The sequence below is a fragment of the Kribbella sp. NPDC004875 genome, assembly GCF_042873375.1.
GTDB lineage: Bacteria > Actinomycetota > Actinomycetes > Propionibacteriales > Kribbellaceae > Kribbella.
Genome location: NZ_JBIALI010000001.1, coordinates 598,821 through 654,991 on the forward strand (window position 1 = coordinate 598,821; position 56,171 = coordinate 654,991).

The 56,171-nt window shown below is 69.3% G+C and carries 55 protein-coding genes and 1 tRNA gene (2 of these 56 cut by a window edge); 22 read left to right on the forward strand and 34 right to left on the reverse strand.

The features are described from left to right. A protein-coding gene (locus ACFYRH_RS02795) for a phage holin family protein (protein WP_387767038.1) crosses the window boundary here: on the forward strand, positions 1–441 show its 3' portion. The gene continues 3 nt to the left of window position 1, outside the view; only the last 441 of its 444 coding nucleotides appear in the window; its start codon lies off the left edge, out of view; it ends in the stop codon at positions 439–441. A 50-nt stretch (positions 442–491) separates the two neighbouring features. After that, the gene (locus ACFYRH_RS02800) at positions 492–1,364 is read left to right on the forward strand and encodes an alpha/beta fold hydrolase (RefSeq protein WP_387771694.1); all 873 of its coding nucleotides are present in this window, start codon (positions 492–494) and stop codon (positions 1,362–1,364) included. On the opposite strand, the gene ACFYRH_RS02805 is transcribed toward ACFYRH_RS02800, so the two are convergent. Genes ACFYRH_RS02805 through nth form a run of 6 tightly spaced genes read right to left on the reverse strand, consistent with a single transcriptional unit; the run spans position 1,330 to position 5,848 of the window. Then, on the reverse strand, positions 1,330–1,983 hold the full coding sequence (locus ACFYRH_RS02805) for a hypothetical protein (protein WP_387767041.1): 654 nt from the start codon (positions 1,981–1,983) through the stop codon (positions 1,330–1,332). The two genes, ACFYRH_RS02800 and ACFYRH_RS02805, sit on opposite strands and share 35 nt — an antisense overlap. A gap of 1 nt (position 1,984) precedes the next feature. Then, a complete protein-coding gene (locus ACFYRH_RS02810; RefSeq protein ID WP_387767044.1) occupies positions 1,985–2,488 on the reverse strand; it encodes a SigE family RNA polymerase sigma factor in 504 nt (167 codons plus the stop codon). A gap of 48 nt (positions 2,489–2,536) precedes the next feature. Beyond that, positions 2,537–3,709, reverse strand: a complete 1,173-nt coding sequence (locus ACFYRH_RS02815; RefSeq protein WP_387767047.1) for a MarP family serine protease — start codon at positions 3,707–3,709, stop codon at positions 2,537–2,539. Beyond that, positions 3,706–4,476 (reverse strand): NUDIX hydrolase, encoded by a 771-nt coding sequence (locus ACFYRH_RS02820; protein WP_387767050.1) that lies wholly within the window; start codon positions 4,474–4,476, stop codon positions 3,706–3,708. Before ACFYRH_RS02820 ends, ACFYRH_RS02815 begins: the two co-directional genes overlap by 4 nt. Continuing rightward, on the reverse strand, positions 4,473–5,087 hold the full coding sequence (locus ACFYRH_RS02825) for a TlpA family protein disulfide reductase (RefSeq protein ID WP_387767053.1): 615 nt from the start codon (positions 5,085–5,087) through the stop codon (positions 4,473–4,475). Before ACFYRH_RS02825 ends, ACFYRH_RS02820 begins: the two co-directional genes overlap by 4 nt. Then, positions 5,084–5,848 (reverse strand): endonuclease III, encoded by a 765-nt coding sequence (nth, locus tag ACFYRH_RS02830; RefSeq protein WP_387767056.1) that lies wholly within the window; start codon positions 5,846–5,848, stop codon positions 5,084–5,086. The genes ACFYRH_RS02825 and nth overlap by 4 nt, the downstream gene beginning before the upstream one ends. A 134-nt stretch (positions 5,849–5,982) precedes the next feature. Here nth and ACFYRH_RS02835 point away from each other — a divergent pair, with 134 nt between their 5' ends. After that, the gene (locus ACFYRH_RS02835; RefSeq protein WP_184837908.1) at positions 5,983–6,660 is read left to right on the forward strand and encodes a Crp/Fnr family transcriptional regulator; all 678 of its coding nucleotides are present in this window, start codon (positions 5,983–5,985) and stop codon (positions 6,658–6,660) included. Positions 6,661–6,832: 172 nt separating this feature from the next. Here ACFYRH_RS02835 and ACFYRH_RS02840 read toward each other — a convergent pair whose 3' ends face one another. The 5 genes from ACFYRH_RS02840 to ACFYRH_RS02860 all read right to left on the reverse strand — a co-directional run bounded on the left by ACFYRH_RS02840 (position 6,833) and on the right by ACFYRH_RS02860 (position 10,347). Continuing rightward, positions 6,833–7,768: a hypothetical protein gene (locus ACFYRH_RS02840; protein ID WP_387767060.1), complete on the reverse strand. Its 936-nt coding sequence runs from the start codon at positions 7,766–7,768 to the stop codon at positions 6,833–6,835. A 213-nt stretch (positions 7,769–7,981) separates the two neighbouring features. Further along, positions 7,982–8,749 (reverse strand): MBL fold metallo-hydrolase, encoded by a 768-nt coding sequence (locus ACFYRH_RS02845; RefSeq protein ID WP_387767063.1) that lies wholly within the window; start codon positions 8,747–8,749, stop codon positions 7,982–7,984. Beyond that, entirely contained in the window at positions 8,746–9,585 is an 840-nt protein-coding gene (locus ACFYRH_RS02850) for an NUDIX hydrolase (protein ID WP_387767066.1), read from the reverse strand. The genes ACFYRH_RS02845 and ACFYRH_RS02850 overlap by 4 nt, the downstream gene beginning before the upstream one ends. A 142-nt stretch (positions 9,586–9,727) precedes the next feature. Continuing rightward, positions 9,728–10,189 (reverse strand): RidA family protein, encoded by a 462-nt coding sequence (locus ACFYRH_RS02855; protein ID WP_387767069.1) that lies wholly within the window; start codon positions 10,187–10,189, stop codon positions 9,728–9,730. Beyond that, entirely contained in the window at positions 10,186–10,347 is a 162-nt protein-coding gene (locus ACFYRH_RS02860; protein WP_130386959.1) for a DUF4177 domain-containing protein, read from the reverse strand. Before ACFYRH_RS02860 ends, ACFYRH_RS02855 begins: the two co-directional genes overlap by 4 nt. Positions 10,348–10,396: 49 nt before the next feature. Here ACFYRH_RS02860 and ACFYRH_RS02865 point away from each other — a divergent pair, with 49 nt between their 5' ends. The 4 genes from ACFYRH_RS02865 to ACFYRH_RS02880 all read left to right on the forward strand — a co-directional run bounded on the left by ACFYRH_RS02865 (position 10,397) and on the right by ACFYRH_RS02880 (position 17,619). Continuing rightward, positions 10,397–11,347 carry an ArsA-related P-loop ATPase gene (locus ACFYRH_RS02865; RefSeq protein ID WP_387767072.1) on the forward strand — a complete coding sequence of 317 codons (951 nt, stop codon included), beginning with the start codon at positions 10,397–10,399 and terminating at the stop codon, positions 11,345–11,347. Between the two features lie 43 nt (positions 11,348–11,390). Next, a complete protein-coding gene (locus ACFYRH_RS02870) occupies positions 11,391–12,512 on the forward strand; it encodes an ArsA family ATPase (RefSeq protein ID WP_387767075.1) in 1,122 nt (373 codons plus the stop codon). Between the two features lie 219 nt (positions 12,513–12,731). Continuing rightward, on the forward strand, positions 12,732–15,083 hold the full coding sequence (gene lon, locus ACFYRH_RS02875) for an endopeptidase La (RefSeq protein ID WP_387767078.1): 2,352 nt from the start codon (positions 12,732–12,734) through the stop codon (positions 15,081–15,083). Positions 15,084–15,276: 193 nt separating this feature from the next. Beyond that, complete coding sequence (locus ACFYRH_RS02880) at positions 15,277–17,619, forward strand: penicillin-binding protein (protein WP_387767081.1); 2,343 nt, start codon at positions 15,277–15,279, stop codon at positions 17,617–17,619. Between the two features lie 49 nt (positions 17,620–17,668). Here ACFYRH_RS02880 and ACFYRH_RS02885 read toward each other — a convergent pair whose 3' ends face one another. The 3 genes from ACFYRH_RS02885 to ACFYRH_RS02895 all read right to left on the reverse strand — a co-directional run bounded on the left by ACFYRH_RS02885 (position 17,669) and on the right by ACFYRH_RS02895 (position 19,955). Further along, on the reverse strand, positions 17,669–18,100 hold the full coding sequence (locus ACFYRH_RS02885) for a DUF2690 domain-containing protein (RefSeq protein ID WP_387767084.1): 432 nt from the start codon (positions 18,098–18,100) through the stop codon (positions 17,669–17,671). Between the two features lie 125 nt (positions 18,101–18,225). After that, positions 18,226–18,693: a GatB/YqeY domain-containing protein gene (locus tag ACFYRH_RS02890; RefSeq protein WP_387767087.1), complete on the reverse strand. Its 468-nt coding sequence runs from the start codon at positions 18,691–18,693 to the stop codon at positions 18,226–18,228. A gap of 65 nt (positions 18,694–18,758) precedes the next feature. Continuing rightward, positions 18,759–19,955 (reverse strand): RNA-guided endonuclease InsQ/TnpB family protein, encoded by a 1,197-nt coding sequence (locus ACFYRH_RS02895; protein WP_387767090.1) that lies wholly within the window; start codon positions 19,953–19,955, stop codon positions 18,759–18,761. 59 nt (positions 19,956–20,014) lie between these two features. On the opposite strand from ACFYRH_RS02895, the gene ACFYRH_RS02900 reads away from it, so the two are divergent. From ACFYRH_RS02900 to ACFYRH_RS02940, 9 genes are all read left to right on the forward strand, one after another. Beyond that, a complete protein-coding gene (locus ACFYRH_RS02900; RefSeq protein ID WP_387767093.1) occupies positions 20,015–20,959 on the forward strand; it encodes a metallophosphoesterase in 945 nt (314 codons plus the stop codon). A 24-nt stretch (positions 20,960–20,983) separates the two neighbouring features. Next, positions 20,984–21,060, forward strand: a tRNA-Pro gene (locus tag ACFYRH_RS02905). Positions 21,061–21,130: 70 nt separating this feature from the next. Continuing rightward, positions 21,131–22,441, forward strand: a complete 1,311-nt coding sequence (locus tag ACFYRH_RS02910; protein ID WP_387767096.1) for a J domain-containing protein — start codon at positions 21,131–21,133, stop codon at positions 22,439–22,441. A gap of 16 nt (positions 22,442–22,457) precedes the next feature. Then, entirely contained in the window at positions 22,458–23,078 is a 621-nt protein-coding gene (gene lipB / locus ACFYRH_RS02915) for a lipoyl(octanoyl) transferase LipB (RefSeq protein ID WP_387767099.1), read from the forward strand. Between the two features lie 9 nt (positions 23,079–23,087). Next, positions 23,088–23,573, forward strand: a complete 486-nt coding sequence (locus tag ACFYRH_RS02920; protein ID WP_387767102.1) for a hypothetical protein — start codon at positions 23,088–23,090, stop codon at positions 23,571–23,573. Further along, on the forward strand, positions 23,566–24,264 hold the full coding sequence (locus tag ACFYRH_RS02925) for a carbohydrate-binding family 9-like protein (RefSeq protein WP_387767105.1): 699 nt from the start codon (positions 23,566–23,568) through the stop codon (positions 24,262–24,264). The genes ACFYRH_RS02920 and ACFYRH_RS02925 overlap by 8 nt, the downstream gene beginning before the upstream one ends. Before the next feature lie 54 nt (positions 24,265–24,318). Continuing rightward, positions 24,319–25,251 carry a hypothetical protein gene (locus ACFYRH_RS02930; protein WP_387767108.1) on the forward strand — a complete coding sequence of 311 codons (933 nt, stop codon included), beginning with the start codon at positions 24,319–24,321 and terminating at the stop codon, positions 25,249–25,251. A gap of 166 nt (positions 25,252–25,417) precedes the next feature. After that, positions 25,418–26,206, forward strand: coding sequence for a CoA transferase subunit A (locus tag ACFYRH_RS02935; protein WP_387767111.1), 789 nt, complete (start codon positions 25,418–25,420; stop codon positions 26,204–26,206). 1 nt (position 26,207) lies between these two features. Next, positions 26,208–26,837, forward strand: a complete 630-nt coding sequence (locus ACFYRH_RS02940) for a CoA transferase subunit B (RefSeq protein ID WP_387767113.1) — start codon at positions 26,208–26,210, stop codon at positions 26,835–26,837. 11 nt (positions 26,838–26,848) lie between these two features. Here ACFYRH_RS02940 and ACFYRH_RS02945 read toward each other — a convergent pair whose 3' ends face one another. Then, a complete protein-coding gene (locus ACFYRH_RS02945; protein ID WP_387767116.1) occupies positions 26,849–28,063 on the reverse strand; it encodes an alpha/beta hydrolase family protein in 1,215 nt (404 codons plus the stop codon). Between the two features lie 87 nt (positions 28,064–28,150). Between ACFYRH_RS02945 and ACFYRH_RS02950 the strand changes: the two genes are divergently transcribed. Then, complete coding sequence (locus tag ACFYRH_RS02950) at positions 28,151–29,044, forward strand: carbohydrate kinase family protein (RefSeq protein ID WP_387767119.1); 894 nt, start codon at positions 28,151–28,153, stop codon at positions 29,042–29,044. Here ACFYRH_RS02950 and ACFYRH_RS02955 read toward each other — a convergent pair. Together ACFYRH_RS02955 and ACFYRH_RS02960 are read right to left on the reverse strand one after the other, a co-directional pair. Further along, positions 29,001–29,681, reverse strand: coding sequence for an SDR family NAD(P)-dependent oxidoreductase (locus ACFYRH_RS02955; RefSeq protein WP_387767122.1), 681 nt, complete (start codon positions 29,679–29,681; stop codon positions 29,001–29,003). The two genes, ACFYRH_RS02950 and ACFYRH_RS02955, sit on opposite strands and share 44 nt — an antisense overlap. A gap of 34 nt (positions 29,682–29,715) precedes the next feature. After that, positions 29,716–30,399: an NUDIX domain-containing protein gene (locus ACFYRH_RS02960; RefSeq protein WP_387767125.1), complete on the reverse strand. Its 684-nt coding sequence runs from the start codon at positions 30,397–30,399 to the stop codon at positions 29,716–29,718. 79 nt (positions 30,400–30,478) lie between these two features. On the opposite strand from ACFYRH_RS02960, the gene ACFYRH_RS02965 reads away from it, so the two are divergent. Beyond that, positions 30,479–31,477, forward strand: a complete 999-nt coding sequence (locus ACFYRH_RS02965; protein ID WP_387767128.1) for an SPFH domain-containing protein — start codon at positions 30,479–30,481, stop codon at positions 31,475–31,477. A gap of 88 nt (positions 31,478–31,565) precedes the next feature. Next, the gene (locus tag ACFYRH_RS02970) at positions 31,566–32,441 is read left to right on the forward strand and encodes a hypothetical protein (RefSeq protein ID WP_387767131.1); all 876 of its coding nucleotides are present in this window, start codon (positions 31,566–31,568) and stop codon (positions 32,439–32,441) included. On the opposite strand, the gene ACFYRH_RS02975 is transcribed toward ACFYRH_RS02970, so the two are convergent. Next, complete coding sequence (locus tag ACFYRH_RS02975; protein WP_387767134.1) at positions 32,390–33,439, reverse strand: hypothetical protein; 1,050 nt, start codon at positions 33,437–33,439, stop codon at positions 32,390–32,392. The two genes, ACFYRH_RS02970 and ACFYRH_RS02975, sit on opposite strands and share 52 nt — an antisense overlap. Before the next feature lie 63 nt (positions 33,440–33,502). On the opposite strand from ACFYRH_RS02975, the gene ACFYRH_RS02980 reads away from it, so the two are divergent. Then, positions 33,503–33,817, forward strand: a complete 315-nt coding sequence (locus tag ACFYRH_RS02980; RefSeq protein ID WP_387767137.1) for a hypothetical protein — start codon at positions 33,503–33,505, stop codon at positions 33,815–33,817. A 118-nt stretch (positions 33,818–33,935) separates the two neighbouring features. On the opposite strand, the gene ACFYRH_RS02985 is transcribed toward ACFYRH_RS02980, so the two are convergent. Beyond that, a complete protein-coding gene (locus ACFYRH_RS02985) occupies positions 33,936–34,871 on the reverse strand; it encodes a hypothetical protein (protein ID WP_387767140.1) in 936 nt (311 codons plus the stop codon). A gap of 8 nt (positions 34,872–34,879) precedes the next feature. Next, on the reverse strand, positions 34,880–35,860 hold the full coding sequence (locus ACFYRH_RS02990; RefSeq protein ID WP_387767143.1) for a hypothetical protein: 981 nt from the start codon (positions 35,858–35,860) through the stop codon (positions 34,880–34,882). A 148-nt stretch (positions 35,861–36,008) separates the two neighbouring features. Between ACFYRH_RS02990 and ACFYRH_RS02995 the strand changes: the two genes are divergently transcribed. Next, positions 36,009–37,949: a CocE/NonD family hydrolase gene (locus ACFYRH_RS02995; protein ID WP_387767146.1), complete on the forward strand. Its 1,941-nt coding sequence runs from the start codon at positions 36,009–36,011 to the stop codon at positions 37,947–37,949. Positions 37,950–38,096: 147 nt separating this feature from the next. Here ACFYRH_RS02995 and ACFYRH_RS03000 read toward each other — a convergent pair whose 3' ends face one another. The 14 genes from ACFYRH_RS03000 to ACFYRH_RS03065 are packed head-to-tail and all read right to left on the reverse strand — an operon-like array spanning position 38,097 to position 54,178. After that, the gene (locus ACFYRH_RS03000) at positions 38,097–39,254 is read right to left on the reverse strand and encodes a glycosyltransferase (RefSeq protein ID WP_387767149.1); all 1,158 of its coding nucleotides are present in this window, start codon (positions 39,252–39,254) and stop codon (positions 38,097–38,099) included. After that, positions 39,255–41,879 carry a glycosyltransferase family 4 protein gene (locus ACFYRH_RS03005; RefSeq protein WP_387767151.1) on the reverse strand — a complete coding sequence of 875 codons (2,625 nt, stop codon included), beginning with the start codon at positions 41,877–41,879 and terminating at the stop codon, positions 39,255–39,257. Continuing rightward, positions 41,876–43,177, reverse strand: coding sequence for a nucleotide sugar dehydrogenase (locus tag ACFYRH_RS03010; RefSeq protein WP_387767154.1), 1,302 nt, complete (start codon positions 43,175–43,177; stop codon positions 41,876–41,878). The genes ACFYRH_RS03005 and ACFYRH_RS03010 overlap by 4 nt, the downstream gene beginning before the upstream one ends. Before the next feature lie 25 nt (positions 43,178–43,202). Further along, a complete protein-coding gene (locus ACFYRH_RS03015; protein WP_387767157.1) occupies positions 43,203–44,399 on the reverse strand; it encodes an acyltransferase family protein in 1,197 nt (398 codons plus the stop codon). A 4-nt stretch (positions 44,400–44,403) separates the two neighbouring features. Then, entirely contained in the window at positions 44,404–45,456 is a 1,053-nt protein-coding gene (wecB, locus tag ACFYRH_RS03020; RefSeq protein WP_387767160.1) for a non-hydrolyzing UDP-N-acetylglucosamine 2-epimerase, read from the reverse strand. A 5-nt stretch (positions 45,457–45,461) separates the two neighbouring features. After that, positions 45,462–46,460, reverse strand: coding sequence for a Gfo/Idh/MocA family protein (locus ACFYRH_RS03025; RefSeq protein WP_387767163.1), 999 nt, complete (start codon positions 46,458–46,460; stop codon positions 45,462–45,464). A gap of 1 nt (position 46,461) precedes the next feature. Beyond that, entirely contained in the window at positions 46,462–47,553 is a 1,092-nt protein-coding gene (locus tag ACFYRH_RS03030; protein WP_387771697.1) for a DegT/DnrJ/EryC1/StrS family aminotransferase, read from the reverse strand. Then, a complete protein-coding gene (locus ACFYRH_RS03035) occupies positions 47,550–48,161 on the reverse strand; it encodes an acyltransferase (RefSeq protein WP_387767166.1) in 612 nt (203 codons plus the stop codon). The genes ACFYRH_RS03030 and ACFYRH_RS03035 overlap by 4 nt, the downstream gene beginning before the upstream one ends. Beyond that, positions 48,158–49,357, reverse strand: coding sequence for a hypothetical protein (locus ACFYRH_RS03040; RefSeq protein WP_387767168.1), 1,200 nt, complete (start codon positions 49,355–49,357; stop codon positions 48,158–48,160). The genes ACFYRH_RS03035 and ACFYRH_RS03040 overlap by 4 nt, the downstream gene beginning before the upstream one ends. Further along, entirely contained in the window at positions 49,350–50,093 is a 744-nt protein-coding gene (locus ACFYRH_RS03045; RefSeq protein WP_387767171.1) for a hypothetical protein, read from the reverse strand. The genes ACFYRH_RS03040 and ACFYRH_RS03045 overlap by 8 nt, the downstream gene beginning before the upstream one ends. Next, complete coding sequence (locus ACFYRH_RS03050) at positions 50,090–51,412, reverse strand: glycosyltransferase (protein WP_387767174.1); 1,323 nt, start codon at positions 51,410–51,412, stop codon at positions 50,090–50,092. The genes ACFYRH_RS03045 and ACFYRH_RS03050 overlap by 4 nt, the downstream gene beginning before the upstream one ends. Next, positions 51,409–52,503: a glycosyltransferase gene (locus ACFYRH_RS03055; RefSeq protein WP_387767177.1), complete on the reverse strand. Its 1,095-nt coding sequence runs from the start codon at positions 52,501–52,503 to the stop codon at positions 51,409–51,411. Before ACFYRH_RS03055 ends, ACFYRH_RS03050 begins: the two co-directional genes overlap by 4 nt. A 3-nt stretch (positions 52,504–52,506) precedes the next feature. After that, positions 52,507–53,325, reverse strand: a complete 819-nt coding sequence (locus ACFYRH_RS03060; RefSeq protein ID WP_387767180.1) for an ABC transporter ATP-binding protein — start codon at positions 53,323–53,325, stop codon at positions 52,507–52,509. Continuing rightward, positions 53,312–54,178, reverse strand: a complete 867-nt coding sequence (locus ACFYRH_RS03065) for an ABC transporter permease (RefSeq protein WP_387767183.1) — start codon at positions 54,176–54,178, stop codon at positions 53,312–53,314. The genes ACFYRH_RS03060 and ACFYRH_RS03065 overlap by 14 nt, the downstream gene beginning before the upstream one ends. Positions 54,179–55,462: 1,284 nt before the next feature. On the opposite strand from ACFYRH_RS03065, the gene ACFYRH_RS03070 reads away from it, so the two are divergent. Next, positions 55,463–56,171, forward strand: the 5' portion of a protein-coding gene (locus tag ACFYRH_RS03070) for a helix-turn-helix domain-containing protein (RefSeq protein WP_387767186.1). The gene runs 275 nt beyond the window's last position; 709 of the gene's 984 nt are visible here — the first part of the coding sequence; the start codon lies at positions 55,463–55,465; its stop codon lies beyond the right edge, outside the window.

Here is a 56,171-nt window from a genome sequence, read left to right on the forward strand (position 1 = left end):
TCGATGGGGCAGAACGGGGACGAGCCCACCGTCGGCCAGTTGGTCGCGAACGTCAGCAAGGACCTGTCCAGCCTGGTCCGCGGCGAGGTCGAACTCGCGAAGACCGAGCTGAAGAAGACCGCGGTCGCGGCCGGTACCGGAGCGGGCATGTTCGCCGGCGCCGCGTTCCTGGCGTTGCTCGCGATCATCCTGCTGTCGATCGCCGCGGCGTACGGACTGGTCGCGGCCGGCCTGCACCCGGCGATCGCGTTCCTGATCGTCGCGGGCGTGTACCTGGTGGTCGGCGCGATCCTGGTCTTCATCGGGATGCGGGCGCTGAAGAGCGCCAAGGGTCCGCAGCGGACCATCGAGACCTCGAAGGAGTCGGTCGAGGTGCTGAAGGCGATCGGCAAGGGCAGCGACGACCACGTAGCCCTGCCCGAGCCGGGCGTACGGCGCTGAGCCCGGCAGGAGTCGTCGACCTGCTGGTCGACGGCCCCTGGTCGCACTCACTGGTCGCGGCCAACGGGGCCCGGTTCCACGTCGCCGAATGCGGTGCGGCGGACGATCCACTCGTCCTGTTCCTGCACGGTTTCCCGGAGTTCTGGTGGGCCTGGCGCCACCAGTTGCCGGTGGTCGCGGCCGCCGGGTACCGCGCCGTCGCGATGGACCTCCGCGGGTACGGCGCCAGCGACAAGACCCCGCGTGGTTATGACCCGTACACCGCGGCCGCCGACGTCTCCGGCGTGATCCGTTCGCTCGGCGCGACCGACGCAGTGGTGGTCGGCCACGGGTGGGGCGGGTTCATCGGGTGGTCGGCCGCCGTACTGACACCGCGCCAGGTCCGTGGATTGGCAGCGGTGTCGGCGCCGCACCCGCTGCTGCTGACGCGGTCAGGGCAGACGAAGGCGGTGACACGGACCGCGTGGTTCCAGCTTCCGATCCTGCCCGAGCGGCGCCTGCTGGCGCAGGACGGGATCCACATCGAGCGTTTGCTGCGCGCGTTCGCCGCGCCAGGAGGAACGTTCCCGGACGCGGAGGCGTCACGCCGGTATCGCGCCGCGCTACAGGTCTGGCCGGCGCCGCACTGCGCGCTCGAGTACCACCGGTGGTTCGCCCGGTCCCGTTTCCGTCCGGACGGCCGGAAGTACTCCGCGACGATGCGCACGCCGGTCGCCGTACCCGTCCTGCAACTGCAGGGCGCTCAGGACTCGGCGGTGAGCCCCACCGCGACCACTCCCCCGGATCTGGTCGCGGCGCCGCTCCAGCACGAACTCATCACCGGCGCCGGCCATTTCCCGCACGAGGAGGCACCGGACCTTTTCAACGGGCTGCTGCTCGAGTGGCTGGCTAGCGCACGGTTCGCTTCCAGAACGTCTGAGTGATCACCCAGTCGACGCCCTGCCGCTCGACGCGGTACTTCGCCGTCGTCCAGTGCGTGCAGTCGTGGTAGAGGTTCACCTCGACCTCGGCATGGTCGCCCTTGTCGATCACATCTCTGAGCTGAGCCACGCCGACGCCGCTGTTGTCGCAGGTCGCCGGAGCGGGCGACATCTCTCCGTGATACGTGATCGGCGCGGTCCTGCTGACGAGTTCGCTGATCAGCGTCCGCTGTTCCGGAGCGATCGGCGGGCCCTTGCGGAGGTGATCCTTCCCGACATCGGACAGGTCCATGACGATCACCGATCGCCAGCCGCCGTCCGGCTTCACGCTCTGCAGCAGCGAGTCGAGGCCGACGGCCCAGATCCGGGCGTCATCGGTGGCAGTTCGGGCGAGCGCGGTGGGGGTCGCCGCCGGCTGAGTAGGTCCGGCTCCCACCCGGCTGACGCCGTACAGGACGCCGGCGAGGACCGCGAGGACGGCGGCGGCCGCGAGCAGGATCGGCACCGCGCTACGGCGCCTTGACGGTTCGGTTGTCTCGGGCAACTGGTCGGTCAACTGCTCGCGGGCGGAGAACGTCTCGCGGAGCAGCGTGCCGAGCTCGTCGTCGGTCAGCTTGGGCATGTCAGATCGCCTCCTCGGCGGACAGGCAGTCGCGCAGGGTCGCCAGCGCGCGGGTAGCGTTCGAGCGGACGGTGCCGGGCGCGACGCCGAGCAGCTCGGCGATCTCGGCGTCCGCGAGATCCTCGTAGTACCTCAGGACCAGGACCGCCCGTTGCTTGCGGGGCAGCCGGGCGAGCAGCCGCCAGGCGGCGTCGCGCTGCGCGTGGCGGGTGCTGACGTCGTCGTCAGCAGGCTGGTCGATCGGCTCGGCGAGCGGTACTTCGCGGTTCTTCAGCAGGCGTCGCCAGCTGAGGAACTCGTTGAGCACCATGGTCCGCAGGTACGCCTCAGGACGCTCCAGTTCGCAGATCCGTGCCCACTTGCGATGCGCCCGCGCCAGCACCGTCTGGACCAGGTCCTCGGCGGTGTGCACGTTCCCGGTCAGCATCAGCCCGAGCCGCAGCAGCCGTGGCTCGTTCGCCCGCACCATGTCGTCGTACAGGAGCGCCGGTCTCACCTCGCTCATCGTCACCGTCATGCCCCTTCAACGCGACGACACTGCGAGGCTGCTGCATCAGGTGCAGGACTGGGTGGAAACCTCTTGGGTCGCCGTGGTGCCGTCACGGGCGTCGTCGGAGACCTGCTGGGCGGTCAGGACGTAACCGGTGCGGTTGTCCTCGACGGAGGCCGCGAAGACCACGCCGTACACCGTGCCTCTGGACGACAGCAGCGGGCCGCCGGAGTTGCCGGGACGGACCGACGCCCAGATCGAGAACGCCTCGCGGGTGACCGTCTTGTCGCCGTAGATGTCCGGGCCGCGCAGCCGCTCTTCGGACCGGATCCGGGCCGGCTCGGAGTCGAACGGGCCGTTCTCCGGGTAGCCGAGCACGACCGACGGGTCGTCGGCCTTACCGGTGAAGTCGAAGGACAGTGGCTGCTCGGTCAGCTTCGGCACGTACAGCACGGCGATATCGGTCTCCGGGTCGAACACCACGACCCGCGCGTCGTACTTCTTCCCGTTCACCTCGACCTTCGGTTCGCTGACCCCGGCGACGACGTGCGCGTTCGTCATCACGCGCTGCGGCGCGTACACGAACCCGCTGCCCTCGAGACCGCGCGAGCAGCTCGCGACCCCGGTGACCTTCGCGATCCGGGTGTACGCCGAGCGCACGTTCGGCTGCCGCGCGATCGCGCTGTCCGGCGGCTGCGTCTCGCGGATCCGCTCCGGGACGAACGGGTCCAGGAACCGTGGGAACAGGTCCGTGTTCACGACGTCGTTGAACGACTGCAGCGCCCGGTCGGCGCTGCTCGGCAGCACCTCGTCGACCTTCGCCAGCACCTGCGAACCGCGCACCGCGGACGTCACGCTCGGGATCCGCGCCCCGCTCACCGCGACACCGAGCACCCACGCGACGATCAGCACCGACGCGGCCGCCAGCGCGGCGCCGCCGAGCGCGTCGAGGAACCGGATCGGCTTCCAGGACAACCTGTTGCGCACTCGGGTGCCGATCAGCGCCCCGAGCATTCGGCCGAGCGCGGCGAGACCGACCACCAGCACCAGCGCGGCGAACGACACCGTCACGCTCGGTGAGAAATGATCCAGGATCCGCGGGACGCCCCAGACGCCGACGGCCGCACCGCCGAGCAGGCCGAGCGTGGCGCACGCGCCGAGCACGAACCCCTCGACGTACCCCGAGATCGCCACGAGTGCCGCCGTACCCAGCACCGCCCAGTCGAGCCAGCTCATTCCACGCCTTCCGGCTTGTCACCGCGCGCCTGACCGAGATCATGCTCGATGGCGGTCATCCGCCGCACGTCCTCCGGCCGTCGCCCGTCGCTCCGCCAGGCCGCCTCGACCAGTCGGTCGGGCAACGGTACGACGTTCGAGGGGTCCCAGTCGCGGTACCAACCACCGAGCAGCAGCAATTTGTCCAGCAAGCCGGCCGTGAAGCCCCAGATATAGAGATTACCGATGGTGAACGCCGGACCGGTGAAGCCGCTCGGGTGCAGGCAGCTGATCCGGTTCGCCGGGTCGGCGAGCGCGTCGAGCGGCACCCGGTGCACCGACGCGACCTCGGCCGGATCGATCACCGCGACCGGCGACGGTTCCCGCCACCAGGCCAACACCGGCGACACGCCGAAGTTGCTGACCGGGACCCAGAGCGCCGGCCAGACCGCGAACGGTACGACGCCGGTCGGGTCCAGCCCGGTCTCCTCCTCGGCCTCGCGCAACGCAGTCCGGACCAGACCGGTCTCGCCGGTGCCGTCCTCGGGATCCGCGCCACCACCCGGGAACGCCATCTGCCCGGCATGCGTGCGCAGCGTCCAGGACCGCTCGGTGAGCAGCACCTCGGGCCCGTCGTTGCCGTCGGCAAGCAAGATCAGGACCGCGGACTTCCGCACCGCCGGATCGTCCGGCGGCAGGAAGCGGGACAGCCGGCTCGGATCGACGTCGTCCGACGCCTTCGCCAACGGCTGCAGCCACTCGGGGATCTCCACGCCTTCGAACCTCATGGGGTCACTCCGAGCTTGTCCTTCACCAGCTGGTCCAGCTGTTGTTGCGAGGTGAGTACCCCGCGGTGCACGTAGGCAACCGTGCCGTCCGCGTCGACGAAGGCGGTCAACGGCGGGCCGCCGACCCGCAGCGCCTGCTTGATCGCCTTGTCGGTGTCGACGAGATGCGGGTACACCAGGCCCTCGTCGGTCGCGAACTTCACCGCGAGCTCCGGCCGCGGGTCGTCGTAATCGATCCCCAGCATCTTCACCTTCCCCGACTTCGCCAGCTTCGCGAGGTACGGCGCTTCCTCGCGGCACGGGCCGCACCACTGGGCCCACACGTTGACCACCAGCGGCCCGCGAAGGTCGGCGAGCCGGACGTCCGGACCGTCCCCCAGACACGGCAGGCTGACGTCCGGCAGGCTGTTCGTGGTCGGCGGCTTCGACGGGGTCGCCGGGCACGCCGTCAACCGGTCCGCGCCGGCGACCGGAGCCTGGCTCGCCGACGGCGCGGCCGCCGGCGAGTCGGTGCCGCAGGCAGCCAGCAGGATCGCGAGCGCCGCGCCGGCCGTCGCCCCGAGGAGCGAGCGGGCGCGGCGGGACGACGTACGCGATCCTGGGAGGTTCACGCGGGGACCTTCACCAGCTTCGCGGCCACCTCGGGATCGGTCGGGCCGGTCCCGTAGGACGGGCACCACTGGGCGATCGGGCAGGCACCGCAGGCGGGCTTCTTGGCGTGGCAGCGGCGGCGGCCGTGGAAGATCAGCCGGTGCGACAGCATCGTCCAGTCCTTCTTCGGGAACAGGTCGCCGATGATGTGCTCGACCTTGACCGGGTCCTCCTCGGCGGTCCAGCCGAAGCGCCGGACCAGGCGGCCGAAGTGGGTGTCGACGGTGATCCCCGGGACGCCGAACGCGTTGCCGAGCACCACGTTCGCGGTCTTCCGGCCGGTGCCCGGGAGCTTCACCAGTTCCTCGAGCGTGTTCGGCACGACGCCGTCGTAGTCGTCGACGAGGGCCTGACCGAGCTTCATCACGCTGTTCGTCTTCGCGCGGAAGAAACCGGTCGGCTTGAGGATCGCCTCCAGCTCGTCGCGGTCGGCCTCGGCGTACGCCTGGGCCGTCGGGTACTTCGCGAACAGGGTGGGGGTCACCTTGTTGACCGTGACGTCAGTGGTCTGGGCCGACAGGATGGTGGCCACCAGCAACTCGAGCGGGGTCGTGAAATCCAGCTCGCAGTGCGCGTCCGGGTAGGTCTCGGTCAGCACCTTGTGCATCTTGCGGGCCCGGCGGACCAGCTGGGTGTGGGTCTCGTCAACGAAGACCGGGGCCTTGCGGGGAAGCTTCAGCGGGACCTGTGAGAGCGGTTCCGCGACACGCGGGGATGGCATGCAGGCCAGCCTACGTGGCGGTCCCGACACCGGAGGGGCTACGGTTTTGTGGCGACCGGGTGTACACATATCGGTCGACGGACGTGGCGGATCCCACGTCCGGAGTCGTGGTCAAAGGTCCTAGGAGGCCCAAAGTGGATGCCGCAGTGCTCCGACAGGCACCGCTGTTCAGTCAGCTCGACGACGAGGCGGCCGACGCGCTGGCCGCGTCGATGACCGAGAGCCGGCTGCGCCGCGGCCAGGTGCTGTTCCACGAGGGCGACTCGGGCGACCGGCTGTTCATCGTCACCGAGGGCAAGGTCAAACTCGGCCGCACCTCCGCGGACGGCCGCGAGAACCTGATCGCGGTCCTCGGCCCCGGCCAGATGTTCGGCGAGCTGTCGCTGTTCGACCCCGGACCGCGCTCCGCGACCGTGACCGCCGTCACCGACGCGTCGATGATGTCGCTGACCCACGACGAGCTGCTCCGCTGGCTCGAGGGCCGCCCGGCCGTCGCCCGCGGCCTGCTCCTGCAGCTGGCGTCCCGCCTGCGCAAGGTCTCCGACGTGGTCGCCGACCTGGTGTTCTCCGACGTACCCGGCCGCGTCGCCAAGGCCCTGCTGGACCTCGCGAGCCGCTTCGGCCGCACCGCCGACGACGGCGTCCACGTCCACCACGACCTCACCCAGGAGGAGCTCGCCCAGCTGGTCGGCGCCTCCCGCGAAACCGTCAACAAGGCCCTCGCCGACTTCGCGTCCCGAGGCTGGGTCCGCCTCGAACCCCGCTCCGTCGTACTCCTCGACGTAGACCGCCTCCAGCGCCGCGCCCGCTAACCGACCCACCACCCCGCCGCCCGCTCCGCGCAGGGCGGCGCGCCACAGCGCCTGGCGCAGGCCCGGCGAACCCTGCAGCTGAGGGGGCATCCCTTGAGTAGGAGGGTTGCCCCCCGAGAATCCGAGGGGGCAACCCTCCCACTCGACGGGCAACCACCAGGCACGTCGGCGGTTAGGCGCGGGCGAAGGCGGCGCGGATGTCGGCGATGATGCGCCGCTCGCGGGCGAAGTCCGCCCAGGTCACGCGGACCACCTCGAGACCGAGCGCGCGGAGCCGGTCCTCCCGTCGTTTCTCCCGGACGAGTACTGTCCCGTCCCCGTCGGCGTACTTCAGCAGTCCGTCGAACTCGACCACGGTCCGTTCCGCCGGGAAGAAGAAATCGACCCGGGCGATGAAACCGTCGGCGTCGGTGAACGTTGCCTGGAGTACCGGTTCCGGCAGCCCGTGGTTGTGCATCAGGACCCGCAGCCGCGACTCGCCGACGGACTCCGACAGCGGATCGGCGAAGGTGAGCGCCGCCCGCGCCGTCGCGCTGCCCGGCCAGAACTCGGTCGCAGCGAGCAACCGTCGTGCATCAGCCTCGGTGGGCGGACGATCACGCAGTACGGCGTCCGCGGCGACCACTGCCGCTGCGAACGACGACGTACAGGCCATCTCGAACAACGCGCGTGGCACCGTCGTCACCGGCAGGCCACCGACAGAGGTCAGGTCGGCATCCGTCAGTCGGCCACGATGGTGACGCACACCAGCGACGCGGCCGCCGCGATCCCGGTCCAGGCGGCTGACCTGGACCTCCTTGAGATCGGCTCCCCACACCGGTACGCCGTGCAGGACGAGGGCCGACTGGTGGCTCACGGCAACGTCGCCGGGACGTAGCGAGTTCAGCACCGCGTGGACGAGCCGCCGATGTACGACGATCTGCCGGTCCCACGGCGCGAGATGCTCGAGGTCCACTGCCTCGGCGTACTGCCCGTAACGGATCCGCTCCCAGCGACCGTCCCGGATTCGCTCGCGGATCTGGCCCAGCGTGTAGCCGCACTCCGCGGCTTGGCGCCTGGTGTACACCCCGCCTTGCCGACCGGCGAGCAGTTTCAATTTCGGGTTCACCCGTCAAGCATCAACTGAACGCCCGATCCCGCGCTGCCGGCTTCATGCCACCTGTGGACAACCGAAACCACGGCTCATGGGGCGCCCTGTCAGTTGGAGGGTTGCACCCTCAGATTCCCAGGGGGCAACCCTCCAGCTCCGGAGGCGCCTCGTCGGTTGGAGGGTTGGCGCACCAGCAGTTCGGGGGGAGCCCTGCGAGTTCGAGGGTGCTTGCTAGTCGTTCAGGTAGTCGAGTTGGGCGCGGACCGAGCGTTCGGCGGCGGGCCAGAGGGTGGGGTCCACGTCGGCGTAGACGTGTTCGACGATGGATTCCGGGGTCGTGTGGCCCTCGGCCAGGGCGGTTCGGACCTGGTCGAGGCGGTCCTGGCGGTGCTTGATGTAGTACGTGAGGACGCCGGCGGGGTCGTCGATGACGGGGCCGTGGCCGGGGAGCAGGCGGGCGACGCCGGCCGGGGAGTTGGCGAACGCTCGCAGGTTGTCCAGGGAGTTGAGGTACGGGCCGAGGGCGCCGTCCGGGTGCGCGACCACCGACGTGCCGCGGCCGAGGACCGTGTCGCCGGTGAGGAGGGAGCCGTCCTGGGGTACCCAGAAGCAGACCGAGTCGAGGGTGTGGCCGGGGGTCGGCAGGACCTCGATCCGGAGGCCGTCGGCGGTGATCACGTCGCCTTCGGACAGGCCGTGCGCATGGTCGGTGGGGATGCGGAACGCCGGATCCACCGCGCGGACACCGCAGCCCGCCTGATTCGCGAACCAGGCTGCGCCCTCCGAATGGTCGGGGTGCTTGTGGGTCAGCAGGACCACCGCGACCTGGCGGGCTTCCTCGAGGACCGCGCGCAAGTGGTCCTCCAGCATCGGGCCGGGGTCGACGACCACCGAGTGCTCGGCGTCCGGCGCCCGGAGGATCCAGGTGTTGGTCCCCTCCAGCGTCATCGGGCCGGGGTTGGCCGCCCGTACGAGGGTTGCGTACTCCGTGACTCTCATGTGGTCTCCAGATAGGCCCGGTCGCCGTCGACGCGGACGGTGGGCATGATCGCCCGGATCTCCCGCGCGCCGGCCGCGTCCAGGATCGCCGCCACCTCGCCGTACTGCGAGAGTTCGCGACAGCACACGTACGTCGGGGGCAGCATCAGCACCTCACCCGCGTCCACCGCCGCGACCGCGTCCGCCGGGCGGATCCAGGTGACCTGGTCGGACTCGCTCGTCACGTCCCTGGTCACCTGGCCGGCGGGTAGGGCGGCGACGAAGAACGCGGTGTCGTACCGCTTGGGCTCGAACTCCGGGGTGATCCAGTGCGCCCACGGCCCGAGCAGGTCGGCGCGCAGCACGAGCCCGCGCCGGTGCAGGAACTCGGAGAACCCCAGTTCGCGGCTCTCCAACGCGACCCGATCGGTCTCCCACCCGGCACCCGTGGTGTCACCGACGACCGAGTCCGCGGACGGCCCCGCGAGCAGGACGCCGGACTCCTCGAACGTCTCCCGTACGGCGGCTGCGACGTACGCGGCCGCGGTCTCGGGCGAGCATCCGAGCCGCTCGGCGAACCAGGCGGGCGCCGGCCCGGACCAGGAGTCGGCAACCGTGGAGTCCGTCGCGTCGACGCGCCCACCCGGAAACACCGTCATACCCGCCGCAAACGCCATCGTCCGCTGCCGCCGCAACAAGTAGACCTCCGGCCCGTCTCCAACCCCCGCTGGGGTGTCACGGAGGAGGATGACGGTGGAGGCGGGGCGGGGGGCGGCGGGGGTGCGGGTGCCTCGGGTGTATTCGAGGGCGACCTCGGCCATCCGGCCGGTCATCAGCTCGGACCGGAGGTCGCGCATCACCGACCCGACCTCCAGCCCGCGCAAGGCCGACCCTGCAGGCCGGGCGGCCGGCGCCCGAGGCCGGGCTGGCTGCCGAGAGGCCGGCACCCGAGGGCGAGCCGGCGGGGCCGGGGGGCCCGTGGGTGGTGTGTGGGGAGGATCAGCCGACCTCGACGATCAGTTCGACCTCGACCGGGGCGTCCAGGGGGAGAACGGGGACTCCGACGGCGCTGCGGGCGTGTTGGCCGGCGTCGCCGAAGACCTGGCCGAACAGCTCGGACGCACCGTTCGCCACCTGCGGCTGACCGGTGAAGTCCGGCGTGGACGCGATGAACGCGACCGCCTTCACGATCCGCTTCACGTTCGCCAGGTCGCCGATCTCGGCCTTGACCGCGGCCAGCGCGTTCAGCGCGCACTGCTGGGCGCACTCGCTGGCGACCTCCGGCGTGACGGCGTCGCCGACCTTGCCGGTGGCGATCAGCGTGCCCTGGCGGAGCGGCAGCTGACCGGAGGTATAGACCAGATCACCGGTCCGGACCGCCGGGACGTAGGCGGCGACCGGCTTGGCCACCTCGGGCAGCTTCAGGCCGAGCTCGGCCAGCTTCTCCTCGGGGTGGCTCATTTGTCCTCGATCTCCCGCTTGAAGTACGCGACCAGGTTCTCCGGGTTCATCCCCGGGACGACCTGGACCAGCTCCCAGCCGTCCTGGCCGAAGTTGTCCAGGATCTCCTTGGTCGAGTGGACCAGTAACGGCGCGGTGAAGTACTCGAACTTCTTCATGAAGGGGACTCTAACGGTGTGTCCTGGGGCACGTCCTACCCTGGGACCTATGGCGCGACTGCACGTGGTCACCGGTAAGGGGGGCACCGGGAAGACAACCGTTGCGGCCGCCATGGCTCTCGCGCTGGCGACCGAGGGGAAGCGGGTGCTGCTCTGCGAGGTCGAAGGCCGTCAGGGTCTCGCGCAGCTTTTCGACGTACCCCCGCTCCCGTACGTCGAGCGCCGGATCGCGCACGGCCCGGGTGGTGGCGAGGTGTTCGCGCTCGCTGTCGACGCCGAGGCCGCGCTGCTCGAGTACCTCGACATGTACTACCACCTCGGTCGCGCCGGGAAGGCGCTGGAGAAGGTCGGCGCGATCGACTTCGTCACCACGATCGCGCCAGGGCTCCGCGACGTACTGCTCACCGGCAAGGTCTACGAGGCGACCCGGCGGAAGGTGCACGGGAAGCTCGCGTACGACGCCGTGGTGCTGGACGCCCCGCCGACCGGCCGGATCGCACCGTTCCTGAACGTGAACACCGAGGTCGCCGGGCTCGCCAAGGTCGGGCCGATCCGCAACCAGGCGGACGCGATCATGGGCATGCTCCGCTCGGACATCACCCGGATCCACCTGGTCACGCTGCTCGAGGAGATGCCGGTCCAGGAGACCCTGGACGCGGTCGAGCAGCTGCAGAAGCTGGACCTGCGGATCGGGTCGATCGTGGTGAACATGGTCCGCAACAGCCCGCTCGACGACGACGCGCTCGCCCTCGCGGTGAAGGAGAAGCTACCCGCCGCCGAACTGACCAGAGGGCTGAAGGCGGCCGGCATCACGATCGGCGACGACCTGGTCCGGACACTCGCGACGGAGGCCCGTGACCACGCCATCCGCGTCGGTCTCGAACGCGAGAACCGCGACCGCATCGATGCCCTGGGCAAGCAGGTGACGGAGCTGACGCTGCAGCCGGACGGGATCGACCAAGGCACCCTGCTCGACCTGGCCGAGGAGTTCCGCGCATGAGCCGACGAGTTCCAGCTCTCAGCCGCCAACGGGAGTCGCGCCGATGACCGATCTCGATCTGGACGCGTTGATCGACAATGCCGGGACACGGATCGTCGTCACCTGCGGGTCCGGCGGCGTGGGCAAGACCACGACCGCGGCCGCGCTCGGTCTGCGCGCGGCGGAGCGGGGCCGGAAGGTCGTCGTACTCACGATCGACCCGGCCCGGCGGCTGGCGCAGTCGCTCGGGCTGACCGAGCTGGACAACACCCCGCGCGCGGTCGCCGACGTGAACCCGAAGAACGGCGGCCGGCTGGACGCGATGATGCTGGACATGAAGCGGACGTTCGACGACGTCGTGCTGCAGCACGCGACGCCGGAGAAGGCCGAGCAGATCCTGGCGAACCCGTTCTACCAAGCGCTGTCGTCGTCTTTCGCGGGGACGCAAGAGTACATGGCGATGGAGAAGCTCGGCCAGCTGCACCACCAGGCCGAGCGGACCGGCGACTGGGACCTGATCATCGTCGACACCCCGCCGTCGCGCTCCGCCCTGGACTTCCTGGACGCGCCGGAGCGGTTGGCCTCGCTGCTGGAGGGACGGTTCCTCCGGTTGCTGCTGGCGCCGGCGCGCGGGCCGTTCAAGCTGATGTCGGCCGGCGTGAACATGGCGATGTCGGTACTGAACAAGGTGCTCGGCGCGCAGGTGCTGACCGACGTACAGACGTTCGTGGCGGCGTTCGACACGCTGTTCGGCGGGTTCCGGCAGCGCGCCGAGCAGACGGTGGCGCTGCTGCGGGAGCCGCACACCGCGTTCCTCGTGGTGGCCGCGCCGCAGAACGACGCACTACGCGAGGCGTCGTACTTCGCCGAGCGGCTGCGCGCCGAGGGAATGCCGCTGGCCGGCGTCGTGCTGAACCGGGTGACGAACACGCAGGCCCCGGAGCTCTCGGCGGAGCGGTCACTCGCTGCGGCCGAGAAACTCGAGGAAGCGGACAAGTCGCCGCTGACGGCCGCCGTACTGCGCTTGCACGCGGACAAGATGCAACAGGTAGTAGGCGACCACAAGCGCGCCGACCGCTTCCGCCGCGGTCATCGCTCGATCCGCATCGTCGAGGTCCCGGCACTACCTGACGACGTGCACGACCTAGCCGGCCTGCGCACGATCGGCGACCTGCTCACCGCCTAGCGCGGACCTGCGCCACTCACCAAGCGCCCGCATGCGGGGCGACCGCCCGCGCGCTGAGCGTGAAGCTTCGCGTGGCGAGCGGAATCCGCCAGGTTGCTGAGTGGTGGAGGTCCGCACCCCACTCGGTTCACCCTGAGCGAACGCCCGGAAGGCCGGGAATTACTTGCTTACACCTGTGGTTGAGCCTGTCAGACTCAATCTTGAAAAGGGTGTGACAGCGTGACCGATACGTTGAATCTTCCTGTACTGCCGCTGGACGACGTGGTGGTCCTGCCAGGGATGGTCGTGCCGGTCCGGCTCGCCGACAGCGAGGCCCGGGCGGCGATCGATGCTGCCCAGGCGTCCGGTGAGGACAAGGTCCTCCTGGTACCGCGGCTGGACGGGAAATATGCGAAGGCCGGGACGCTCGGTGAGATCGAGCAGATCGGCCGGCTGCCGGGCGGTGCCCAGGCGGCCGTGATCCGCGGTACCCAGCGGGTGCTGATCGGCTCCGGGACCACCGGTCCGGGCGCCGCACTCTGGGTGACCGCGACGGTGCTCCACGAGATCACCGACGAGCGGTCGGCCGAGCTGGGCCGCGAGTACAAGACCCTGACCACCTCGGTGCTCGAGCGTCGCGGTGCGTGGCAGGTCATCGACTCCGTGAAGCAGGTGAACGACCCCGCGGAGCTGTCCGACCTGGCCGGTTACGCGTCGTACCTGAGCAACGAGCAGAAGTCCGAGCTGCTGGAGAACGCCAACGTCTCCGAGCGGCTGGAGAAGCTGATCGGCTGGGTGAAGGACCACCTCGCCGAGCTCGAGGTCTCCGAGACGATCCAGAAGGACGTCCAGGAGGGCATGGAGAAGCAGCAGCGCGAGTTCCTGCTGCGCCAGCAGATGGCCGCGATCCGCAAGGAGCTGGCCGAACTGGACGGCAAGGCCGAGTCCGAGGAAGAGGACTACCGGGCCCGCGTCGAGGCGGCCGACCTGCCGGAGCACGTCCGCAAGGCCGCGCTCGCCGAGGTCGACAAGCTGGAGCGGACCAGCGAGCAGTCCCCCGAGGTCGGCTGGATCCGTACCTGGCTGGACACCGTCCTCGAGCTGCCGTGGAACGAGCGGACCGAGGACAGCTACGACATCCGCGAGGCGCGGGCCGTGCTGGACGCGGACCACGCCGGTCTGGACGACGTGAAGCAGCGCATCACGGAGTACCTGGCCGTACGGCGTCGCCGCGCGGACCGTGGTCTCGGCGTCGTCGGCGGTCGCCGCAGTGGCGCCGTACTGGCGCTGGTCGGGCCGCCTGGTGTGGGTAAGACCTCGCTGGGTGAGTCCGTGGCGCGGGCGATGGGCCGCAAGTTCGTCCGGGTCGCCCTGGGTGGCGTGCGGGACGAGGCCGAGATCCGCGGTCACCGGCGGACGTACGTCGGTGCGCTGCCGGGCCGGGTCGTGCGGGCAATCACCGAGGCGGGTTCGATGAACCCTGTCGTACTGCTGGACGAGATCGACAAGGTGGGCGCGGACTACCGGGGTGACCCGACCGCGGCCCTGCTGGAGGTCCTGGACCCGGCGCAGAACCACACCTTCCGGGACCACTACCTGGAGGTCGAGCTGGACCTGTCCGACGTGGTCTTCCTGGCCACGGCGAACGTGCTGGACTCCATCCCGGCGCCGTTGCTGGACCGGATGGAACTGGTGCAGCTGGACGGGTACACCGAGGACGAGAAGGTCACGATCGCCCGTGACCACCTGCTCCCGCGTCAGCTGGAGCGGGCGGGCCTGACGGCGGACGAGGTGGCCATCGAGGACTCGGCGTTGCGGGTGCTCGCGGGTGAGTACACCCGGGAGGCCGGCGTACGGCAGCTCGAGCGGTCCATCTCCCGCGTCCTGCGGAAGGTGACGGCCAAGCTCGCGCTGGGCGAGGACCTCGGCCATCTGACGATCGGCGGGACGGACCTGAAGGAGTACCTGGGTTCGCCGAAGTTCACTCCGGAGTCGGCCGAGCGTACGGCGCTTCCGGGTGTGGCGACCGGACTGGCGGTCACCGGCGCGGGTGGTGACGTCCTCTTCGTGGAGGCGTCGCTGGCCGACAAGGAGACCGGCCCGACCGGAGTCACGCTGACCGGACAGCTCGGTGACGTGATGAAGGAGTCGGCGCAGATCGCCCTGTCGTACCTGCGCTCGCACGGCGCGGAGCTGGGGCTGCCGGTCGGCGACCTGGCCGAGCGGAACGCCCACATCCACGTACCGGCCGGTGCCGTCCCGAAGGACGGACCGTCGGCGGGTGTGACGATGACGACGGCGCTGGCGTCGCTGCTGTCCGGACGGCCCGTCCGTTCGGAGGTCGCGATGACCGGTGAGGTGTCGCTGACCGGGCGGGTGCTCCCGATCGGTGGCGTGAAGCAGAAGCTGCTCGCCGCGCACCGGGCCGGGCTGACCACGATCCTGATCCCGAAGCGGAACGAGCCGGACCTGGAGGATGTCCCCGCGTCCGTGCTCGCGGAGCTGACCGTGCACCCGGTGAGCGACGTCCGCGAGGTGCTGGAGCTGGCCCTGGAGCCGGCCGAGGTGGCCGCGCACCAGTACGCCGCCTGACGTCGTACCGCGGGAGGGCCCCGGGCAACTGCCCGGGGCCCTCGTCCTTTTGGATGAACTTTGTCCACAGGGTGTGACTGAACTCATATTCCACGCGGTAACCCAATCAGCCGATCCCGTAGTCTCTATAACCATGCGCGCGAGGGAGAAGGGCGACCGGGGAGTCGCCCAATCTGTGGTTCTGTTCCTTGGGGTGAGCGTGTTGTCGGGGGCCTTGGCCGCCGGTCTCGCCATCCCGTTCGCCGGCCTCGCCGGGTTCACCACCCAGAAAACCTCCGACACGTTGCAGGACCTGCCACAGCAGTTCGACGAGGTCCCGCTCAAGCAGAAGAGCCAGATCTTCGCCGCCGACGGCACGCTGATCGCGACCCTCGCCGAGCAGAACCGGGTGCCGGTGAAACTCAAGGACGTCGCGCCGATCATGCAGAAGGCGATCGTCGCGATCGAGGACGACCGGTTCTACGAGCACGGCGCACTGGACATGAAGGGCACGCTCCGCGCGCTGCTGCAGAACCAGTCCGCCGGTTCGGTGCAGCAGGGTGGTTCGAGCATCACCCAGCAGTACGTGAAGATCAGCCTGGTCGAGAAGGCGAAGACGCCGGAGGAGGTCGCGGCCGCGACCGCCGACTCCTACCAGCGCAAAGTCGCCGAGCTGCGCTACGCGATCGCGGTCGAGAAGCAGTTCTCGAAGAACGAGATCCTGGAGAAGTACCTCAACCTCGCGAACTTCGGCGACGGCGCCTGGGGGATCCAGGCCGCCGCGCAGCACTACTTCTCGGTGAACGCGTCCCAGCTGACGCTCGCGCAGGCCGCGATGCTGGCCGGCCTGGTGAAGAACCCGACCGGCTACGACCCGACCAACAACGCCAAGCGCGCCAAGGACCGCCGCGACGTGGTGATCCGGCGGATGCTCGAACTGAACGTCATCTCGGTCTCCCAGGCCAACTCGGCCCTGAAGACCCCGGTCATCGACCCGGCCAAGGTCCGCCCGAACAAACTCGGCTGCGGCAACGGCCCGTACCCGTTCTACTGCGAGTACGTCGTCTCCGAACTGGAGAACAACCCGGCCTTCGGCAAGACCAAGACCGACCGCGCCAACTACCTGAAGACCGCCGGCCTGACGATCCGCACCTCGCTGGACCCGAAGATCCAGGCAGACGCCCAGCGCTCGATCGACACGCACTCGCGATCGACCGACGAGGCGGTCGCCGCGATCACGATCGTCGAGCCCGGGACGGGTCTGGTGAAAGCGATGGCGCAGAGCCGCAAGTACGGCAGCAAGCGCGGCCAGACGGCGTACAACTTCAACGCGCCGAAGACTTACGCGGGCGGGTACGGCGGGTTCCAGAACGGCTCAACGATGAAGGCGTTCACGATCGCGGCGGCGATCCAGCAGGGCATCCCACTGAACTACAAGATCAACTCGCCCAGCCCGATCCACCTCGGCGGCAAGACGTTCAGCACCTGCAGCGGCCCGTACAAGATCCAGGGCAGCTACGACCCGCAGAACTCGACGAACAACGTCGCCGACCCGACAATGATCCAGGCCGCGCAGAAGTCGACCAACACCTACTTCCTGCAGTTGTCACAGCGGACCGGCCTGTGCCCGATCGCCAAGATCGCCGGCGCCCTGGGAATGTACAACGCCCAGTCGCTCGAGCCGCTGCAGCAGGTGCCCTCGATGACGCTCGGCGTCGACCTGATCTCGCCGCTGCAGTTGGCCGGTGCGTACGCCGCCTTCGCGGCCCGCGGCATGTACTGCAAGCCGTGGGTGGTCACCGCGGTCAAGGACGCTGCCGGTAAGACGGTCAGCACACCGGGCGCGGACTGCAAGCAGGCGCTGGCGCAGGAGGTCGCGGACGGTGTGAACGCGGTCCTGCACCAGGTGATGGAGCCGAACGGCACCGGCGGCAAGCTGAAGTTCGGCAAGAGCGACCTGGCCGGCAAGACCGGAACGATCAACGATGCCAAGGCGGTCTGGTACGCCGGGTACTCGACCCGGCTCGCGGCGGCCGCAACCGTGGCCGACGCCTCGGTGCCGTACAGCCGGCTGCAGGGCCAGACCCTGAACGGAAAGCCGATCAACGACCCGACCGGTTCTGGCACGGCCGGTCCGATCTGGGAGGCCGCGATGAAGGCGGCGCTCCAGGGCTACCCGACCACGCACTTCGTGGCCCCGACCGACAAGACCCAGCGCGGCGATGTGAAGAGTCTGCCGTTCGTCAACGGCATGAACCCCACCGACGCCGCGAACAAGCTCAAGCAGGCCGGCTTCGACGTCGCGACCGCCTCCGGCACGGTGAACTCCGAGGAGACCGCCGGCACGGTCGCGTACACCGACCCGCGGCAACGCGACGGCGCACCCGCCGGCTCGGTGGTGACGCTGTACATCTCCAACGGCAGCCAGAAGAACCAGCCGAAGCCGCCGACCCAAACCACCAAACCCCCGGGCAAACCAACAACCACCATCAACCCGAACTGCCCCCCGTGGAACCCCAAGTACCCCAACTGCGGCGGCCGCGGCCACGGCGGCTGACAAAAACACGGGGGCACCGTCCGGTGCCCCCGTTTCCTGTGTCCGGCCGTCAGAGGGTCGTGATCTTGCACCCCTTGTCGATGCTCGGGCCGAATCCGCAGAAGCGCTCCCACGGATAGGCCTGGGAGATCATCTTCGTCCAGGCCTCGCCCTCATCCGGGTTGGAGGTGTACACGATCTTGGTGACCGGGCTGCCGTTGGCGTCGTACACACCGCCCGCGATGTAGGCGTACTGGCCCTCCGCGCCACCGGCTTCGGCCGGACGGATGCGGGTCCAGAACGCGTGACAACTCGGCGACCAGCGAAGTTCCGCGAGGTAGCCGCGGTACAAGGTCAGAAGATCGTCCTTGGTGACGGCGTCGTTCGCGCACCCCGATGTCTGCGGGTCCAGGCCGTTGCAGGCGGCATAGGTACACGATGCGGCCGATGCCGGCGCCGTGTTCAGTGCGGAGAACCCGACGATGGCTGCAACCGCGGTCACGCCGGCGACTGACTTCCTGAAACGGGACACGAGTCTCCTCATTGATCGTTCGATCGGCTGAGGAAACCTACGAATCCGTCGCAGCGCGAGGCAAGGCTTTTGCAGCTAGTTGCAGACTTGTGCGGTCAGGCGCTGAGTTGGCGTTTTACTTCGGCGGAGACCACCGCGCCGTCGGCCTTGCCCTTGACCTTGGGTTGGAGGGCGCCCATGACCTTGCCGATGCCGCGGGGGCCGAGTTCGGCGGCGCCGGTGGCGGCGATGGTTTCGGTGACGAGGGCTTTGATCTCGTCCTCGGTGAGTTGTTCGGGGAGGTACTCGGCGAGGATGTCCGCCTCGGCCTGTTCCTTGTCGGCGAGTTCGGCGCGGCCGGCGTCGCGGTAGGCGACGACCGACTCGCGGCGCTTCTTCGCCTCGGAGCTGAGCACATCGACGATCTCGGTGTCGCTGAGCTCGCGCGCCTCCTTGCCGGACACCTCGGCCTTGGTGATCGCGGTGAGCGCCATCCGCAGCGTCGACTTGCGGATCTCGTCGCGCGCCTTCAGGGCAGCGGTCATGTCGTCGTGCAGGCGCTGCTTCATTCCGGAGTTGGACATACGACAGATTGTGGCAGGCTGGTGAATTGACGCCCTCCTCGCCCTTGGGCCGAGGATTCCAACGACTACGCGGAGGTAGCAAGTTGAGGTTCACGCCTCGGCGAGGCCCGTACTGGCGTCTCTCCGCGTGCACTGACGGCCCGTCCGGCCGCGATGTTGACCGCCGCGTTCACGTCAGCATGTGCCTGATGCCCGCAGGACGCACACCGGAACACCGCTTGGCTCTTGCGGTTCTCCGGTGCGCAATGCCCACAAACACTGCAGGTCTGCGACGTATACGCGGGATTGACCTTCTCGACGCGCCCCGGCGCCTTGTGCTCAAGCCTGCGCACCAGGGCGCCCCAGCCGCTCGCGAGGATTCCTCGGTTCAAGCCGGCTTTGGCGCGCCGGTGGTTGCGAAGGTAGGTGCCTGGCTTTCGTGCGTCAGGCCTCGGCGCGGCGCGTCTGGTCATGTGCGCGATGCGCAGGTCTTCGACGCGAATGACGTCGTACCGTCGCGCGAGGTCGGTACTGGTCTGCTCCACCCAGTTTCGGCGCCGGTCGGCAGCGCGGGCGTAGAGCCCGGCGATCGCGGCCTGCACTCGCTGCCGGCGCCTCGACCCACGACGGCACCGGTCCAGGCGGCGCTCCAGTTGCCGGAGTCGCAGCAGCTCGACATCCGACAGACCGGGGCACTTCAGCAACTCGCCTGTCGACAGAGCCGCCGATACGGTGACGCCTCGGTCCACACCGATGACCTTGCTCGTGCCAGGCGGCGGGAGCGGCTCCGGAGTCACCGCGAACGCGATGTGCCAGCGACCAGCCGGGTCACGCGTGATCCGGTACGACTTCGCGTCGGGCACGATGCGGGACAGCCGGAACCGGATCCAGCCAACCTTTGGCACCAACACTCGCGCAGCCTTTCGGCCCACCCGCTCGATGCGGCCGGCCTGTGGTCCGACGATGCGAAACCCCTCGTGCAGTCCGGCGCGACGCCAGGTCGGGCGTCCATGGGTGCCGGCGCGAAAGTTCTTGATGGCTTGACCGAGATCTCGCAAGGCTTGCTGTTGCACGGTCTGCGATCCCGCCCGCAACCAGCCGAAGGCAGCTCGCGCTTCGGTGAGCTGCCGGGACTGCTCACGGTATGCAGGTGTCGGTCGCTTGCCGGGCCTCCGCATCGACCACTGCTCCAAGGCCAGGTTCCACACGAACCGGGCATGCCGACACTGCTGCAGCAGCGCAAGTTCCTGCGCCGCCGTCGGACACATCCGGAACCGGGACATGCCCCCAACCAAAGCAGCCAGAACCGACAATTCTCGATCACCGAAAGGAAGCAGGCGCGATGAGCTTCCGCACATTTGCCACCACCACCCTCAAGACCACGGCCGTGGTCGGCGCCGTGGGCGCTGCCTGTGTCGCGTACGCGGCCGGGATCGAGGTGCGGTGGTTCACCCTGCGTAGGGTGACGGTGCCGGTGCTGCCCGAGGGTGCCGCGCCGCTCAAGGTGCTGCACCTGTCCGACCTGCACCTGATGCCGTCCCAGGAGCGGAAGATCCGCTGGGTGAACGACCTGGCCGCCCTCGAGCCGGACCTGATCGTCAACACCGGCGACAACATCTCCAGCGAGCACTCCGTCCGCCCACTGCTCCGTGCGTACGGCGATCTGCTCGACCTGCCCGGCGTGTTCGTGTTCGGCTCCAACGACTACTGGAAGCCGCACTTCAAGAACCCGGGCAAGTACCTGCTGCCCGCCAACAAGCAGCGCCACAAGCCGCACGGCCCCGACCTGCCGTACGAGGAGATGCGCCGCGCGTTCACGGGCGCCGGCTGGACCGACCTGAACAACGCCAAGGCCACCCTCAAGGTCAGCGGCCTGCGCCTGGACTTCGCCGGCACCGACGACCCGCACATCAAGCGTGATCGGTACGACGAGGTCGCCGGCGAGATCGACCCGACGGCCGACCTGTCGATCGGGGTCACGCACGCGCCGTACCAGCGGGTGCTGAACGGTTTCGTCGGCGACGGGTATCCGCTGGTCCTCGCCGGGCACACGCACGGCGGCCAGCTCGCGGTCCCGTTGTACGGCGCTCTGGTGACCAACTGCGATCTCGACACGTCTCGCGTGAAGGGGCTCTCCACCTGGGGATACAACGGCCGTCAGGCCGCTCTGCACGTCTCGGCGGGCCTCGGAACGTCGCCGTACGCACCGGTTCGATTCGCCTGCCGGCCGGAGGCGACACTGCTCACTCTGGTGCCCCGGATTAACCCGATTTCGTCCGGACGCTGAGCCCATGTAAGCTACTCGCGACTTCGGGCTGTGGCGCAGCTTGGTAGCGCGCTTCGTTCGGGACGAAGAGGTCGCAGGTTCAAATCCTGTCAGCCCGACCAACACTCAGGGCCAGTCACATCGTGACTGGCCCTGAGTGCGTTATGGGCTCGGTCGCGGAGGTGCTGGGGAGTGAGCGGGTCCGACCACTACGAGGTGCTGAACGTCGAACGCACCGCCACGACCGCCGAGATCAAGAGCGCGTACCGGAAGCTGGTCCGCCAGGTGCACCCGGACCAGGGTGGTAGCGCGGCGTTGTTCCGGGTCGTGCAGGAGGCGTGGACCACCCTCGGCGACGACGCCCGGCGCGCGGCCTACGACCGCGAGCTCGCCGGGAAGAGCGGCGCCACCTCCGAGCCCCCGCCGTACGACGAGACACCGCGGCACGAGCCACCGCCCTACGAGCCACCGCCGTACGAGCCACCGCGGTACAAGCCGCAGCACGACACAACCGCCACCGCCGCGCCTGATGTGCCGTTCGAGCCGGACGGTCCGCTTCAGGCCGTTCCGCGGTTCGGACGCTGGCGGGTGCTGGCGATCGTCCTATTGCTCGCGTGGCTGATCGTGGTGGCCGGTCCGCTGGTGGTCGCGGCCGTGACGAGCCCGAAGTACCTCTTCTACGGCATCCCACTGGTGTGTCTGGGCGTGGCCGGGCTGCCGCGCCAGTGGCGGCTCCGGATCCCGTTCGGCCGCGTGATGAGCAGGTTCGGCGTCCTGGTCGCGGTCGCGTTCCTCGCGACGATCGTGGTCGCCAACTCGCACCTGGACACCACCACGCGGATCTCGCTGTACGCCCTGCTCGGCGGCTTCGTGCTCGTCCGCCTGGTCACCTGGCGCTGGTCGATCGCACGCGAACTCGACCGAGCCGTCGACAAGTACTCCGCCTACGAGGCCAACATCTGGGGCCGGCCGGGCGAGCCCCTGGTCGACGACGGCCGGTTGCCACTGCTCCCACCTTCGGAGGTACTCCGGGTCCGCCGGACGGCACGCCTCCTCGAAGAGGTGCTGAACCTCCCCGCCGCGAAGCTGATCCACACGCCCCGGGTCGGCGGCCTGACCGTCGACCATCTGCTGATGGCGGGCTCGCGCGTCGCCGCCGTCGCCTCGATCGTCGGACCGCCCGGTACGTACTCGATCGACGTCTACGGCGCGGTCCTCCGTGACGGCCGGCCGTTCGGCGGTGCGCCTGCTCTGACGGAAGCGGTCAACGCCTGGCAGCGCTTCCTGAGAGGCACCGAGGTCCGCGGCTACCTCGTCGTACTGCCGACAGCCGACGGCCAGCAGGGCATCGCCGCGGTGTCGGCACCCGATTCCGTCATCGCCTGCCTGTCCCCGGCCACCGCCGTCGCCGAGCTCACCACCTGGCTACAGGCCGAAGGCAACATCGTCGACCGCCGCCTCCTGTACGACGTCCTGTACCAGGCGCCCGTCGCTGAGGCGTGAACCTAAGCTGGACCGCATGCAGCGGGTTGAGCTGGGTGAGATCGAATACGAGGTCGCAGCGAAGGACATGCGCGGCTGGGTCGAGGAGCGGATCGCCGGGGAGGCCGAGGACCGGCTCTTCTTGCTGAGTCATCCGCCCGTCATCACCTACGGGCCGCGGACCTCGCCGGACGATCTGCCGGTGGGCACCCCGGCGGTCGCGGTGGATCGGGGCGGGTTCGCGACGTACCACGGGCCGGGGCAACTGGTCGGGTACCTGGTCATCGACCTGCACCAGCGTGGACCGGTCGACATCGTGCGCTGGGTGGAGAACGGCCTGATCGACGCGCTCGGCACGCTCGGATTCCCGCTGGTACGCCGGGACACGCCGAAGGGCGCGAGCAGCCTGGTCGGGGTCTGGACCGCGGACGGGCGGAAGCTCTGCTCGATCGGGATGCGGATCCGGCGTGGCGTGACGAGCCACGGGTTCTCGGTGAACGTCGACCCGGACATGACCGTTTTCCACACCTTCACCAGCTGCGGGCTGCACGACGTGACGATGGTCTCGCTCGCCGAACTGGCCGCCGAGCAGGGCCGGGCGACGCCCACCGACACCGAGGTCCGCGACGCCGTCGCGCACAGCCTGGGAGCCCGATAACCTGCCGCAATGAGCCAGGAGGACGACGACGACCGGATGCCTGCGGATCTGGAAGCCGTTCTGGAGGCCGCCGACGAGGCGGAGGAGGAAGCCGGCCGGCACCGGTACGACGGCCCGCCGCTGCCGCCCGCGCTGATCCTGGTCGTCGTCGGTCTGCTCTGCGGGTTCGCGACCATCGCACTGGTGTGGCTGAGTGAGCGCAGCTGCGAGCGGTTCCGGGACACCACGAACTGCGGCGCCCTCGGGCTCCCGCTGCTGGTGGTGATCGTGGTCGTCACGATGGTGCTCGGCGGGCTCGCGCTCAGCCGGCTGGCGATGCCGCACCCGCGGCTGGTCCCGTTCCTCGGCGTCGCCTTCATGGTGGCGCTGGTGATCGCGTTCCTGACCGGCCACCTGGACTCGCCCTGGATCCTCGCCGTCGTCCCGGCGCTGACCGCCATCACCTTCCTGCTCGCCAATCTCGTCGCCCGACTGCTGGAGCGTGCCGATGCCTGACCTGCCCGTCTACGAGTGCCCGCGGACCGCCACCACGCCGAATCTCGACGGCACCCTGACCGACCCCGCCTGGGAGGCCGCGCCCTGGACCACCGACTTCGTCCCGATCGCCGCCGGCCCGGCGCCGCGGTTCCGGACCCGGGCGAAGCTGATGTACGACGACCAGTACCTGTACGTCGGCGGCCAGCTCGAGGAGCCGCACGTCTGGTCGACGATGACCGAGCACAACAGCAAGCTCTTCCACGAGAACAACTTCGAGCTGTTCCTGGACCCGGACGGCGACGGGCTGAACTACTACGAGTTCGAGATCAACGCGCTCGGCACGATCTGGGAGCTGACGCTGCCGAAGCCGTACGTCGACGGCGGCGTCCCGATCGACCCGACGAACCTGCCCGGACTGCGCACCGCGATCCACGTCGACGGCACCGTCAACGACCCGTCCGACACCGATAACGGGTGGTCGGTGGAACTCGCCGTACCGTGGGCCGACCTCGCCTCGTACAACCAGGGGCGTGCCACGCCGCCGAACCCGGGTGACGAGTGGCGGATGAACCTCATGCGCTGCGAGTGGCCGCACGACGTGGTCGACGGCGCCTACCAGAAGGGTGAGCAGATCGAGTTCTGGGTCTGGTCGCCGCAGGGTGTCGAGGACATGCACCTGCCGGCCCACTGGGGCGTACTTCGTTTCTGACGGCGAGTGACCCCTGTGACCTGGCGTTAACACGAGCGCGAGACAATTGGGCACGTGAACTTGGGGGGCTCCGGCGATCAACACAGTCTGGAGGCGGACCAGGTCGTCAGCGCGATCGAACGCGCGTGTGAGAGCGACCTGCGCACCGCCCTCCGGCTGGTTGCGCGGTACTCCGCGTACTGGTGGTCACGGGGACTCCAGGACGAGGCCGCGGCGGCGGCCGAGCGGGTGCTCAGCATGCTCGGTCGCACCGTCCCGGTCGGGCTCGACGAGGAGTACCTGCTCGCCGTGATCGACGGCGCCGCGTCGGCCGAGCAGGAGCAGATCGAGCTGGCCCAGCAGATCGTGCTGACCACGACCGGCCCCTTCCGGTACTCCGTGACGGTGCTGCTGTGGTCACTTGTGTTCGGCCCGTTCGAGTCGGCCGAGGTGGTCGAGGACGTGCTGGAGCGGAACGAGAGCGGTGACGCCTGGACCCGCGCCGCCGTCGAGCTGATCCGCGGGTACCCGGGTCTGACCACCGCGGCCCCCGCTGACACCGCGCAGGCGTTGCGTACGGCGCTGGGCCGGTTCCGGATGCTCGAGGACCAATGGGGCGTGTTCCTCGCCCTGAGCGCCCTCCGGTACGTCGTCGACGAGCCGTTGGACATCACCACGGAGGCGCTGCGGCTCGCTGAGCAGCTGTGCCTGGTGGAGGAGACCGCACTGCTGCTGTGCGAGCGTGCCGAGCTCTACCGGCGAGCGGGGAAGCTGGAAGACGCCCAGGCGGACTACGCCCAGGCACTGTCCATCGGTGAGCACGCCGAACTCCTGGAGACCGTCGCCGCGGCTCGGCTCGGTCTCGCCCGGACCGCCCGGGGCTCCGGCAATCTCCCGGCGGCCCGCTCGCACCTGTCGGCCGTTCTCACGCTGCGCGGGCTCGAGGACGCACACTTCGAGGCACACCACGAGCTGGCGGCGCTGAACGCCTCCGAAGCCTCCGCCTGAGCGCTGTGGGGTCGCGTCACACCTGCGAGTGTGACCGCGGGATATCCCCGGCAGAACTGTGGTGCCAGCCACATCGCGGCCGGCTGCGTCGCTGGTTAGAGTCGGGAACAACCTGGCCCACAGATCAGGCCCACAGATCAGGTACAGAACCTGCAACGGAGCAGCTATGGACAAGACGTACGGGTCGCCGCGGGAAGCGGTGGCGGACATCGGGGACGGCGCGAGCCTCGCGGTCGGCGGGTTCGGGTTGTGCGGCAACCCGATGCAGCTGATCAGCGCGCTGCACGACAAGGGGGTGACCGGGCTCAGCGTCGTGTCGAACAACTGCGGTGTCGACGACTGGGGCCTCGGCATCCTGCTCGCCGACAAGCGGATCGCCAAGATGACCTCGTCGTACGTCGGGGAGAACAAGGAGTTCGCGCGGCAGTTCCTGTCCGGTGAGCTCGAGGTCGAGCTGACCCCACAGGGCACGCTGGCCGAGAAGCTCCGGGCCGGCGGCTGCGGGATCGCGGCGTTCTACACGCTGGCCGGTGTCGGCACCCAGGTCGCGGACGGCGGGCTGCCGCAGAAGTACCACGAGGACGGCTCGGTCGCGAAGGCGTCGGAGCCGAAGGAGACCCGGGAGATCAACGGCACGACGTACGTGCTGGAGGAGTCGATCACCACCGACTTCGGTCTGGTCCACGCGCTCAAGGGCGACACCCACGGGAACCTGGTCTTCGACCGCAGCGCGCGGAACTTCAACCCGCTGGCCGCGATGGCCGGCCGGGTGACGATCGCCTCGGTGGAGGAGCTGGTCCAGCCTGGTGAGCTGGACCCGGACGAGATCCACCTACCGGGCGTCTACGTCCAGCGCGTCGTTGCCGTCGGCAAGGACATCGAGAAGCGGATCGAGAAGCGCACGGTTCAACCCCGCGAGGCCTACCAGGCCCAGCGCGAGAAGCTGGAGGCCTGAGATGCCACTCACCCGTGAGCAGATGGCGGCCCGCGCCGCGGCGGAGCTCGAGGACGGCTCGTACGTGAACCTCGGGATCGGCCTGCCGACCCTGGTGCCGAACTACATCCCGGACGGCGTCACGGTCGTCCTGCAGTCCGAGAACGGCATCCTCGGCGTCGGGCCGTACCCGGTCGAGGGTGGCGAGGACCCGGACCTGATCAACGCCGGCAAGGAGACCGTGACGACGCTGCCCGGCGCCTCGTTCTTCGACTCGGCGCTGTCCTTCGGGATGATCCGCGGCGGCGCGATCGACGCGGCCATCCTGGGCGCCATGCAGGTCTCGGCCAAGGGCGACCTGTCGAACTGGATGATCCCCGGCAAGATGGTCAAGGGGATGGGCGGCGCGATGGACCTGGTACACGGCGCGAAGAAGGTGATCGTGCTGATGGAGCACGTCGCCAAGGACGGCTCGCACAAGATCCTCGATGAGTGCGACCTGCCCTACACCGGCCGCGGGGTGGTGAACCGGATCATCACCGACCTCGCCGTCCTGGACGTCACCGACGACGGCCTGCGCCTGGTCGAGCTCGCCGAGGGCGTCACCTTCGACGAGCTCCAGGAGAAGACCGGGGCGCCGATCAAGCGGTAGCCCTGCTCCGATCAGGGGACGAACGCCGTCTCCGGCAGGGCGTGCCGCCAGCGGGCCGGGCGCGGGCGCTGCCGGAGATGCTGGTCGAAGAACGCCGGGATGTACGTGCCCATCGCGCGCAGCACCCGGCCCGGGTCCGCCGTACCGATGGTGTTCGCGATCAGCTCCGGCGGGACCGTGATGAACCGCTGGAACCACGGGATCAGGGCCTCGTAGTCGACGAAGCTGTAGTGCTGGCCGTTGGGCAGGTTCAGGTCGCGTTTCCAGCCTGCCGAGTGCTGCCAGAACAGTCCCCAGGACGGTTCGACGTGATGGTTGTGCGGGCCCGGTCCGGTGTCGCCGGAGCCCATCAGCAGGAACGGCCGGTCGGTGCCGCGCGCGACGGTCGGTGCCTCGGCCGGGTCGTCGTACCCGTAGCCGAGCTCGGCGTCGATGTTGATCCCGGCGCGGACCCGCGGATCGGCGACGAGCAGGTCGAGCGAGGTGATTCCGCCGGCCGAGTGCCCGTACGCGCCGATCCGGTCGAGGTCGAGTAGCGTGCCGAGGCCTTCCGGGAGGCGACGCTGTTCGGCGTCGGGGTTCTCGCCGCGGGCCAGGACCGCGAGGCTGTCCAGGACGAACCGCAGGTCGCCGTACCGCGCGTCGCGGGCGAGCAGCGCGTACGGCGTCGTGGGCAGCGTCTGTACTTCGAGCCGCCCACCGGGGAAGTCGACACCGGCGACCTCGTACGTGTGGTCGACCGTGACGACGACGTACCCGCGGCTCGCGAGCTCGGAGACGGTGATCGAGGCGAGCCCTCGCGGTACGCCGAACCCCGGTGAGAACAGCACGACCGGACGACGGCCCGGGAGCACCGGCGCGAGCAGACCCGCGTGGCTCTTGGCGCCCGTCCAGTCGATGGTCCCGAGCGGCTGCTCGAGCGCGGCAGCGGCGCCCTCGCCGTACACCTGGGCGGTCAACGGCTGTAGGTACGGCGCCGGCGCCGCGGACCGAGACGCCGGGTACCAGATGCTGATCATCAACTCCCGCGCGCGACCTGGCACGTACGGGTCGTCACGACCGTGGTCGACGAGATGCAGCTCGGTCGTGCCGATCGGAAACGGACCGGTCGGCCGCGGAATCCGGATCGGAATCGGACTACTCCGCGTGGTTGCCTGAGCCGTCTGTGTGAGCGGTGTGAGCAGGGTTGCGCCCGCGGAGGCGAGCAGAAGGCGTCTGGTCAGCATGCGTCGACTGTGCCCGGTCACCAAGGGTGCGTTCAGCTTGCGAAAGACACCTGTGATCCCTGGCGAAAGTCGGGTAAGACGGGACCCGTGGAGTTGGATGTGCTGGTGATCGGTGGAGTGGGGATCGACACGATCGTGCGGGTGCCGAGCCTGCCGTTGGGGGATGTGGACACAGTCCCGGTCGAACCGATCGAGACGTACCTGGCGCACACCGGGCACGGTGTCGCGCTGGGCTGCCACCTGCTCGGGCTGAACGCCGGGCTGGTCGACGTGATCGGTAACGACCCGGAGGGGATCCGGATCCGGCGGGAGTACCAGGAGCTGGGGATCCCGCTGCGCGTGGTGCTGCACCCGAGCGGCACCAGACGCTCGGTGAACCTGGTCAGCCCCGACGGCCGACGACTGTCGATGTACGACGGGCGGCACCCGGCCGGTCTGCGCGTCGACCCGAGCCTCTGGCGGCCCGCGCTGCGGCGCGCCCAGCACGTACATGTCTCGATCATGGACTTCGCCCGCGATGCCCTCGGCGACGCGATCGCCGCGGACCGCTCGATCTCCACCGACCTGCACGACTGGGACGGGAAGAACGACCACCACAAGGACTTCGCGACCGCGTCGGACATCGTCTTCGTGTCGACCAGTGCACTGCCGCCGGACGCGGTCGGCTGGATCCTCGCCAACGGCCGGGCCGAGGCCGTGGTCGCGATGGCCGGCGCCGACGGCAGCTACCTGCACGTCCGCGGCAAGGACGTCCGGCACTTCCCCGCGATCGACTTCCCGGACCGCCCGGTCGTCGACACCAACGGCGCCGGTGACGCGTACGTCGCCGCGTTCCTGGCCCGCTACCTCGACGGCGCCCCGTGGCAGGACGCGGCTCTGGCCGGCACCGTCGCCGCGTCCTGGGCCTGCGGCTCCGCCGGCACCCACACGAACCTGATCACCGCCGAGGAGCTTGCTGTTCGAAGTAGAAAGCTCGGATGAAGCAGTCCCGCGGCTGACCGACAGCGAAGAGCACGCAGTCGACGACCGAGTCCGCGGTGAGCGCCGCGTCCGCCTCGCGCGGACCGTCCTGGACGAAGTCCGGCGGGAACAGCGAGATCACCCGGATCCCCTCCGGCCGCAGGCGTTCGGACAGAATCTCGGCGTACCCGGCCTGGGCGTGCTTGGCGGCGTAGAACGCCCCGTGCGCCGCTGAGCGGTGCTGGCCGATCTCACCGGCCGCCGAGATCAGGTTGACGATGTCCGCGCTGCCCGACGCCCTGAGCACTGGCAGGAGCCGCTCGGTGAGCAGCACGGTCCCGGTCGCCGCTCCCGCGATCGCCTCCGTGATCTCGGCGGCTGTCGGCGAGCCACCCAGGTACTGCGCTCCGCTGTTCACCAGGACGTCGAGTCGTTCGACGGGCAATTGGTCGATCGCTGCAGGGTCGGCCAGATCGAGTACGGCGGCAGTCGCGCGACCGCCCGCGGCTTGGATGAGGTCCACGGTGTCCTCGGCGGCGGCCCGTTGCCGCGCGGTGACGAGCACATGGGCGCCGCGCGCGGCGAAGGCGAGGGCGAGGCGGCGGCCGGTGTCGCGGCCGGCGCCGGTGACGAGGACGTTCCGTCCGGCGAAGGTCATGGGCGACAGGCAAACACCTCGAGTCGGCTGGAGGTCAAGCGCGGGCCATCGGTGGATGCAGGGTGGTAGCCGTGCCGCGGTGGAAGAGCTGGGCGGGGCGGCCGCCGTCGCGGGTCGTGGTCCGGCCGCTCGGGGCGACGAAATCGGGGGTCTTGGTGACCTTGCGATGGAAGTTCCGCGGGTCGAGCGGCGTACCCCAGACAGCCTCGTAGACGCCGCGGAGCTCGGAGATCGTGAACTCCGGCGGGCAGAACGCGGTCGCGAGCGGTGAGTACTCGAGCTTGGCGCGCGCCCGCTCGACGCCGTCGGACAGGATCCGGTGGTGGTCGAACGCCAGCCGGCCCGAGTCCCGCAGTACCTCGGTGGTGTCGACCCAGCTCGCGGACGCTGCGTCCGAGCCGGCAACCGGCGTGGGCAAGTCCGGGACCAGGGCCAGATACGCCACGCTCACCACTCGGCCGCGCGGGTCGCGATCGGGAGCGCCGTACGTCGCGACCTGTTCGAGGTGGATGCGCTCCGACGCCAGGCCGGTCTCCTCGGCCAGCTCGCGCCGCGCGGTCGCCTCCAGGTCCTCGCCGCCGCGCACGAACCCACCGGGCAGCGCCCAGCGGCCCTCGTACGGCGGGATGCCGCGGCGGATCAGCAGCACCTGGAGGCGGCCGTCGCGGACGGTCAGGATGACCAGGTCGGTGGCCAGGCCGAGCGGCTCGAAATCCATGCCGACCACTCTAAACGTCATCTTGACGATAAGCCATCCCGCGCCTTATCGTCATAGTGACGACAAGGAGAACGAAGAGATGGCAGACATCACCCGGTTCGGTTTGATCAGCCACCTGCGAGCCAACCCGACCACCCACGTGCGGCACCTGCGCAACGGGCGGGTCGCCCACGACGGCGCCGGCCAGGCGTTCTGGTTCCGGGCGCTGAACTCGTCGCTGAGCGAGATCCCGATCGACGACCGCGAGCAGCCGTTGCTGTTCCACGGCCGGACGCAGGACTTCCAGGACGTCGCCGTCCAGGCGACCGTCACCTACCGGGTGATCGACCCTGCGCTGGCCGCGAGCCGGCTCGACTTCGGCATCGACCCGAACAGCGGGCTGTGGCGGTCGACGCCGCTCGAGCAGCTCGGCGGACTGCTGACCGAGCTGGCGCAGCAGACCGCACTCGATCTGCTGGCCAGGATGTCGCTGACCGAGGCGCTGTCCGACGGGATGACCGCGCTCCGGCAGGCGGTCGGCACGGGGCTGCGTGAGGATCAGCGACTGACCGGGCTCGGGATCGGGGTGGAGGATGTCCGCGTGGTCGCGGTACGGGCTGAGCGAGACGTCGAGAAGGCGTTGCAGACGCCGACGCGGGAGATGGTGCAGCAGGCGGCCGACAAGGCGACGTACGAGCGGCGGGCGTTGGCGGTCGAGCGGGAGCGGTCGATCGCGGAGAACGAACTGCAGAACCAGATCGAGCTGGCGCGCCGCGAGGAGCAGCTGGTGAGCCAGCGCGGTCAGAACGAGCGGATGCGGGCGACCGAGGCCGCGGCCGCGGGTCAGATCGAGACGCAGGCGGCCGCCGGCCGGCAGCGCGCGCTGGCCGAGGCGGAGGCGGATTCGAAGCGGGTCATCGGGGCCGCGGAGGCCGCGGCCGAGCACGCCCTGCTGGACGCGTACGCCGAGCTGGACCAGTCGACCATCCTCGCGCTGGCAATCAAGCAGGGCGCGCTGCCGGAGATCGGCACGCTGAACGTGACCCCCGACCTGCTCACCCCGCTCCTGGCGAAGCTGACCGCCGGGGCGTCGTCGTGAGACCGCGCCGCACCGCCCGGGGCCTCATCCTGCGCCCGCGCACCCGAGGCGCGCTCGTGAGCCCGCACCTGATCGCGGGAGGCTCAGCATGAGTCTGCCGCCGCGGGCGGTGATCGTACATCGGGCTACCGAGCTGACCGAGCTCGTCGCCCGGCACGGGACGCGGCAGCAGGCCGGCTTCTTCCTCGCCGGGCGGGGCCGCGACCTGGCCGAGCTCGACGCACGACATCAGGCCCAGCAGGACGCGCTCGCCACGGTCTCCGCCGCGATCCCGCTGGACTGGCGGCGTACGGTTGCTGAGCGCAACGATCTCGACCGGTTCGGGTTCGGCCCGGAGGACGTGGTGATCGCGGTCGGCCAGGACGGTCTGGTCGCGAACGTGGCGAAGTACCTCGACGGCCAACCGGTGATCGGGATCAACCCCGAGCCGGCCCGCAACCCCGGCGTACTCGTCCCGCACGAACCGTCCGCGATCACCGGCCTCCTGGCCACCCGGAACGTCGCCGAGCGGACGATGGTTGCCGCGAGCACCGACGACGGCCAACGATTGATCGCCCTCAACGAGGTGTACGTCGGCCACCGCACGCACCAGTCCGCGCGCTACCGGCTCGGCGCACCCGACGGCGTGCCCGAGCGCCAGTCGTCGTCCGGGATCCTGATCGGCACCGGCACCGGTTCGACCGGCTGGTGCCGATCCGCCTGGCAGGAACGCCGGAGCCCACTCGCCCTACCAGGACCGACCGATCCGGTGCTGTGCTGGTTCGTTCGCGAGGCGTGGCCGTCACCCGCAACCGGGACCGACAACACCGAAGGGCTGCTCGAGGCGCCGGACTCACTGACGATCACCGCCGAGTCCGACCTGGTGGTCTTCGGCGACGGTATGGAGTCCGACACCCTGAGCATCGGTTGGGGTCAGCGCGTCGAGATCGGCGTCGCCGAGGTGAAGTTACGCCTGGTGGTCTGAATCGTCGCGTGCCACGCCGAGTACAGCCGCCGGCCCGAGCCACCGATCGGGCCGACCGCCTCGAACACCGCGCCCCGGCCGGCCGGCTTCGCGTCCTCGATCGCGGCGGCGGCCTGCCCCGGCACGTCGATCGTCGAGGAGCAGACGCTCAGGATGTAGTCCGGCACCTGCAGCTTCGGGTCCACGCACCCGACCAGCGGTACGCCGACCGCCGCGACGATCGGGAACACCGTGCCCGGGATTCCGACCGCACACTCGGCGGTCGCGGACTCGGGCACCGAACCGAGCGCGCTGATCTCGTACCGGTCCCACAACGTGCGGTCCTCCCGCGGGTGCAGACCGACCACGATGTGCTTCCCCGCGGCCTCCAGCTTCGCCGCCGCGTCGAGCAGCAGCTGCGTCCCCGGTGCCGCGTTCCCGGTCTGGTCGGGGTGCGTCACGCTCGTCAGCACCAGCACCCGATCCTTCTGCGGGGCGTACTTCGGCAGGTTGTCCGTCTGCGCGGAGCCCACCATCCGCACGTGCCGCTTCCATCCGAGGTACGCCGCGAACACGTCGGACTCGGCCGGCGACGCGGCCGTCACGAGCTCCAACCGCGACCGGAACTCCTTCGCCCGCGGCGCCTCGACCGGCTTCAAATACGCCAACGAGCTCGCCGCCATCGGCAGCCGCTTCAACGCCGCCGCAACATCCGCCGGCCAGGCCTCCGCGCCGTTCACCACCAACAGATCAGCCTGACGTACGTCGCTCAACGTCGCGACCGTCACCGGATCACCTGGCTTGATCTGCGACAGGTCCGGGACGACCTGCACCAGCTCCCACCCGCGCCGCTGCGCCTCGGCCAGCAGCGGCTGCGCGTGGTAGGTCCCCCACGGCTCGTTCGTTGCCAGCAGCACCCTCGTACGCCGCGGCCGGGCCGCCACGGAGAGTCCCGGCGTCGCGGCGAGCCCGATCCCCAGAGCTCCGGCCTTCAACAGCGTACGTCGCGTCGTCATCATGCCGCGAGGTTACGAAACCCGTGTGAACAAGCGTCAGATCTCCTTCGACGGCTGGATGATCAAGTGCGGCAGATTGACCTCGCGGGCGCGAGTGACGACGTACGCGATCAGGTCGGCGACCTCGCTGACCGGGACGGCCGGGAGGGTGCGCCGCAGGTCGTCGACCATCGTCCGAGGTCCCGGGAGTTCTACGCAGACTGGCCCACTGTCGCGAAGGACTCGGTCGCGCTGCTCCGGCAGGCGTCAGCCGCGTACGCCGACGACGCGGAACTAGTGGCCTTGGTCAACGAACTCCGCGCCGCCAGCCCCGCCTTCGACGAGTTCTGGACGTCGCAGGACGTCCAGAACCGCGCCCCCCACCAAGCCAGCACCCGCTGACCTCAGTCGTGGCGCGAGTGGCGGCCTGTTTCACCAGTGGCGGGTTGCAGCACGTCAGTCACCAAACAACCCGCCATCCGCACTCTCCCCCACCACGGCCCGCGGCCTGGGATGGGGGTTACCCGCCGTTGAGGGGGTCGTAGGCGGGGGTGAAGCGGAAGTAGTCGAAGTCGTCGAAGGTGTTGGGGGTCCTGCCGAGCGACTTGATCACCGTGGCGGCGCCGTTCGCGTGGCCGACGGCGTACAGGTAGCCGATGTGGGCGTCCTCGTCGATGCCGAGCAGGAGCGACCCGGTGCGGCCGCACGGGGCCGACACGAGTTGCTCGAAGATCTGCCAACTGGAGGTCCGGACCGGCGTGATGATCGGCTTCAACGGCACCGTCGCCGGGATCTTCACCGTGTACAGCCCGCCGGCCCGGTTGTTCGCCAGGAACATGTCGTACGTCGGCGTCGTGGCGATCAGCGCGAACGACTTCATCGGGCTCATCCCACCCACGTACCCGGTGTTCCGAAACCCTTTCCCGACATCGGTCCAGCGCCCGAACTTCCCGTACATGTCCTGCGAGTACAGCGTCGTCCGCGTCGGCTTGCTGGTCGCGGACGCCTTGTACTGCGACTGGATCAGGAACCGTCCGCCCCATCCGTTCCCGATCCGCTTGAACACCGGAGTACCGACGACCTTGCCGTCCGGGCCGATGGTGTACGAGCTCTCCATCAGATAGCCCGCACCCCACACCACCTTGCCGCTCCGGGTCGTCCGCCCGTTACCGGCCGGCGTCGCGGTGAACGCCGTCGGATTGATGACGTCGTACGGCGGCTGGTAGACGTCCGGCGTGTGGAGCACCGGGCTCGTGGTCGGTGGTGACGTCGCCGTCAGGACGCGGCTGTTCACGCCCCACCCGTCGGCGAGCGAACCGAGGCCGAGAGCACACGCCGCGGTGACCGACGCGATCGAGTTGGCAGTTGCGGGTGCTGCAGTGGCCGACTGCGGCGCCGGACCCACCGCGAGGGTGAGTCCGGCGGCAGCGGCCAGACCGATGGCCTGACGGAACATCGACAACCTCATTCGCCGTTGGCTGTGTCGTACACCGGGATCGGCACCCAGCGGAAGTCGACCGGGTCGCCGAACGTGCCCGGCACCTGACCGCGGGACTGGATGACCGTGGACAGGCCGTTGGCGTGCCCGATGGCGTACAGGTAGCCCTTCTTGGTGTCCTTGTCGATCGCGAACAGCAGCGTGCCGTACTGGCCGCAACCCATCGCGGACAGCGCCTCGAAGCCCTGCCAGGTACGCGTCCGGACCTGCTTGACGATCGGCTTCATCGGCGACGCCGACGGGATCCGGATCGTGTACAGCGCCCCGCCCTTGGTGTTGGCCAAGAAGGTGTCGTACGTCGGGGTCTTGGCGATCAGCGTCATCGTCCTGACGGCCGAGAAGCCGGGGTACGACCCGGAGGCTTTCCAGCCCTTGCCGCCGGTGTTCCAGCGGAACAGCACGCCGTCGTTGCGCAGCGCGTACGCCGCCGACCGGTAGACCTTGGGCTTGCCGTTGTCCGGGCTCTCGTAGTCCGAGGTCTCGAGGTAGGTGAAGCTGCCCCAGCCGCCGCCGACCCGGGACAGGCTCTGGTTGTCGATGGTGCCGTCCTCGTAGCCCTGGTAGTAGCTGTAGTACAGCGCGTCGCCGATCACGACATACCCGGATCGATCGGTGCCGGAGATGTCCGGCTCGGTGGTCTGCCGGGCGCTCAGCCGGACCTGACCGGGCTTGTACACGCCGGCGGTGCTCCAGTCGTCCGGCACCGTCGGCGGGGTGGTGGCGGTCGGGTCCGCGAAGCGGTGCGCTCCCGTGGCGGTGACTCCGCCGTTCCAGACGAAGCAGGCGGCGGCCTGCGCGGCCGTGATCTTCCTGCTGGTCCCGGGCACCTTGGCCCCCGGCTTGGTCGGGTCGGGCTTGGCCGCTCCCTGGGCGTGCGCGGCCGCGGGCAGCAGCGCGGTCAGTGCGAGTACGGCGCTTCCGGCAAGGGCGGTGAGTCGTGGGTTCATGTCGGCCCCCTTTCAGAACTCTTGATACGGGGCGGACACGGAAAGTTGCGAGCGAAGTATTACCCGTGCACTTCACCAAAAGTGAGCGGGCGAGTGAGATCTGTGCACAAAATGGTTCCTCACCTACCGCCCATAGGGGGAGTCACGTATGCGCACAACTCGGTTACGAGCCGGGCTCACTCTCCTGGCCGCCGCCGTTCTGGTCCCGGCCGCCACCCTGACCGCCACCCTGACCGCCACCGCCGGCCCGGCGAAGCCGTTCGTTCAGGGCACCGCCACGGTGCCGGCGTACGACTACGACAACGCGATCCACGAGAAGGTGCAGGTCGACGTACCGAAGCTCGACGGGGACGCGAACGGGGTCACCGACCAGATCACGGTCGACATCATCCGGCCGGGTGAGGCGGCTCGGGCCGGCGTCGACGTGCCGGTGATCATCCAGGCCTCGCCGTACTACGCCGGCGATCCGGCGAGCTACTTCGACGGGGTCGGCGTCCGACAGGTGTACGGGAGCTGGCTGGACAACTACTTCGTCCCCCGCGGGTACGCCGTCGCATTCGTGGACATGCCTGGGACCTTCCGCTCCACCGGGTGCAGCGACGTCGGCGCGAACCTCGAAGTACAAGGGACCAAGGCCGTCATCGACTGGCTGAACAACCGGACGACCGCTCACACGACCGACGGATCGCCGGCGACGGCGGACTGGTCGACGGGCAAGGCAGGCATGATCGGCGTGTCCTGGAACGGGACGATCGCGAACTCGGTCGCGAGTACGGGCGTTCGCGGGCTGGAGACGATCGTGCCGATCGCCGCGATCTCCAGCTGGTACGACTACACCCGCGGCTTCGGCGTGCCGTTCTACGACGAGTACATGGGTTTCCTGCACGACTACGTGAGCAACGACGCGTCGCCGCGCTGCGTCGCGATGACGGACGAGATCGAGCACGCGTCCGACACCCCGACCGGTTCGTACATCAAGTGGTGGGATCCGCGGAACTACCGCCTCGACGCCTCGAAGGTCCGGGCCAGCGTGTACGTCGTGCACGGTCTGGGCGACGAGAACGTGAAGACCCGGCAGTTCGGCGAGTGGTGGGACGAGCTCGCGCAGCGGAACGTGCCGCGGAAGATCTTCCTGCACCAGGGCGTGCACCTGGACGGGTTCAGCTTCCGCGACGAATGGGTGAACAAGCTGCACCCGTGGTTCGACCACTGGCTCCAGGGCCTGGACAACGACGTGATGAAGACGCCGCAGGCAACGATCCAGCGCGAGGACGGATCGTTCGTGGACGAGGCGCGCTGGCCGGCCGCGGGTGCTCGGCAGACGACGCTGAAGCTGAGCAAGGCGTCCGGTGCGAAGGCCGGTGGGTTGTCGATCGCGGCCGCGTCGAGCGACCCGATCAGCTTCACCGGTACGTCGAAGGAGTCCGAGGACACCGTCGTACTCGATCCGACGACACCGCGCATCGATCGGGCCGTGTTCCTCAGCGACGAGCTGGAGAAGGCGGTCCGGGTCAGCGGTACCGGGAAGGTGTCGGTCCGGGTCAAGGTCGACAAAGTTGCCGCAGGCATCAAAGCCCGACTGGTCGACTACGGTACGGCGAACCGGTACGTGAACGTCACCAACGTGCCGGACACCCGGGTGTGCTGGGGTGACGGCAACACGCTCGACACCGGGTGCTACGCGAAGACGCAGATCAACACCGCGGTCTCCGACACGTCCGTCGTCATCCGAACCCTGGCGGATGTCGGGCACTACAAATCCCTGTACACCAAGGAATCGCTGCGATCGGATCGTTGGTACGACCTCACGTTCGAGCTGAACGCCGACGATGTGGTGTTCGGTGCTGGGCATCGGTTGGGTCTGGTGCTGACGGTCGAGCCCGACAACCCGTCGGTCCCGTTCACCGGCGCGACGATCACCCTCGACCCGACCCGTTCGTCGCTGACGCTTCCGCTGACGGGCTACACCGCTGCCCTCCAAACAGTTGACGCACCGCGGTCCCGGGTCTCCTCCAACCGGCTGGCTCAACCGGAGCCAGAGAAGAATCCGGTAGAACTGATGAAGCAGATGGTCGAAGCTTCCCGCTGAAACGCCCGCCCACCCCGACCTTCGGTCGGGGTGGGCGGTGTCAGCCGGAGGGCGCTGCGGGTCGGTGGCGTGAGAGCGCGGCGCTAGCCGCCCAGCTCGCCGTCGGGCGGCTTCGGCGCTAGCTGCAGCCGTCGGGCGGCTTCGGCGCTAGCCGCTCAATTCGTCGTAGGCAGCGACCAGGGTGGCGGCGTCGTGTTCCCAGTTCAGTTCTGCTGCAGCGGCGCGGACGCCGTCGGTGTAGGTGCTGTAGTTCTCGATCACCGAGCGGACTGCTGCGGTCAGCGACGCCGGGTTGCCGGGCTCGTAGAGGCCGCCGAGTTTGTACTGGGTGACGACCGCCCGCAGTTCGGGCAGGTCGGCGGCGACGACCGGGACGCCTGCCCGGACGGCGTGGAAGAGTTTGTTCGGCAAGGCGAGCCGATGGTTCTCGCAGGTGTTCGTCAGGGTGACCAACGAAATGCCATAGGACCGCAGCGTGTCGTCGACCTCGTCGATGGAGCGCTCCGCGACGGTCTCGACCGGCCCGAGGTCCAAGCGATAGTTGGGATCCACCGACCCCATCAGCACCGTCCGGAACGGCGCCAGCTGACGAGCCGCCGCCACCACGGTCGGCAGGTCCCGCCCGGCACCGACACGTCCGGCGTACAGCAGTCCCTCGGGCTGTTCGGGAGCCGGCGGTACGTCGTCCGCGCGCGGGAACGTGTTCCGTACGACGCGCACGTCGCTCAGCCCCCGCGAGCGCAGCCGCTCCGCGATCCCGTCCGACACCGTGAACACCACTCGCGCCTTCGACGCCAGCGAGACCTCGTACTTGCGCCCCCGCGCGCGCCACAGCGGCGTCGGACGCCCCGGCAGCGCACGGTCGAACCACAGTTCGTGGCTGTCGTACACGAGCGCCGCCGACCACTTCTCGGCGTACTCCGCGGCGAGCTCCAGCGTGTTGAAGTCATGCGCATGCACGACGTCGACGGGCCCGGCCGCAGCAACTTGGGCAGCCGCGGCGACCCGCCATTGCTTCTCGGTGCGACTCCGGTGCTCCGGCAGCAGCAGCCACCGGCCGAACCGCTTGAGCAGCACCTTCGGCCCCGAGTGCCCGTGCCCGACGGTCAGCCCGCCGTTCCCTGCCCGCAGACCGGACGACCGGGACACCGACTCGACCGTGATCCCTGGGCCCACCTCGAAGCCGTCCGGGACGTCGCGGCCGATCACGTGCAACGTGTGACCGGCCGCGGCCAGCGCCGTGGCCTCCCGGAGGATCCGCGAGTCCCCGGCGATCGGGGACTGCGCGATCATCAGAATCCGCACTTACTCGCTCTCGTCCTCGACCGGCAGCTCGTTGTTCAAGAACGGCAGCAACATCTCCACCGACTTCCGCCCGTCGTGCAGGTCGCGCACGAACCCCGGACCCGAGTCGGCGATCTTGCGGGCGGTGTCACGCTCGGCGACCAGCCGCTCGATCACCTCCGCCAGGTCGTCCGGATTCGCCTCGGCGATCGGCAGGTCGGTCGGCAGCAGGTCCCGGACCGGGTCCGCGATGTGTCCGACGGTGACCCGGCCGGCCGCCATCGCCTCGCACGCGAACACGCCGTACGAGCCGAGCAGCAACTGGTCGACCACGATGTCGGCGCTCTTCACCATCTCGGCGAGCTCCGCGTGCGGCACGCCCTGCACCCGCTGGTACTCGATCAGTCCCCGCGCATCGAGGTCGGTGAGCACCGGGTCGACGTACGCCGACCCCTTCAGCGCGCTCGCCGACGGCGCGTGCAGCACCACCGGGACCTCGCGCTCGAGCACCGGCTGCGTGGACGCGAACGCCTCGACGTCGACCGCCAGCGGCAGCCAGATGCCGTTCTCGACGAACTCCAGCAGATCCGGCGTCGTGACGAAGACCGGACCCTTGTAGCCGTCGAGGTGCCGGCGCATCAGGTTGTTCGCCGCCTGCAGCCGTTGGGTCAGCTCGTCGTCCGGGTTGCGGAACGGCGAGTACCGGTACTGCTCGCGGTGCTGTGCCGGGTCCCGGATCTCGGAGCCGTGGAACACCAGACCGTGCTTGATCCCGGCCTGGTCCAGCATCGGTACGTCGGTCGTCCACATCTGCCCGCGCTGCTGACCGAACATCGGCCGGCCCGCCTCGAACAGCACGTGGGTGACCTCGCGCAACGCGTACGCCGTCAGCTCCAGCTGCCAGCGCAGGTCCGACCGGTACTGCCGGTAGGTGCCCGTGCGGTGCACCCGGAAGTCGAACGCGCCACTGCCCGTGGTCAGCGACTCGGCCTTGATGTCCGGAACCTCACGCTCCAGCGCGGTCGCCCACAGCCACGCCTGACCGGCGCTGTTCACTGGACCGAGCAACAGGTGCCGCCCGGTCTTGACGATCTTGCCGCCCGGTCGGGTGATCTCGAGCTGCCGCCCGGTCAGCTCGCCGTACAGCGCCCGCAGCTTGGTCGCCTGCCCCGCCCAGGACACCTCCTGCTGGTACGCCGGATCGGCGACCCGCTCGCGGTAGGAGTCCAGGTCACCGAGCACTGTCCGGACCTTCGCGGCCAGACCGTGCGCGTCGGCCGCGGTGAAGACCTCGCCGATCTTGGTGCGATCGACGAACTCCTTCATGCTCGGCATGTCGCTGACCACCACCGGCAGGCCGGCGAAGGCGTACTCGAACAGCTTGTTCGGCAGCGCCATCTCGTGGCTCGGGTAGCGCAGGATCGGGATCAGGCCGACGTCGGCGGTGCGCAGGAACGCGACCACCTCGTCCGGCTTCACCGGGTCCAGGCAGTGCAGCCGGTCCTGGACCTCCAGCTGCACGGCCTCCGCCTGCAGCGCGCGCACGGCATCCGTCGCCACACCAGGCACGCAGACGACGGCGAGATGCACGTCCGGCAGGTCCACCAGCGCCTGGACGGCGGTGTGGATGCCACGTGCCCGGGTGACCCCGCCGCTGTAGACCAGCAGCGGTACGTCGGGCGCCAGACCGATCTCGCTGCGAATGTCGGACACCTCGACCGACACGTCAGCGGGGTTCGGCGTGTTCATCACCACGGTCGGCTCGTGGTCCAGGTGGTGCTCGCTGCGCAGCCGGGTCGCGATCGCCGGGCTGACGGTGATCACCCGGTCCGCCTCGCCGATGTACTCGGCCTCGTGGTTGGCCCAGGCCGCGATCGAGCGCCGCGTGCGAGCGCCGTACTGCGAGAGTCCGGCGACGTACTCGTGCGCGTCGTACACGACCTTCAGCGTGCGGCCACGCAGCTTCGCCCGGCCGGCGGCGCGGGTCGCGACACCGATCACGTGCATGTCGTGCGCGTGCACCACGTCCGGCTCGAGGCGGTCGATCAGGTCGCCGAACGCGATCTCCAGGTCGAGCGCCTCAGGGTGCAGCTTGCGCCACGGCGCCGGCCACGGCAGCCGGTGCAGCACCCCGTCGTACGCCCGCCAGCTGAACTTGAACGGGGCGTCGGCCTTGTTGCCGACCCCCTTGCGGACCCACGTGGCCCGCTCGGCGGCCTTCCAGCGGGCCCGGCGCAGCAGGCGGGTGCCGACGCCGAACTTGAACTTGAGCGGGTTCCCCTGGCCGGCCTTGGCGCGCGCGATCGCGTGCCCGGAGTCGGCCTTCAGCTCCTTGAGCTCGGCCGCGATCCGCTGGCTGCGCGCGACATAGGTCCCGCGGTACCGGTAACCCACGAGCGGCGGCCGCCAGTTGCGGCGCGCCGTACGGCTTCGTTTCCGCTCCTCACGCAGTGCGAAGGGCACCGCCACCCGGACGATCAGCGCACCGTCGAGCATCTCCCTCGACGGCAGGCCGCTGGCCGAGACCCCGAGCACAGTTACCTCTGCTCCGGTCTCGGCCAGTGCTGCGGCCTCTTTGCGGACCCTGCTGTCGTTGGTGACGTCGTTGGCGACCATCATCACGACCCGCAGGTCGGCAGTTGTCACTGGCTGACCGACCTTCCGATCACAATCCGCCGCACGCCGGCCCACTTGGCCGGGTCGGTGCGGTCACGACCGTCGACGAGTACCTTCACGCCCGGCAGGTCGGCCGGGCTCAGCTGCGCGTACTCCGCGTGGTCCGCCTGCAACACGGCCGCGTCCACCGGCGACCCCAGCGTGTACGGCGTGAAGCCGAACGCCTGGAGCTCCTCGTCGGTGTACATCGGGTCGTGCACGGACACCTCCGCGCCGCGTGCCTTCAGCGCCTCCACGGCCGGGAACACCCCGGAGAACGCCGTCTCCTTGACCCCACCACGGTACGACGCGCCGAGCACGACGACCTTGGCTCCCTTGAGCTCGCCGAAGGCGCCCTCGAGCAGGCCGATGGTGTAGTCCGGCATGCCGGCGTTGGCCTCGCGGGCCGCGCGGACGACGGTGGCGTCCGGGTCGGTGTACAGGTACAGCCGCGGGTACACCGGGATGCAGTGCCCGCCGACCGCGATACCGGGCCGGTGGATGTGGCTGTACGGCTGCGAGTTCGACGCCTCGATGACGGCGTGCACGTCGATGCCGTTCTGGCCGGCGAACCGGGCGAACTGGTTCGCCAGGCCGATGTTCACGTCCCGGTAGGTGGTCTCGGCGAGCTTGGCCAGCTCGGCCGCCTCGGCCGACCCCAGGTCCCAGACGCCGTTCGCGCGGTCCAGGTCCGGGCGCTCGTCGAAGTCCAGGACGGCCTCGTAGAAAGCGGTGGCGCGCTTCGCGCCCTCCTCGGACAGGCCACCGACCAGCTTCGGGTACTTGCGCAGGTCCGCGAACACGCGGCCGGTGAGCACCCGCTCCGGGGAGAACACCAGGTGGAAGTCGGTGCCCTCGGTGAGACCGGAGATCTCCTCGATCATCGGCTTCCACCGGTTCCGGGTGGTGCCGACCGGGAGCGTGGTCTCGTAGCTGACCAGCGTGCCCGGCGTCAGGTGCTCGGCCAGCGAACGGGTCGCGTTCTCCATCCAGCCGAACTCCGGCTGCCCGGTCTGCTCGTCCACGAACAGCGGCACGACCACGACGACCGCGTCGCTGTTCGGGATCGCGTCCGCGTAGTCGGTGGTCGCCCGCAGGCGGCCGTCGGCCACGGTCTCGGAGAGCAGTTCCTGCAGGTGGGCCTCACCCGGGAACGGCTCCTGGCCGGCGTTCACCAGCTCGACGAACTTCTCGTTGATGTCGACGCCGACGACCTGATGGCCCTTGGCGGCGAACTGGACCGCCAACGGCAGTCCGATCTTGCCTAAGGCAACAACACTGACACGCACAGGTTCTCCACTAGGTAGTGATTCTTCATCGGGGGCCTCGGAGCTTCCGTTCCAGCGGGTGCTCGACGAACTTGTAGAGCAGCCACGAGGCGAAGATCGAGAGGGCAAGGACACCGGCGTACCAGGTCAGGTTCGACCAGCCGATCGGGCCGGCGATGCCGTGGTGTTCTTTGATCGCGTACATGATCGTGGCGTGGATCAGGTAGAACGCGTACGACCACTGGCCGAGCGCGACCAGTGGCTTGCTGCGCAGCAGCGACCGGCCGCCGCGCATGTCGCGGGCAGCGACCGCCAGGATCAGGAAGCCGTACAGGAACGTCAGGAATTCCTTCTGGCACAGACCCATGGTGATCGCGCCGGGTACCTCGGTCGGGTGCGCGCCGGAGTACCAGAGCACGTACAGGCCGCCACCGGTGACCAGGAACGCGAACCACACCGGGATCCGCGGCTTCCAGCCCGAGCGCAGCGCGATCGCCAGACCGATGCCGAACAGGAACGCCACCGAGTGCAGGACCGGCTGCGGCAGGATCGGTACGACGTCCTTGTAGTGGAACAACGCCAGCCGGTAGGCGCCGCCGAGCACGATCACCGCGACGCACAGGATCAGGCCGCCGGCCGTCTTCAGCTTCTGCGTGGCGCGCCAGACGAACGGGAAGTACGCGTAGAAGAACGCCTCCACCGAGAGCGTCCAGCCGGCTGGGTTACCGCCGTACAGGATGGTCGGGTTGTTCGACCAGCCGTGCACGAGGAACGTCGACAGCACCAGCACGGTGATCGAGATCGGCTTGATCCACGACATCCCGGCCGGCGGGTCGACCCGGTAGAAGACGAAGAACGCCGCCACCAGGGTCAGGAAGTACAGCGGAAAGATCCGCGCGAACCGGCGCCGGTAGAAGGTGCCGATCTTCGTGCCCGGCCGTGACGACCAGGTGAGCACGAAGCCGGACAGCACGAAGAAGAACGTGACGCCGGACGTGCCGTACTTCAGGAAGTCGTAGACCGGCAGCGGCGCCAGCTGCGTCATGTGGTGGCAGAAGACGAAGAAGGCCGCCCACCAGCGCAGGCCGGTGAGCGACTCGACGCGAGGCAACCGGCCGGCGCTGGCCGCCGGCCCGCCCGCGGTCGCCGTACTCGCAGGCGCGCCTGGAGGTGGGGTCCCCACATCGGCCGACCCAGGGAGATCCTGGGTCGGCGTCTGGTTCTCTTCGGCGGCCTTCGTCATGTAGTTACTCCGCGAGAGTAGAGACGACACGCTCCGCAGCGTGGCCGTCGCCGTACGGCATCGGGCGGTCCCCCGTGGGCGCCGGCCGGGCAGCCAGCTCAGGCAGCTTACTCACGTCGGATGTCAACACGTTCCATCCCGCGTCCACCGTCTCCACCCACTCGGTCTCGGTGCGCAGCGTGGTGCACACCTTGCCGAGCAGGAACGCCTCCTTCTGGAGTCCCCCGGAGTCGGTGACGACGCCGGCCGAACCGAGGACGGCCGAGACCATCTCCGGGTACGCCAGCGGCTCGCGGACGTGCAGTGAACCGTCCGGACGCTCCAGCTTGATGCCGTGCTCCGCGCACTTCGCGACCAGTCGCGGGTGCGCCAGCAGCAGCACGGGCGCACCAGCTGCGGCCAGACCGTCGACGATCGCGGCCAGCCGCGCCGGGTCGTCGGTGTTCTCGGCCCGGTGAATGGTGGACACGACGTACTCGCCCTGCTTGAAGGGCAGGTCCAGCGGCTTGTCCTGCACCGCGTCACGGACCCGGAAGCAGACGTCGGTCATCACGTCGCCGACCAGCCGGGACTTGCCCGCCAGCCCCTCGTTGGCCAGGTGGTCCATCGCCACCTGGGTCGGGGCCAGCAGCAGGTCCGCCGCGTGGTCGGTGAGCACCCGGTTGTGCTCCTCCGGCATCAGCCGGTTGAACGAGCGCAGCCCGGCCTCGAGGTGCGCGACCGGCAGGTGCATCTTGACCGCCGACAACGCACCGGCCAGCGTCGAGTTGGTGTCGCCGTAGACGAGCACCCAGTCCGGCTTGTGCTCGTCCAGTACGGCGTCCATCGCGGCCAGCATCGCGCCGGTCTGGACACCGTGACTGCCGGACCCGACGCCCAGGTGGACGTCCGGGTCCGGGATCCGCAGGTCGGCGAAGAACACGTCGGACATGTTCTTGTCGTAGTGCTGTCCGGTGTGCACGATCACGTGCTGGTGGTCGGTCGCGGCGAACGCCTCCGCGACCGGCGCCAGCTTCACGAACTGCGGTCGTGCACCGACAACGCTCAGGACCTTCATCAGGACTACTGCTCCCCGGCGACGGTGATCGTACGAGCCTCCGCGGCGGACTGCAGGACGGCCTCGGCCACCTTCACGGTGGTCAGACCCTGCTGCAGCGTGACGATGTCCGCCTCCTTGCCGAGCACCGCGTCGCGGAACTGCTCGTGCTCGGTCTTCAGCGGCTCCGGCTTGCTGATCGCGTACCGGATCATGTCGCCCTCGCTGACACCACGGAAGTGCGCGACGTCGTCCCACGCGGTCTGCACGGTGCCGTTGGCGTGGAAGGACAGGTCGGCGGTCAGGGTGTCGGCGATGAACGCGCCCTTCTCACCGGTGACGACGGTGAGCCGCTCCTTCATCGGGGACAGCCAGTTGACCAGGTGGCTGGTCACGGTGCCGTTGGCCAGCTTGCCGGTCACCGCGATCAGGTCCTCGTACTGCCGGCCGGACTTGTGGGCGCTCTGCGCGGCCACCGTGACGAACGGCGACTGCGTGACCCACGCGGTCAGGTCGATGTCGTGGGTGGCCAGGTCCAGCACCACGCCGACGTCGGCGATCCGGGCCGGGAACGGACCCTGGCGGCGGGTGGTGATCTGGTAGATGTCGCCCAGCTCACCGGCCTCCAGCCGCACCCGGAGCGCCTGCAGCGCCGGGTTGTACCGCTCGATGTGACCGACCGCGCCGACCAGGCCGGCCGCCTCGAACGCCTTCGCGATCTCGGTCGCCTCGGACGAGGAACCGGCCAGCGGCTTCTCGATCATCGCGTGCACGCCGGCCTCGGCCAGCGCCTTCGCGATCTCGGCGTGGTACTGGGTCGGCACCGCGACCATGCAGTAGTCGATCTTCTCGGCGATCAGCTGCTCGATGTTCTCGTGCACCGGACGACCGCCGGCGACACCGAACTTGTCACCACCCGGGTCGGCCACCGCGACCAGGTCGACGCCCTCGAGGGACGCCAGCACCCGGGCGTGGTGCCGCCCCATCATGCCCAGGCCGATCAGGCCTGCCCGCAGGTTCGCCATGTCACGCACCCGCCTTCGCCACGGTGTTCACCGCGGCCACGATCCGGTTCAGGTCGTCCTCGGACAGCGAGGGGTGGACCGGCAGCGAGAGCACCTCGGCCGCGGCCTTCTCGGTCTCCGGCAGGTCCAGCTCACGCTGGAACGACGGGAGCCGGTGGTTCGGGATCGGGTAGTACACGCCGCAGCCGACGCCGTACTCGGTCCGCAGTGCGTTCGCGAAGCCGTCGCGGTCCTCGGTCACGCGGATCGTGTACTGGTGGTACACGTGGGTCGCCTCGGCGGCCACCGCCGGGATGCCGACGCCCTGCAGGTTCGCGTCCAGGAAGGCCGCGTTCTCCTGCCGCTGCTTCGTCCAGCCGCCGACCTTGGTCAGCTGCACCCGGCCGATCGCGGCGTGCAGGTCGGTCATCCGGTTGTTCAGGCCGACGACCTCGTTCTCGTACTGCTTCAGCATGCCCTGGTTGCGGAACAGCCGCATCCGGCGCTCGAGGTCGGCGTTCGCGACCGAGTTCATGCCGCCCTCACCGGACGTCATGTTCTTGGTCGGGTACAGGCTGAACATCGCGAACTCGCCGAAGGTACCGACCGGGGCGCCGTTCCAGGTCGCGCCGTGCGCCTGCGCGGCGTCCTCGAAGATCTGGATGCCGTGCTTGTCGGCGATCGCCTGCAGCGCGGTCATGTTCGCCGGGTGACCGAACAGGTGCACCGGCATGACGGCCTTGGTCTTCTCGGTGATCGCGGCCTCGACCGCGACCGGGTCCAGGCAGAAGTACGTCGGCTCGATGTCGGCGAACACCGGGGTGGCGCCGGTCAGCGCGACGCTGTTCGCGGTCGCGGCGAACGTGAAGGACGGGACGATGACCTCGTCACCCGGGCCGATGCCCGCGGCCAGCAGGCCCAGGTGCAGACCGGAGGTCCCGGAGTTGGTCGCGACGCACGCCCGGCCGGAGACCAGCGCTGCGCCGAACTCCTGCTCGAACGCCGCCACCTCGGGGCCCTGGGCCAGCATGCCGGACTGCATCACCCGGTCGACGGCCTCGCGCTCCTCCTTCCCGATGATCGGCTTCGCGGCCGGAATCGGCTGCACCATCAGTTCTCCTCCTGTGTTTCGTCGGCCGGCCGCAGCCGTCCGTCGGTTTCGATGTACATCTCGCCCGTGTTCGGGCACTTCCACTCGCCGTTCCCGACGTCGAGCAGCGGGACCCCCGCCTTACCGACCCACTTGAGCCGGCGTGCCGGGACCCCGGCGACCAGCGCGAAGTCTGGCACGTCCTTGGTCACCACCGCACCCGCGGCGACGGTCGCCCAGCGGCCGATGGTGACCGGGGCCACGCACACACTGCGCGCACCGAGCGAGCAGCCTTCCTTCATCGTCACCCCGACCGGTTCCCAGTCGTGCCCGCTCTTCGGCGACCCGTCCGGGTTCACCGCGCGCGGGAAGTAGTCGTTGGTGAGGACCACCGCCGGACCGATGAACACACCGTCCTCGAGGGACGCGGGCTCGTACACCAGCGCGTAGTTCTGGATCTTGCAGTTGTTGCCCATCCGGACCCCGGTCCCGACATAGGCACCGCGGCCGACGATGCAGTTCTCGCCGAGGACCGCGTTCTCGCGGATCTGGGCCAGGTGCCAGACCGACGAACCGTCGCCGATCTGGGCGCTGTCGTCGACGTCGGCGGATGGCGCGATGCGGGACGTCACAGGGTCTCCTTCGGGATGAGCCAACTTCTCAGTACTTCGGCCGAACGGCGTCCGTCGTGCAGTTCGGCCACGAAGCCGGGGCCGGCGGCTGCCCGCTCGGCGGCGGCGTCACGATCGGCGATCAGACCGGCGAGGACATCACCCAGGGTGTCTGGATCCGCCTCCACGATCGGCACCTCTCGCCCAGTCAGAGTACGCACCCGCCGGCGCACCGCGTCACCGACGTACGAAACCACGATCCGCCCAGCGGCCAGGGCCTCCGCGGCCGCCACGCCGTACAGGCCGATGTGCAGTTGATCGACAACGATGTCGGCGGCACCGATGACGGCCGGCATCTCGTGGTGCGGTACGCCGGTGATCCGCCGGTACTCGACCAGCCCACGGTCCTGGAGGTCGTTGAGGACCTCGTCGATCTCCTGCGTGCCTTTGAGTTTCGCGTTCGACGGGACGTGCGCGACGACCGGCTTCGGGCCCGCGAACAGCGGCTGCGCGGACTGCTGCCACCGCGCCGGATCGATCGCCACCGGCAACCAGGTGGCATTCGGTACGTCGTCCAGCAGGTCGACCGTGGAGACGAAGACGGGCAGGCCGAGCGACTCGACCAACTCCGCGTGCCGGCGGGCCTGCGGCTCGAGACGGTCGGTCAGCTCGTCACCCGGGGCGAACGGCGACCAACGCTCGCGCTTCGCGTGCCTGCTGGGCAGGCGGATGTCGGAGCCGTGGAAGAGCAGCGAGACGTCGATGCCCTTCGCGAGCATCGCCTCGATGTCGGGGGCCGCGTCGGAGTACCCGCGGGCACCGAAGAGCGGGCGCAGCGACTCGACCATCACGTGCGTGTAGTTGCCGAGCACATGCTGCTGCTGGGCGCGCTGCCAGCGAGGCTGACCGAACCACGCCAGCGGTACGCCGTAGTCGTCGGCGAACTGGAACTGGCCCTTGCGGTGCAGCGAGAACGAGACGGCGTCGACGTCCGGCAGGGTCTTCGCGGCCTGTGCCCAGGCGTGCCCCTGCCCGGCGGAGTTGGTCGGTCCGACCAGCATCCGCACGGGCGTCGTCGCTGCCGGCGGGAACGCCGGCAGTTGCGCGAACGAGTACCGCAAGCCGCGCAGGCGCCGCCGGACCGCTCCCGCGGTCCGGGCCAACGGCGCCGGCAGGTGCTCGCGCATCGATCGCGTCACCGTCACTGTGTCACCCATTACCTGCCGGGACCTTCAGCATGTCCAGTTCGCGGCGGGCGGCCGGGAGCCCGAGCACCACCGGGGTGCTCGCCTTCCGCTGGCCGAGGTTCCAGCCGGCCCAGATCGCGCCCGCGTCGAGTGCCACGACCACGTCGGCCTGGTCGATCGTCGCGAGCACGTCCCGACGGCTGAGCACCCGCGCCCAGTACGTCTTCCCGAGATCACTCGACGCCCGCTGCCCGCGCAGGAACTTCACCGGCGCCGACTTCTTGATTGCCGGCGGCAACATCCGCCCCGCAACCTTCCGAGCCCGCCGAGCCCGCCACTCCACAGCCTTGACCACCCGCTTGGCCCCAGTAGGCCGAGCCTTGGCCGTAGCCGGTGCGGGCTGAGGAGCGGGGTCGGGGGTGGTGGCCTGAACGCTTTCAGTCTTTTCCTCGACGACCTCAGCCGCGGCCGGTGCGATCTTCTCGTCGGCGGCGACGGCTTCGGGCTCGGCGACAGCCTCGGGGGCGATGACCGCGTCCGGCGCCTCGTCCGTGGGATCGACCGGCTCCGGCTCGACGACCGGCTGCGCCGGCATCCGCCCGGGACCGATCAGCGTGAACGTGTTGACCTTGTCGGCAACCCAAGCAGAAGGAGCAACCCACCCGACGACATCGATCGTGATGTCCTGATCCCCCAGATCCTCACGAACCTGGTCGAAGTAGGTCGGCGGCAACCGCCGCGTAGACAGCAGGACGACGTTACTCATGCGGCCACCTTCTTCACGCTGGCGGCCAGCGACTCGATCCGCGGATCCAGCTGCAGGTCCCGCCGGTACGACGCCCCGAACTCCCGCGCCTTCGCCCGGATCCCCTCGTCCGCGGTGCGCGCCGCGTGCGCCGCCTCGATCAGCGCCGCCGCGATCGCCTCCGGCGTCACGTCCGCGACCGGGAACCACAACGGATGCCCGCGCAGTACGTCGGACGCCGCGTTCTCGGGGTCGTGCACCGACACCACCGGCAACCCGGTCGCGAGGTACTCGAACACCTTGCCGCTGGTCACGTACCGCCCCTTGCCGAGCATCAGCAGCTGCGCGTCGAACTCGTCGTACGCCTTGGCGATCTCGGCCTTGCCGACCGGGCCCTCGTAGCTGACCCCGGCGTCGGCGGCGGCGTTGATCGTCGCGAGCATGTCGGCGCGCGGCTGCGCGTAGTACCCCAGGTAGCCGTGGATCTTGGCCTTCGCGCCCTCGAGCTCCGGCGACTGCTCCTTCGCGAGCTGCCAGCCCTCGACGAACTCCTTCAGCGGCACCTTCGGCGACACGGTTCCGACGTACCCGAAGACCAACGGGCGGTCGGCGACCGCGCCACGGTCCTGCGTGTCCGGCACCAGGTCCGGGTCGAACCCGTTGGCGACCGTGTGCATCTTGCTCGCCTGCGCCGGGTAGAGCTTCTCGTGCCACTCCTTGATCGGGTCGTTGACGAACCAGACCTCGCGAGCGGACTCGACCAGCTTCTTCTCCCAGCGGGCCGCGCGGCTGTTCGGCTCGTGCAGCCGGTCACCGGTGAAGACGTCCAGCAGCCAGGCGTCGCGGTAGTCCATGACGTACGGCACCTGGAACTTCTTGTGCAGGTGGTACGCCGCCGTGAACGCGACGTGCGGGTTGGCGGTGGCGACCGTCAGGTCGACCTTGTGCGCCTTGTGGATCCGCTCCGCGGCCTTCTCGATCACCGAGCGCCAGGGACCGTACCCGCTCTCCGGGAACGGGATCTGGTCCTGCTTGGTACGCCACTTGGCCCAGAGCTTCGGGTTCGCCGCCCGGCGCTTGGACCAGCGCCGCAGGTCGGCCTCGAGGATCGGCCACTCGAACGGGACCCGGACGACCTCGACGGACGGGTCGACCCGTTCCTCGAGGGTCAGGTCCGCACCGGTGAACCGGAAGAACGTGTCGCGGTCGGCCGTCAGCACGGTCACCTTCCAGCCGAGCGCGGCGAACCGGTTGGCCGTGGCCAGGGCCCGGTAGACACCGCCGCCACGGCAGGGCGGGAAGCCCCAGGCGACGTACAACAGGTGTGGGCGGTCGGTCATGCAGTTCCTCTTAAGAGATTGAGAATCGCGTCGGCCAGTTCGTCGTACGGCGTTGTGGTGGGCAGGTGTTCGGTCGCCCACTGCAGCGCATGGTCACGCAGCTTCTCCAGCTCACCCGGATCCGCGGACCAGCGCCGCAGAATCTCGGACGCCTCCGCCACCGAGTCCACCAGGACTCCGCCACCGGACTCCTCGATCACCCGGGTCTGCCGGGGCAGCCGGGTGGACAGCACGGGAAGACCGCTGGCGAGGTACTCGTAGATCTTCGACGGCATCGCTTCCACGAACGCCGGGGTGGGCTGGAGCATGGCGAGGCTCGCCCAGGCACCGTGTGCGATCCGCCAGGCGTCGGCGGGTGGCTGGCGCCCGTGCAGCCGGACGCGGCCGTCCAGGTCGGACTGCACGATCCGGGCCTCGAGCCGGTCCCGGTCCGACGGAGCGACCGGGCCGACCAGGTCGAGCGACCAGTCCGGCGCGGCGGCGACGGTCTCGACCATGTCGAACAGACCACGGCTGGTGCGTAGGTCCCCGACGTACACGGCGCGCGGGGCGCCGGTCGGTGGGGACGGGGCCAGGAAGCCGTGGTCGGGAAGGTTCTGCACCACCAGGCGGTGCTTGGCCTGGTGCGGAGCGAGGTGCGAGTCGGCGACCACGGTCAGGTCGGCGCCCGCGGCCAGCTTCGACCCGGCGCGGACGATCAGCCGGGCGGGCAGCCCGGCCGGTCCCTGCGCCCAGGCACGGTCGGCGAGCAGCCGTTCGTAGTCCTCGTGGACGTCGACGACGAGCTTGCGCCGCCGGATCGCGGTGACCAGCCGGGTGACCGGGATCATGTCCGGGTCGACCGTCATCACGACCTTGGCCTTGGTCCGCCACGGCAGGACGGCGGTGCGGGCGAGCCGCTGCACCAGGTTGCCCCGCGGACCCGCGTGCACCACGGCACCGGCCGGGCCGCCGGAAGCCTCACCGAGCCCCCACAGCTCGACCTTCAGGTCGAGGTGCTGCAGGGCCGCGGTGATCTTGTGCAGGCGCGCGTCGGCCACATCGTGACCGGTCGTGATGATGCCCACGTCCGGCGCCGTGCTGCGTGACATCTGTCAGAGGTCCTCGAGTGAGACGGCTTCTTCTTCCCCGACCTGCAGGAACTTGGTGTAGGCCTGGATGACCTCGTTGGGCTCACCACGCATCATCAGCTTGCCCTTGTGCAGCCAAATGCAGTCGTTGCACATCTCGCGGACGCTGCTCATCGCGTGGCTGACCAGGAACATGGTCCGGCTGTTCGTGACCAGCTCGGACATCTTCGCCGCGGCCTTGGTCTTGAACGACGCGTCACCGGCGGACAGCGCCTCGTCGATCATCAGGATGTCCGGGTCCATGTGCACCGCGACCGAGAACGCGAGCCGGCTGAACATGCCGGACGAGTACGTCCGCATCGGCATCTCCATGAAGTCACCGAGCTCGGCGAACTCGGCGATCTCCTCGTACCGCGCCTCGATCTCCTTGCGGCTCAGACCGGCCGCCAGACCACCGAGGACGACGTTCTCCTTGCCGGACAGCGCCGCGTTGAAGCCGACGCCCAGCGACAGCAGCGTGGAGACCCGGCCGTGTACCTCGATCCGGCCGGACGTCGGCGGCAGGATGCCGGCGATCGAACGCATCAGCGTCGACTTGCCCGCACCGTTCGCGCCGATGATGCCGATCGTGGTGCCGTGGTTGACGTCGAAGGACACGTTCTGGACGGCCTTGACCTCGCGGACCGCACGCTCGCCGCGGCCGAGCCGGACGATCGCGCTCTTGAAGGTCGGCACCCGCTCGAACGTCGTGCGGTACGTGATGGACACGTCCTGCACCTTGACCGCCGGAACATTGGACTGCGTCTTCTGCATCGGCTTCTTCTCGGTCTCAGAGACGGACAACGAAATCACGCTCCCTCGACATGAAGAACAACGCACCGACAGCGAACGCCAGCAGCGCCCAGAACCCGCCGCCGATCCACAGCTTCATATTCGGGATGTGGCCCTTGACCAGCAGGTCGGTCCAGCCGCCGAGCAGTGAATACAACGGGTTGTACTGGATGAAGCCCTTGAACTTCGCCGGGGCCTGCTCGGCGAACCACAGCACCGGGGACATGTAGAGCCAGATCCGCACGAAGTACGGCAGGAAGCTCGCGGTGTCGCGGAAGTACACCTGCAGGGCCGCGAAGATCATCCCCATGCCGGCGGCGAAGACCGTCAGCATGGCCAGGAAGACCGGGGCCAGCAGCATCTGCCAATGGAGCTTCTGCCCCATCAGCAGGTGGATGATGAGGTACACCCCGAGGGTCGGCAGGAACCGGAAGAACGCGGTCCGCACCGCCGACAACGGCAGCAGCATCCGCGGGAACGACTGGTTCAGCAGCAGCTTGCCACCGCCGACGACGCTGGCCGCGCCGGCCGTCATCGCACCGGAGAAGTAGTAGAAGGCGAACAAGCCGCCGCACATGTGCGCGAACCGCAGCCCCGCATCGACCTTGGCGCCACCACCGGCGATGATGTCGGTCAGCAGGTAATAGACCAGAGCGAGCAGCAGCGGGTTCAGCACCAGCCACACCTGGCCGAAGAAGGTGTTCGTGTGCGCGCCCCGGATGTTCGTCCGGGACATCTCCGCCGCGAACTCCCGTCGCTGCCACAGCGCCTTGAAGTACGGGCGCAGTGCCGGCAGTCCGACCTTGTGGGGTTCGTACACATGCACCGACGGGTTGAACTCCTCGTCGACGCTAGTCGCGTTCATTCAGGCGACGCCTCTCTCTGCCGGAAGTTGGATCCACGATGGCCGATCACCTGGGTTTCGGCAGTCGCCGCCAGGGGTACGACGGCATGCCACGCAGACCGGGAAGCAGAGTAGCGGATCGGTCCGCACGCCGACGACACAGCGGTCCTCCTTAGTGAGCAACGACGTACGGACGGCTACCAAACGTCGTACGCCACTGCGTCCACAACACCCGAGTCGTCCTTCGCCGATCGTTATCCGGAATATACATTTGACAGCCAGCGACGGCCAAAACGCCTTCCAGCGCACGAAAACGGCACCTGTTCCATGCTCGCCGCGCCCGGCAGTGAACAACAGTGAGCAAGGTCAAATCGCTGTCAATTCATGGGTACGACGCTACGCACCGCCGCCCGGTTGGCGTGACCTGCCACACCGGGACCGTGACAGATGTGGTCACGGTCGACCGCTGTTACTGACAGAACCCCGGGAGACGCCTCCTGGCCGGTGTGCGCCGGGCGGCGGACGTGACACGCAACATCACATCCACGCTCCCCATGGACAGCCTCACCATCCATGGAACACCACTCGGCATCTCCCGGGGTTCCACCGTCGATCCGGCGGCACGTCCGCACTGGGCGGTGGCGAATACGCTGCGTGCCGGATCAGCGGGCACGATGACCAGGGCGGCGGTCATCGCGCCTGGGACCTGGCGGGCGCCAAGCCCCCTCGTCCGTCCCCAGAGATGCTGCGGACGCCGGCAGGTGCGCGCAGCAGGTGTGGGGGCGGACCGGAGACCGGTGGAGGACAGCGCGGCACGGGATCCCCGCAAGGACCCCCGCACGCTGGGGACGGCACCCGCGCGAACGGTGGCGGCACACGGCGGAACCGGTCGCATCGGGCGTCCTCCTCATCGGCCTCACGATTGGAGAGATGCCACAGTTTGTACACCCTCAGGCACAGCCGGTGATGGCACGGAAGTGCGAGGGCACCGATGCGCCGGGATCGAGACCCAACCGAAACAGGCTCCGCTGACGGGACAGTGAACACACGCCAGAATTGGAACAGCAGCCCGGCGGCGCTCAGGTGGTCCGTCGCCGGGCTGCTGGACCTCAATTCTCGCGCAGGACCGCGCGAGAATGGTGGCCAGATGGTGACACGGCACAAGAATGCTGACAGGACAACAAATATCGCTGCACGCATATGCGCCGACACGGACGGTGCCGACGGCACTGGATCGGCCCCTTTAACCTGGAAGGGCGGTAGCGGACGGTGACAGTACTCGGAAGGGAGGGGAGAGTCGTGAGCGTGACGGACACGGAGCGTGCTGATCATTTGAAGGTGCTCGGACTCAACGACGACGAGGTCAAGATCTACCAGCACCTGCTGCGGACCGGCCCGTCGTCGATCACCGAACTCGACGAGGCGGTCCCCGACCGGGAGCACTCGATCGACGCGGCGCTCGGCGGACTGGTGCAGGCCGGTCTGGCCCGGCGGTCGGGATCGGACCACTCCCGTTTCCTCCCGGTCCCGCCGGACGCCGGCCTGGAAGCGATGACGCTACGTCGCGAGTCCGAGCTGAAGCAGGCCCGGATCGAGGTCCTGAACGCGTACGACGAGTTCCGCCGGACCGTGCACAACGAGTCGACCGCGCACCTGATCGAGGTGGTCACCGGCAGCGCGATCGTCGAGCGGATCCACCAGATCAAGGGCGGTGTGCAGCGCGAGATCCTCGCGATCGACTCCCCGCCGTACTACATCGGCGGCCCGAACCAGGAGGAGATCGACCACCTCAAGCGAGGCGTCTCCTACCGGGTCGTGTACTCACCGGAGTCGGTCGAGGTGCCGGGGTACCTGACCGAGAACATCCTGCCCTGCGTGGAGGCGGGTGAGCAGGCGCGGGTGCTGCCCGACGTACCGGCGAAGCTGACGATCATCGACGGCTCGATCGCGTTCGTGTCGATGTCGGCCCGCGACACCGACGTGAACCGGTCGCTGCTGATCATCCGGCCGAGCA

Excerpts from the sequence above, each read along its gene's own strand:
- ACFYRH_RS02805 (WP_387767041.1), bottom strand. The coding sequence starts at position 1,983 with ATGCCCAAGCTGACCGACGACGAGCTCGGCACGCTGCTCCGCGAGACG.
- ACFYRH_RS02810 (WP_387767044.1), bottom strand. The coding sequence starts at position 2,488 with ATGAGCGAGGTGAGACCGGCGCTCCTGTACGACGACATGGTGCGGGCG.
- ACFYRH_RS02815 (WP_387767047.1), bottom strand. The coding sequence starts at position 3,709 with ATGAGCTGGCTCGACTGGGCGGTGCTGGGTACGGCGGCACTCGTGGCG.
- ACFYRH_RS02820 (WP_387767050.1), bottom strand. The coding sequence starts at position 4,476 with ATGAGGTTCGAAGGCGTGGAGATCCCCGAGTGGCTGCAGCCGTTGGCG.
- nth (WP_387767056.1), bottom strand. The coding sequence starts at position 5,848 with ATGCCATCCCCGCGTGTCGCGGAACCGCTCTCACAGGTCCCGCTGAAG.
- ACFYRH_RS02845 (WP_387767063.1), bottom strand. The coding sequence starts at position 8,749 with ATGAGAGTCACGGAGTACGCAACCCTCGTACGGGCGGCCAACCCCGGC.
- ACFYRH_RS02850 (WP_387767066.1), bottom strand. The coding sequence starts at position 9,585 with ATGCGCGACCTCCGGTCCGAGCTGATGACCGGCCGGATGGCCGAGGTC.
- ACFYRH_RS02855 (WP_387767069.1), bottom strand. The coding sequence starts at position 10,189 with ATGAGCCACCCCGAGGAGAAGCTGGCCGAGCTCGGCCTGAAGCTGCCC.
- ACFYRH_RS02860 (WP_130386959.1), bottom strand. The coding sequence starts at position 10,347 with ATGAAGAAGTTCGAGTACTTCACCGCGCCGTTACTGGTCCACTCGACC.
- ACFYRH_RS02865 (WP_387767072.1), top strand. The coding sequence starts at position 10,397 with ATGGCGCGACTGCACGTGGTCACCGGTAAGGGGGGCACCGGGAAGACA.
- ACFYRH_RS02870 (WP_387767075.1), top strand. The coding sequence starts at position 11,391 with ATGACCGATCTCGATCTGGACGCGTTGATCGACAATGCCGGGACACGG.
- ACFYRH_RS02890 (WP_387767087.1), bottom strand. The coding sequence starts at position 18,693 with ATGTCCAACTCCGGAATGAAGCAGCGCCTGCACGACGACATGACCGCT.
- ACFYRH_RS02895 (WP_387767090.1), bottom strand. The coding sequence starts at position 19,955 with ATGTCCCGGTTCCGGATGTGTCCGACGGCGGCGCAGGAACTTGCGCTG.
- ACFYRH_RS02900 (WP_387767093.1), top strand. The coding sequence starts at position 20,015 with ATGAGCTTCCGCACATTTGCCACCACCACCCTCAAGACCACGGCCGTG.
- lipB (WP_387767099.1), top strand. The coding sequence starts at position 22,458 with ATGCAGCGGGTTGAGCTGGGTGAGATCGAATACGAGGTCGCAGCGAAG.
- ACFYRH_RS02920 (WP_387767102.1), top strand. The coding sequence starts at position 23,088 with ATGAGCCAGGAGGACGACGACGACCGGATGCCTGCGGATCTGGAAGCC.
- ACFYRH_RS02925 (WP_387767105.1), top strand. The coding sequence starts at position 23,566 with ATGCCTGACCTGCCCGTCTACGAGTGCCCGCGGACCGCCACCACGCCG.
- ACFYRH_RS02935 (WP_387767111.1), top strand. The coding sequence starts at position 25,418 with ATGGACAAGACGTACGGGTCGCCGCGGGAAGCGGTGGCGGACATCGGG.
- ACFYRH_RS02940 (WP_387767113.1), top strand. The coding sequence starts at position 26,208 with ATGCCACTCACCCGTGAGCAGATGGCGGCCCGCGCCGCGGCGGAGCTC.
- ACFYRH_RS02945 (WP_387767116.1), bottom strand. The coding sequence starts at position 28,063 with ATGCTGACCAGACGCCTTCTGCTCGCCTCCGCGGGCGCAACCCTGCTC.
- ACFYRH_RS02955 (WP_387767122.1), bottom strand. The coding sequence starts at position 29,681 with ATGACCTTCGCCGGACGGAACGTCCTCGTCACCGGCGCCGGCCGCGAC.
- ACFYRH_RS02960 (WP_387767125.1), bottom strand. The coding sequence starts at position 30,399 with ATGGATTTCGAGCCGCTCGGCCTGGCCACCGACCTGGTCATCCTGACC.
- ACFYRH_RS02965 (WP_387767128.1), top strand. The coding sequence starts at position 30,479 with ATGGCAGACATCACCCGGTTCGGTTTGATCAGCCACCTGCGAGCCAAC.
- ACFYRH_RS02970 (WP_387767131.1), top strand. The coding sequence starts at position 31,566 with ATGAGTCTGCCGCCGCGGGCGGTGATCGTACATCGGGCTACCGAGCTG.
- ACFYRH_RS02975 (WP_387767134.1), bottom strand. The coding sequence starts at position 33,439 with ATGATGACGACGCGACGTACGCTGTTGAAGGCCGGAGCTCTGGGGATC.
- ACFYRH_RS02985 (WP_387767140.1), bottom strand. The coding sequence starts at position 34,871 with ATGTTCCGTCAGGCCATCGGTCTGGCCGCTGCCGCCGGACTCACCCTC.
- ACFYRH_RS02990 (WP_387767143.1), bottom strand. The coding sequence starts at position 35,860 with ATGAACCCACGACTCACCGCCCTTGCCGGAAGCGCCGTACTCGCACTG.
- ACFYRH_RS02995 (WP_387767146.1), top strand. The coding sequence starts at position 36,009 with ATGCGCACAACTCGGTTACGAGCCGGGCTCACTCTCCTGGCCGCCGCC.
- ACFYRH_RS03015 (WP_387767157.1), bottom strand. The coding sequence starts at position 44,399 with ATGACGAAGGCCGCCGAAGAGAACCAGACGCCGACCCAGGATCTCCCT.
- wecB (WP_387767160.1), bottom strand. The coding sequence starts at position 45,456 with ATGAAGGTCCTGAGCGTTGTCGGTGCACGACCGCAGTTCGTGAAGCTG.
- ACFYRH_RS03025 (WP_387767163.1), bottom strand. The coding sequence starts at position 46,460 with ATGGCGAACCTGCGGGCAGGCCTGATCGGCCTGGGCATGATGGGGCGG.
- ACFYRH_RS03040 (WP_387767168.1), bottom strand. The coding sequence starts at position 49,357 with ATGGGTGACACAGTGACGGTGACGCGATCGATGCGCGAGCACCTGCCG.
- ACFYRH_RS03045 (WP_387767171.1), bottom strand. The coding sequence starts at position 50,093 with ATGAGTAACGTCGTCCTGCTGTCTACGCGGCGGTTGCCGCCGACCTAC.
- ACFYRH_RS03050 (WP_387767174.1), bottom strand. The coding sequence starts at position 51,412 with ATGACCGACCGCCCACACCTGTTGTACGTCGCCTGGGGCTTCCCGCCC.
- ACFYRH_RS03055 (WP_387767177.1), bottom strand. The coding sequence starts at position 52,503 with ATGTCACGCAGCACGGCGCCGGACGTGGGCATCATCACGACCGGTCAC.
- ACFYRH_RS03065 (WP_387767183.1), bottom strand. The coding sequence starts at position 54,178 with ATGAACGCGACTAGCGTCGACGAGGAGTTCAACCCGTCGGTGCATGTG.